Source organism: Porticoccaceae bacterium LTM1, assembly GCA_030252795.1.
GTDB lineage: Bacteria > Pseudomonadota > Gammaproteobacteria > Pseudomonadales > Porticoccaceae > SCSIO-12696.
Genome location: CP127080.1, coordinates 2,074,287 through 2,131,957 on the forward strand (window position 1 = coordinate 2,074,287; position 57,671 = coordinate 2,131,957).

Consider the following 57,671-nt stretch of genomic DNA (forward strand, 5'->3'; position numbering starts at 1 on the left):
CCAATTTGTGCGTAACGCTGGCCTTGATCACCGCTGTAATTTGTTGAACCACCAGCCAGTGAAAATGGTGTATTGGTAACCTGATAACCGGCAAACAAATAGTCACCATTTACATCTCGGCTGTTAGCCAGAGCCAATACCTGTTTCTGGATTTGGCGTAATTCGGTAGCGATGCTGCCGCGCTGGTCAGCGGACAATACGTCGTTATTTGCCTGCACTACCAGCTCACGAAAGCGCTGCAATTCATTACCTACACCAGTTAAAGCGTCTTCTTCCGTTTGTAGCTGGGACTGGGCCAATTCACTGTTACGCTGGTACTGGGAAACCTTGGAAAGCTCTTCCGACATATCCAGCAATCGCACCGCACCACTGGGATCATCGGACGGGGTATTGATGCGCTGCCCGGTCGCGATCTGCAATTGGGTGCGGGTCAGTTTATTCTGCTGATCGATGATCGCATTAATACCCTGCTGGTAAATCTGTACAGTCGACAAACGCATGATTTTATTCTCAGTCTCTTAATCAATCGTGCCTAACGGCGCGTTGCCTGCAACAGCGACTGGAAGATGTTATCCGCCGCCGATATGATTTGTGCCACTGCCTGATAAGCCTGCTGATAGCGCATCAGGTTGGCCGCCTCTTCATCCAGGTTCACCCCGGAAATACCGCGTTGAGCTTCCACCGCATTGTTAAGTAAACCTTCCTCGGTGGTGAGATTTACTTTCGCCTGATTGGTGCGTACCCCTACTTTGGCGACGGTGCGACCATACATATCCCCAACAGAGGCACTGCCACCGTCCATAAACTTTGTCGTCTGCAATCCGGCTAACTTTAGGGCGTTGCTGTTATCGCCAATACCCCCATTGTTATTTGAAATAACAATGCGATCCCCTGCCGCAGGAACGCCAGAGACACTAAAAGTGGCATCGCCATAGCCGCTCAGGGTAAAACTTTTGCCGCCACTCTCGGAGGTCGGATCGTAGGCCAACGGGCCAGCCGGACCGCCGCTTACATCCCAGCCAGGCACACCTGCGCCAAAGGCATTGGGATTAAAAGTCAGGGTGATATCACCCGCCAGCGGCATGCCCGTCGAGCTCCCTACCGACAGGTCAGTAATTTGTGCATTGCCAGTATTGGAAAGGTCACTGCTGCCGCGCAATGGACCTGCGGCAGCAATTTGTTTAACGTCGTTCACCACCAGGTCGAAATCGCTGATCGCAGTACTGAGTGGCTGCAAATAAAAACGGTCACCGGTTGCCGGTATGCCAGTGCTGCTGATGGTAATACCGCCCAGGCTCTGCGGCAGGGTGGCAAAAGTTTGCACACTCTTATCTGAATGATTACGCAGCACCCATTGGCTACCGTCGTAATTCAAGGTGTAGTCGGCGGCGTCCAGCGAACTGGCATCATCAATGGTGATGGAAACATTGGCCGTACCACTGTTGTTCACACCATCCAGTACCTGTGGGCTGAGTGGTGCAAAAAATTCACCACCCACCTGACCGTTCAAATCAATACCCAACTGATGCTGGTTGTTAACAACTTCAGTCAAGCCATATACCAACCGACCCAGTTCATTGCGGGTCTGGTCGAGAATTTCGGTGCGAAAATTAATCAGTCCTTCCAGCTCGCCACCGCGAACCTGATCGGTAATCAGAATCGCGTTGTCAGTTAAACCGGCAAAGGCAATTTCCATTCGAGCGGGAATAAAACTGTTGGGTACCGCTTGCAGCATTTGCACCTGATTACCCACCACCAGCGGTTGGCCATTACCCACCAGCACGTTGATGGAACCGTCTTCCTGGGTAATGGTTTTTACACCGATTTTTTCCGACAGGTGATTCACCAGTACATCGCGCTGGTCGAGCAAATCATTGGGAGGGTTGCCGGGGTTGGACAGTGTCGCTACTGCAATTTCAGCGTTGAGATCGGCAATGCCCTGAGTAATTCCGTTAATCTCCTGCACTGCTGCCTGAATGCTGGTACTGGCAGATGACTCAAGTGCCTGCAAATTCTGATCCAGGTAGTGAACCCGATCCACCATGGTTTGCGATTCGCCAAGCAACACCTGCCGCGCAGGCAGCGAGGTGGGGTCGTTGGCAACACCTTGCAGGGCGTCAAAAAAATTCTGCATCGACGAGCTCAAACCGGACGTGTTATTACCCAGCAAACCATCGAGCTGGGCGGCCAGGTTGTGATAACTCTCCAGCGAGTTGTATGACGAATTGCGGTTGAGTACCTGCTCGGCGAGAAAGCCGTCGTACGACCGGCGAATGCTCTGCACTTCCATACCACTGCCGAGGTAACCAGACCCCAAATCCTGTGCATTGCGAGTAGCAAAAGTCACCGACTGACGGCTGTAACCCTCGGTGTTTACGTTGGAAATGTTGTGGCCGGTGGTCGAGATCGCCTGCTGAAGTGACAGCAACGCCGAGGTACCAATGCCAAAAATATCTGCCATAACGTTTGTCCGATACTCGTTACATCATTCGCGCGTAGGAACGCGCTTTCAGTTTTTCTACCTCTGCCCCAAACTCGTCACCGGCCATTACACGGCCGATTTTTTCCGCGTAGTTGGGGTCGGTGGCGTAACCGGCCTGTTGCAGTTGCTGTAAAAACTGTTCGCTGTTTCCGCGACTGTTCAGGGCCTGCTGGTAGCGCGGCTGGTCTTTCAAAAATGCCACGTAGTCGTCAAAGGCTCCGGCAAGTGAATCGTAAGAGCGGAAATTGGCACGCTCACGCTGGGCGATGCCGTCTCGGTATTCCAGTGTGGATACCTGAACCTTGTCGCCCTGCCAGTTGCCCTGTGCCTTAATTCCAAACAGGTTAAAGCTGGCCGCGCCATCGGTTCCGCGAATCATTCGCTGCCCCCAACCGCTTTCCAGTGCCGCTTGGGCAACCAGTGTTTCAGCGGGAACGCCCAGTTGCAGGCCGGCCTTTTGCGCGTGCGGCCACAGCTCACGAATAAATTCTTTTTGATTGGCGGGTAAGAACTCTTTTTGTTCAGTCACTTCAAAAGAAAAATCAGCGGCCGCCACAGGTTTTGCCGTACGGTCAGGCTCGGCCATGCTCAATACTTTGCTACGTGCCGCTTTCAGCCAGTCATGTTCCAGGGATTTCAGCTCGCCGCCCTGAACCGGTTCCGGTCCGCGCAGCTGGCGTTCGATTATTGGCGCCAAACCAATACCACCCTGCTGTGACAGGTGCAGGGACATCTGTTGGTCAAACATGCCCTGATGGAATTTCATCTCTTCACTGTTGAACAGACCGCCATCGCCAGTAGCTTCGCTGGCCTCGCGCATGGATTTCATCACCATCTGCACAAACAATGATTCAAACTGCTGCGCCACTTCAGACAGGGCCGCATCGGTATTGTTGTCGGCCTTACTGCGCAGCTTGGCGAGGCTGCCGAAATCGGAGAACAGCGCGCCGTCGGTAACGGAAGTAGTTGAGTGACCCAGATTCATCAGATCACCACCAGTTCGCCGCGCAGTGCGCCAGCTTGTTTAAGCGCTTCCAGAATTGCCATCAGGTCGCCGGGAGCTGCACCAACGCGGTTAATGGCACTCACCAATTCGTCGAGAGTCACGCCGGGTTTGATGGTAAACATGCGCGCTTCTTCCTGCTGAATATCAATATCGGAATCGGAAAACGCTACAGTCTCTCCACGGCGAGCAAACGGCTCCGGCTGACTCACATCCGGGGTTTCCGACACGCTGACGGTCAGGCTGCCGTGGGCAACCGCTGCCGGCAGAATATGAACCTCACTGCCAATCACAATGGTGCCGGTGCGGGCATTTACCACTACGCGTGCAGCAGCATTGCCCGGTTCAAAATTGAGGTTTTCCAGCTCGGAAACAAATGCCACTTTCTGGGCCAGATCCACCGGAGTGCGCACCTTAATGGAACCGCCATCAATGGGGCTGGCAACTCCGGGGCCAAACATTCCGTTCACAGTTTCTGCCAAACGGCGCGCGGTGGTGAAATCCGGCTGGTGCAGGTTGAGCACCAGCTCATTGCCGCTGGTGAACGGGCTCGGCACGCTGCGCTCAACGGTAGCACCGTTGGGAATGCGACCGGCACTGGAGATATTCACGCTCACCTGGGAACCGTCGGCGCCTTCAGCACCAAAGCCACTCACTACCAGGCTGCCCTGTGCCATCGCATACACTTGGCCGTTGGCACCTTTCAGGGGAGTCATCAGCAGGCTGCCGCCGCGCAGGCTTTTGGCGTTACCGATGGAAGAAACAGTTACATCAATATTCTGACCGGGACGGGCAAAAGCCGGCAGGTCGGCGTGAACCATAACGGCGGCAACATTTTTCAGCTGCGGAGTTACACCGGGCGGAATTACCACGCCCAACTGGGCCAGCATGTTCTTAAAGCTCTGTACGGTGAACTGGGTCTGGGTGGTCTGGTCGCCGGTGCCGTCGAGACCAACTACCAGGCCGTAACCGATCAACTGGTTGTTACGCACCCCTTCGATACCGGCAATATCCTTGATGCGTTCGGCAGCGGCAGACTGGGCAAGCAGCCAGCCGGCAAGCAACATCATCAATGGTCGTTTCCAGTTGTTCATCGCAATCTCTTCCGTCGTACTTTTTAGTCGTACTGTCAGCCCGCGGGGATCAGAATGGCCACAGAGGGCCAAGGAAGAACCGCGCCAGCCAACCCATTCGGTTGGTGTCCGCCATCTGGCCTTTGCCGCTATAACTGATGCGGGCGTTTGCCACCTGGGTGGACAGCACAGTGTTGCTGGCGTTGACATCAACCGGCCGGACCATGCCCTTCAGGCGAATAAATTCCTGCCCCTGATTGATCTCGATCCACTTCTCGCCTTCAATCACTAAGTTTCCATTAGGCAAAACCTGTGCCACTGTTACCGTGATACTGCCAGAGAGCTTGTTAGACTGGTTGCTGGTACCGGCGCCACTAAAGTCGTGCTGGGAATCCAGATCCACACCGAGGTTGTAATTGCTGCTGCCAAAACCCGGCACATTGCCAAGCACAGTCGGATTGGTAAGTGTTGTGCTGGAAGTGCGATCCAGACTGGTGCTGGTGCTCTTTTCCGCGTCAGTCTGCTCGCTCAGCAACACCGTGATGGTGTCCCCTACCCGGCGCGCCTTGATGTCCTGAAACATCGCCAATTCATACCCCGCCTGGAAGATTGCACCGTTGGTTTCAGTGGGTGCCAGATAGGCGTCGGAGAGCGCCTGATCAAAATACGGATCGGACATTTGCTGTCCCTGACCGGCGCAGGCGGTTAGCAGGAGGACGGATAAAGCGGCAAGGGCTTTCCCTGTGGTGGCAAAGATTGGTCGCACGTCGCACGTCGCACGTCGCACGCTAAAACCAAGCAGCTCGCAATATTTACGGATGTAATCTGCTAATTCAGAGCGCCAAACGCAATATAGGCTTTTCTTTAGTGCTGTAGTTAAAACGGCTGTTAGCGTGCGACGTGCGACGTGCGACGTGCGACCAACCAAACCTTCCGACTCCAAATCCCTACCAGCAACCACACAATTGAAAAAAAGCATCACCGTCTCCCCTTCATCACAACTGCTGCGTCAGGTTCTGCAGCATCTGGTCCGCTGTCGAAATTGCTTTGGAATTCATCTCGTAGGCGCGCTGGGTTTCGATCATGCTTACCAGCTCTTCCACCACGTTGACGTTAGAACCTTCCAAAAAACCCTGCGCCAGGGTGCCCATACCGTTAGCGCCGGGGTTACCGACCTGTGGGGTGCCACTGGAGATGGATTCCACGTACAGGTTCTGGCCCATCGGCTGCAGGCCGGCGGGGTTTACGAAGTCCGCCAGGGTCAGGGTGCCGATTTGGGTGGACTGGTTGTCTTCGGTCACTACCGACACAGTCCCATCTGCACCAACGGTGACGGATTTGGAATTGGCCGGAACAATCAGGGTCGGCTGCAAGCCAAAACCGCTGGCGGTTACAATTTGCCCGGAAGCATCCATTTGCAGGGAGCCGTCGCGGGTGTAGGCCAACGTGCCGTCAGGCATGGTCACCTGCAAAAAACCGCGCCCTTCAATGGCAATATCCAGCGGCTTTTGGGTCTGGGTCAGGTTGCCCTGGGCAAACATTTTTTCGGTCGCCACTACCCGTACACCGGTGCCGAGCATCAAGCCGGAAGGCAGTACAGTCTCCTGCGAGGTCTGCGCGCCTACCTGACGCAGGTTCTGGTAAAGCATCTCTTCAAATACCGCACGGCTGCGCTTGTATGCGGTGGTGCCGGCATTGGCGAGGTTGTTGGAGATCGCCGCCATTTTGGTCTGCTGGGCATCGAGGCCGGTTTTGGAAATCCACAGTGCCTGGTTCATGGGTTAATCTCCGAAATTAAGCAATTTTCATCAGCGAGCTGGCGGCTTTGTCGTTGTCCGACGCCATTCGCATTAATTTGGTTTGACTTTCAAAGCCGCGCGACATTTCGATCATCTTGATCATCGACTCCACCGGGTTCACGTTGCTGGATTCCAGCGCACCGGCGATCACGCGAATACTTGGATCGTTAGTCATCTGGCCATCTTCCATCACACGGATTACACCATCCGAGCCTTTGCGCAACTGACTTCCGTCCACCTGCACCAGTCGCAGACGATCTACAACAGTGCTGGAGTCTTGCCCTTGGGGAACAATGGAAATTGCACCGTCGTTGGTAATCTCAACACTGGAATACGGAGGAAGCGCAATCGGGCCGTTCTGGCCCATCACTGGCTCGCCGGCACCATTGGTCAACAGGCCAAACGGGTCTACACGCAGGTCTCCTCGACGCGTAACGCCCTCGTCACCTTCCGGAGTTTGTATCACCAGCCAGCCGTCGCCATTGACAGCGATATCCAGATCACCGTTGGTGGTTTCAATGCGGCCAGGACGAATATCAACGCCCGCCGGTTCCAGTCGGGTATAGGTACGGCTGTCGCCACTGGAGCGCACCTGAGTCATGGCGATCAGGTCGGCACGAAAACCGGGCGTTGACGCATTGGCCAGGTTATTGGCGTTGATCACCTGAGACTCCATTGAGCCTCCTGCACCACTCATTGATACGTAAACCAGACGATCCATTGAACTGTCCTGTTAGCTTGTGTTTGCATTCCAGCGAGTAGTTGCAAAGGCTGTGCCAACAACGGTTGGGGAAACAACAAACAGAACATAACTTATTGATTAAAAAGACTTTATTGAACAGCAAAAAACAAAAAAGGGCTTTTGTTTACAGCTTGGCGGCAGCACCATTGCCGCCTTGATGCAAAGCCTTGCCGGTCGATAAACTCGTTTTTGAAAAGGCAAATTCAGCAATTTCAGTCAGACTGAAGCGATATTTTTTATGCATGATGACTTTGCACCTGAAACAAGAAGGACAGGACATGAAGGACAAGCCAGCAAATCCCTATGATGAGCGTATATCGCGAGTCTGCGAATATATCAGCCAGAACCTCAATGAAACTCTGACACTTGAGGTAATGAGTAATGTAGCCGCATTTTCGAAATATCATTTTCATAGGGTATTTACGGCTTATGTCGGGATGAGTGTTACGAAATTCATTCAGCTGGCAAGGTTGAAAAGAGCATCGTTTCGACTGGCTTTTGAGCAAAATCAAAACATTATTGATATTGCACTGGAAGCAGGCTTTGAAAGCCCTGAAGCTTTTGCGCGGGCATTCAGGCGCACCTTCGACCAATCCCCTTCCCAGTTCAGGGCTGAACCGAATTGGCCGCAATGGCATTCCCGGTTTGATTCCCAGATTCAACCTTATGGAGAAAAGAAAATGGAAGTGAATATCGTAAATTTTGAGGCAACAAAGATTGCGCTTTTAGAGCACCTTGGGCCACCAGAAAAGACAATGGAAACTGCCGGTAAATTTATCGAGTGGCGAAAAGAAACCGGATTATCACCGGTAAAAACAAGCAGGACGTTTGGCATCCCCTACAGCGACCCCAATACAACCGACCCGGAGAAATTTCGCTGGGACATATGTGGCTCTATCGAGGGAGATGTGCCGTCCAATAAATATGGCGTGAAATCAGGCGTTATCCCCGGTGGCCGCTGTGCTGTTGTTCGACACCACGGCAGCTATGACAACCTGAGTGACAGTATCTACCACGTATACCGCGAGTGGCTGCCCGAAAATGGAGAAGAAATAAGGGACTTTCCCTGCTTCTTTCACTACCTGAACTTTATCCACGAAGTGGATGAATGTGACTTGCTCACCGATATATACGTACCAATAAAATAACGGTTTACCGATGATCTATACTTGCTCTTTGCCAGCCCCTGATCAGGCTCGGCAAAGAGCTATTTACAACCAAAGCCATTTACAACCAGAGTAATAACAATGGATAAAAAGTTTGTATTAACTGCTTTCGGTTACGCAATTCTCGGTCTGGTGCTCGGTATCTACATGGCAGCTTCCCACAACCACGGCCAAATGGTCACCCACGCCCATATCATGCTGCTGGGCTTTGTAGTCTCGTTTATCTACGCGGTGTGCCACAAGCTCTGGCTCAACAACTGCACCTCCACCCTGTCGAAAGTACAGTACTGGCTGCATCAGCTGGCTACCGCCATATTGGTGATCGGGCTATTTCTGCTATACGGGCAGATTATTGCCATAGAAACTATGGATCCGATTCTGGCGATCGCATCCATAACGGCTTTTATCGCGCTGGTTTTGATGAAGGTGTTGTTGGTAAAGCGGAGTTAGTTAACAAGAATTATCGGAGCGACCGCACTGCTATAAAAAGTAGTTTGGTCGCTGATGTATACCGGCTAAATCTATCAATAGCTGCTTATACCTTTCTCCCCCACACGGCAAACGACATATCGCCTATAAACACTGAACCATCTGACAACTCCCTATTAAGCCTGGCTTCTAGTGTTTGAACATCAACCTCTTCATAGCTTGCAACATTCTGATCGACGATTCTGTGTAATATTGCCCGAACTACTGTAGCTAATGGGGCTTCCGACTGCGGCCCTTGTACATTGGCCTCAGCCTTGACCCCATCTACTACAACTCCAAGCTGCTTAAGCAAGGATGGCAGTGCAAACCCCATATTAAGATTTGCTCCCTCCATATCAAGTGTGTCCCAAATCCACTTATTTACTTGTTCATGCAGAGGGTGTGGCAACACCTGAATTGGCGAAACCATTGAATCGACCTCCTGAAATGCGACGATTCCACTGTTTTTAAGGTGACCTAATACGTTTCTCAACATATCACCAGGATTTGACAGGTACATCAGAACTCGCCTGCCGACAATAGCATCAAACATTCCGATATCCGGTAGTGGACCGGAGAGATCAACGCTCAAAAAGTTCACATTGGACAGGTTTTGACTTGCCAGACGGTGCTTTGCCATCTCAAGAATATTGCGATTACGATCTATACCTACGACCTCTCCCCACGGGCCAACAGCTTTCGCCAAAATAGATGATAAGTCCCCCTTTCCGCACCCCAAGTCCAGGACACGCATCCCCTCTGAAATTCCTGCATTCTTAATAAGACGGTTAGTTAAATAATTTTCATCTTCGATCATCTGTCCATACCTGTTCTTAAATACTTGAACTTTCATATGGAAACACCAGGTTCCACTTAGTTAAGAACACCCATATGGGACAATCCCCTACTTGCGAAAGTAAAGAATCAAGAAATTCATCTATTTAAGATGATTTGCACTGGTAGGAAAATTGAATTTGGTATTCCGTTTCCAAACTCTGACTAAAAGACTGGTAAGTTCTGTGACCTTAAAGAATACCTTCCCCAACAAGTCATCCTGAGCGCAGCGAAGGGTCTTTATATTGAAGTCCAGGTTAGATATCCTTCACTGTTATTGCCTGTTTCTGAGGGCGCAACCTATATTTAGCCGTAGCAGAAAACATCAAGCTTATTGCCGTCCAAATCACGAAAGTAACCGGCATAAAATCCTTCCCCGCCTTCATCCCGCAGACCAGGCTTACCTTCATCTGTACCTCCCAGCTCCAGTGCCTTCTTGTGAACCCTGTCCACCGTCTCGCGGGAATCTACAGCTATACCTGCCATCACACCGTTTCCGACGGTAGCTGGCTGACCATCATAGGGTTTGAATATGCAAAGCATCGGCTGTTCCATACTGGCTGCCCAACAATAACCGCGACCACCGAACTCCATCTGCCTCACAACTCCCATCTCGGAGAGCAACGTATCGTAGAATGCTTTGGCACGCTCAAGATCATTGGTGCCGAGTGTTATGTAGCCAATCATTGCAGCCTCCTACACTACAGTTTTGTACTTAACCATATCGCCAACTCTGTCGACTGACGAACGATTCAAAATATTGGCTTATAAATAGCAAATTTAACACCATTGTTCTGCCCAAACTCCTGGTGTTTTTCCTCATCAACCTTGATGCTCAGTACCGCGTCGTGTACTTCAGCATCATTCTCAGCCAGAAAACCAAGCTGCCAGTCCAAATGATGTAGAACTGTTGTTTCAATCGAGTCTGTACATACCCAAATAGCGTTGCGACCAATCAATGCTGTAAGAACCCCTAGAGCGGCCCCTCCAAACGCCCAAAAGTACAACGCATAACAATGCCTTATATTACGGCGTTTGAGAATTCCATCAAAAATCCTAAAATGCTCTTTTTCGTGTTCAAGCATCTCCTCAAGCTTCGCTGCAATGTCAGGATAAAACACTCGAGATACGGCGAGTTGAGCTCGATAAATATTGATAGCTCCAAACTCTCCTGCGTGATCCACCCTGATGATTCGCTCAACTTCTTCCATTCAAGACTCAATTACGAGGTCAATTCACCTGGCCAATCGTCGCCATTCATTATTATTCAATAGATTCTCCAAGGGTTCTGCCCTTGTCAGATCTCACTCCACATTAATACGCTCTGGTTTGCCGTGTTCGTGAACCCTGAAAATCAGCAGGCTCACCCCTTCAGACCCGGTGATAGCGGTGTGAACTTGCTTGTACGGTATTTGGGCAACCTCCCCTTCCTTAAAAACAATTTCAGGCTTACCTTCTTGCCAGAGTGTCACAATTCCACTGATCACATAGGCAAACTCCTCTCCAGGGTGCCAATGCTTAGGGAGTGATGTGTTTGGTGGAACTTCCACCTTACTTACGATCACTTCCGTGCCTTCCACGCTTTCCAGCTTGGTTTTTAGCAGGTTTTCTAACTTAAGATCCGCCCCCCAGGATATTAACGGTGAGGCTCCAAAGATAATCATTAGGGCAAAGAGTGTATTTTTCATATTCTTACTCGCTTGTATTGTGACATTTGACCTTCAAGGTAATGGCGTCGAAAACTTCTGTTACTCGTGTTTTCGAGAGAAACTCCAACCTCATCTACAATGCACCTTAAAGATCTCTCGGGTTGAAATTATAGGAAAAGTTAGACCACTTGGAGGCAATACCTATATCAAAACCATAGGTCAATACAATATGTACTGCATCTTTCTGACGAGCTTCAGGATAATTGGTAATTATTAACGTAGCCAGCCGGCGAGCCAGTTCAGAATCTCTAATATCATTGGCCTTCAGGTACACCTGACCGCTTACATATGTCGCCGTTCTAGTTCCTTCGCTCGACATAAAAGTTGACGATCCAGAAAATATACCTGCCCTATCAACTTCTGGATCTTCCAAGAGTGATGAATGGGCTGCCATCATTCCCTTGAATGGCTCACTTTCAGCCAACTGAGTGGTGAAAAACGGAGCGATACCTGCCACCAGAAACAGCACTGAAACCATAATGGAATGCAACCCCCAAACTTTTCCAGGTTTCAGCTGCTCTGAGTTTATATTCACTACATAGGTACCAACTACCAGATCATGCAATGATTGACGGGTTTTTCTATTGAATACATACAAATAGAATATTGAAAAAAGACCACCAAATATAATCAACGAAATTGGATACTTAAGAAATGAAAACATTACCTCATTGGAGAAATGAGCACCATTCAAAAAGAACGGAAGCGCCAAAATCACATAACGCAGAACAGATTTCTCAAGGCTTATCAGCGAGTTACTGGAATCTACCACTCTAATCTTTAAAGCCTTTTTGCCTATCGTTTGACCTCCCGCAATGGAGCTATTCATAACACCAAAGTAAATAAGCGCCATAGAAAAACCAAAAAGACGCCCCCACGCTCCAATCTGAACAAAAAACTCCTCAAAAAACAGCCCCAGAACCAAACCAACCAACCCCACAAGCAGGCCATCTATCACTAACCCACCTACTCTTCTCCAAAAACCAGTTATCCACTTACTCTCTAATTCTTTTATCATTATGCTTTTCTCACTGGCCCTATAGATCTCAATCTGACAAACCAAAAAAGTACAAACCCCTAAAAAAATAAACCTAACAACTAAACAACAAATCCAGCCCATCTCAGGCAAATGAAAAAAGAGCCCAATTTATTTTCACTTACAATCCTCTCCTTATAAATCAATATGATTTAAAGCAGCAATTCTCTTTGCAATTGGTGCAGAGGGATTATTACCGCTCACTATCTCTGCAAGCATTTGTCTTGCCCTACTCTTTTCACCGAGGCAAATGGCTGCAGCCACATCTACGAATGGAGCCTGGAAGGCAAACTCTCTTCTAGCCAACTCAATGGTTGAATGCGACTTCAACCATGGCAAACCCAACTTCTGTACAAAAAAAGAGAGATCCTCACCAATAGTTTCAACAGGCTCATCCACATTGGTCTCCCACCAAAAATCTTTCCCACCAGGCATTAAATAACCTATCCGTTTCCTGAGTGAACAGTCAGATTCTTTTGGTACTCCAGATATAGAATAACGACCAAGCACTGCGTGGATTTCAGGAAAGAAGACCCCTAGATTAACGGTAAAATTCCCGCCGTAATTATCATTAAATGAGCTAGCTTGAACATTAAGCACTAGCGTTGATGCATCCAACCTCAAGTGGAAGTTTCTTCCGTTTTTATTGAAACCCTCACTCTTCATTAACCCTTTCAATTTCTGATCAATAATTAGATCTATGTGCTTTGCTATTCGAGACACTTTCAGGCTCCAATTGTATAAAAGGCAATGGCACCACAGGATTCAGCCTGTCCTTGTTTGTCAGTATGACTCTGACCGTAAGCCCCTACTTAGCAGTGGACCTACAAAGCCCCAGCTTGAAAAATGTAATTTCCTGCTACAACAGAGATGACGAACACAAACCAACCAATGAGCTTAAGCCGTTCTGAATTCAAAGGCTCCTTGATTGCTTTACCACCCAAAAAATACAGTATTAAGCCACAGCCAACAGAGAATAAGTTTATGAAACACCAGCCCTCAAGCGACAAAAACTCAGGCCTATAACCAAACAGTGTTACCACACACCAAGCCAGACCACTTAAGACCGAAAGCCCACCAATGTATTTAAGCATTTAACCTCAAATCACTTAACGATTCCTTTAAAAGGTAATTTACAGAAAACAAGCATTATCAATAATCAATTAGATCAACGGGATCCAATAACGCCCCCTTTGACCCCCTATATTTCACCGTATTGATACCTCAGCCTACAGCATTCACTACCAATACTCACATGTGCTTCTGACTTCTCTGAAAGATCCCTGATATATTGGTACCCAGACTCACACTTTATCCATTCTGAGAGGTTGATTCTTTTCAAAAGCTCCTCATACGCTGAGGCAGAAAATTCAATCTCAAACTCCTGAATCATATCACCTGGAGAAAAGCTACTGGATGAATTTATTATTTCAAAATCATTTGGTATAGGAATTTCGATTACTTCCGAAACACGACCTATCACTTCATATTCATTCGGATAAAACCCACAACCGGAGATCGAAACAAAACATACAGCTATCAGAAATTCTCTCACCAATTCTCACACCCACACTCATACCAGATTCACACCCCACCAAAAAGGGACAGCCCCCTTTATCCTTGAAAATAATCCGCCCCCTTTTTTCTGTTAACGCCGCCAACACGGACGAGTAACTTATAGCTAGTCCAGCCCACTTGTGCGCACGTGCTTGGCCTTATTAAAAGACATACACACCGCAAACATAAATCAATCCAAGGGCTGAACCGAGAAATGACCATTGCATTATTTTGACTGGACTACCTACTTGACTAGAAGCCACACCTGCAAGGGATTTAAACAGCCAACCCGCACTCAATGCAGGAACCAATAGAGCCGCCCTAGCTATGAATTTAGCTCCTGATTCTGTTTCAGGATTTAATTCCTCCAAAAGCCAGCCAATCCCAAAGTACGCTGATATTCCAAGAATAGTCAGAATAGATAATATGATGGGTGGAATCAGCAATGCTTCCCAAGAGCTAACCCCTCTCTCCTCAATGAGTCTTGATAGCCAAGTATCCGGATCTTCAGAATCTTGATGCACGCGAGTCCTTTTAACGCTTTTGTAAAAGGCGCGACGCCAGGAGCGTCCTTTTGACAAACTTGTTAACTGCCGCCTGCGCCATAGGTAACCTTAACCTTGTTCAGAAGACCCCAGCTAGATTCAGCTTTATATTCAGAACCGTTCAAACTTCTCTCTATTCTCAGTTCTGTGTTAGAAACCCACCTTACAGGCGGGGAGACATCCTTTGGGTGACCATCGATAATGTATATATTGCCACCCTCATTTTCGAGCTCATCGTCAGATTCGATTATTGAAATCTGGGTGCTGAAACCAGTCGTAGCTCCACAATCTCTTTGAAACACCACTACTTTATGCTCTTTATTGGGCGACATAACCTCAGTGTAAACTTCGTTCCCGCACATGTCGCTGGTTGCATAAATGAATAATCCCGCGATTGCTAGCGGAACGCCAACAACCAAAATACCGAAAGAGATAGCAATTTTCTTCCAAACATTCATAGGCAGTTAACAGCCTGTTTAAGAGGCCTTCGGCCTCATAACAATTATTATCGAGCTTCCCGCTTAATATATTATCGGGTCACCCATCCTTTAGATAACTCTTTGTTTTTAAAACAACAAAACCTATATCAAAATTACTTGATATTATTATCGGGCCTGATTTATTTGAGATTTAACTGAGCGAGAAGAGCAAAAATTATACTGTACAAAAAATCGCTCTCAGGGAAGGAATCAAGCGCCCCATCACCACTCCCTCGGCCAATCTCACAGCAATCACTCGCCAGACACTCTACGCACAAAACATTAAAGCCATATTGAAACCGGATCAAGGCCTTATCCATCCATCAGGCACAAAAAAACCGGTGGCAGTCGCGACCACCCCCGTCGTCGCGACTGCCACCGGTTTTTACCCACCCCAAATCTTACCGCAGGTTAATCACAGCCTGCGTTACGGCATCTTCTGCCTGAATTACCTGGGCGTTGGCCTGGAAGTTTCGCTGGGCAACGATCATGGCTACCAGCTCTTCAGTAATTTCTACGTTGGAGTCTTCCAATGCGCCGGATTGCAGTACGCCGCGGCCAGCAGTTCCTGGAGCACCTACTACCGGCACACCGGAGTTAAAGGTTTCGGACCATTTACTGTTGCCCTGCGGCTGCAAGCCTTGCGGGTTGGAGAAGTTGGCCAGAATTACCTGGCCCAGTGCTCGGGCTTCACCGTTGGTGTACTGGGCGAACACAATTCCGCTTTCGTCGATTTCGATACCGCGCAGCTGACCAGAGGCAAAGCCGTCCTGATTGATGGCGCTCACAGCGAACGGGCTACCAAACTGGGTATTGCTGGACAGGTCTACGGTAAAGTTCTGCGGCGATACGTTAACGATGGAACCGTCTTTATTGCGTGGCTGCCAGTTATTAATGTTCAGCTCCACCGGGCCGCTGCTCAGGTCGAACTGACCATTTTGTTCAAAGGTCAGGACTTCCGGGCCAGACGTGGATACGCCATCGATCATGGTATGAGCATTCCACTCACCGGCGTTGGCGGTTTTTACCCAGTATGTACTAAGAATATGCGGGTTACCAAGGTCGTCGTACACGGTAGTGGAGGTAGACGCGTTGTACATGTCGGAGGTCGGCTCGGTTGGCGGTGTTGCAAAAGCATCATAAGGGCCACCCCATGCCGACGGTGGTGGCACTTCGCGGGAGTCGATGTTGGCGACAATTTCCACACCGGTGGTAGCGGCCGGAGAAATCAGGTTGGTGTCCAAACGCAGCGGACCTTCCTGTTGCACGACACGACCGGCGTTGTCGGACTGGAACGCCTGCAGGCGCAAACCTTCCGGATTAACCACATAACCTTCTTTATCCACACCGAACTGACCGGAGCGGCTGTAAGAGCGCGAACCGTTGTCGTCGAGAATAAAGAAACCGTTACCGTTGATAGCCACGTCCAGGGAGTTTTCGGTAAAGCTGATGTTGCCCTGGGTAAACTGCTGGGCAACCGAGGAGAGACTTACCCCCTTACCAATCGCATTAACACCGGTACCCAATACGCCGGCGGCGTAGAGGTCGGAAAACTGTGCCCTTGAGGTTTTAAAACCTGCGGTGGCACTGTTTGCGATGTTGTTGCCGATTACCCCCAACTCAGCGGTTGAAGCCCGTAAACCGGATACTGCGGTATCAAATGCCATGGTGCTCTCTCCTGCCTGTTATCTTTCGTATTCTGTTGTCATTCTGGTCTGGCGCTTTGCCCGACACTGTTTAATTCAAGTTGGTTAATTAATTCTGTTAGTGGAACTCACGTACCTGACTGAGTGCCATGGTGGCCCCTCCTGCCAGGTTGAGGGTGACGTCACCGCCGCCTTGCCCTATGGAAACACTGTCCACTTTTACGCGAGTGAAAGTGGCGACCGCCTCGGTGCCATCACCGATATTTGCGTTGGCGGTCACCGAATACATGCCGGGCGGCAAAGCTTTGCCGTCGGAGCCGACCCCATCCCATTCAAAGGGAATTACCCCCGCCGGGTTGGGGCCGAGCGACACGGTATCCACCAGCCGCCCGGTCATGTCCTTCACCTGCACCACCAAACCGCTTGTTGATGCTGGCAACTCCACTACCCCTTTCAGCACACCACCCTCTTCCAGCGGCGCTACGTTGTAGGCGCTCACCACATCGCGGCCCACCAAAGACGCGGCCTGCAATCCGGAATTTGAAGACAGAGAGCCCACCAGCCCATTTAAGGAGCCGTTCATTTCCTCAATGCCGGAGACGGTACCGAACTGGGCAATCTGCGCCAGAAACTCGGAGCTTTCCTGTGGCTTGGTTGGATCCTGGTTTTTGAGCTGAGCCACCATCAGGGTCATAAAATCCTGAATACCCAATTGGTTCGGGTCATTAGTGGCCTTCTGGGTGCTCTGCAGGGATTGCTGAGTGGTCAATCCGATATTGCTGTATGGGTTTACGCTGGTCATTGATTCAATACCCTGCTGTTATTAGTTGCCGAGGTTGATGGTTCGCATCATCAACTGCTTTACGGTGTTCATCGCCTCGATGTTGTTCTGGTAGGCGCGCGATGCTGAAATCATGTTGGCCATCTCTTCCACAGAGTTCACGTTGGAGTAATAGATGTGGCCGGTTTCATCCGCCATCGGATGCTCGGGCATGTACTGGCGTCGCGGCGCAGTTTCTTTCTGGACGATCTTGGTAACCTCCACACTGGCAGAAGCGCCATTGATACCGTCGTGCAACATCGCCTTGAAAATAGGCTGCTTGGAACGGTATGCCCCTTCAGCTGTTGAGCTGACCGACTCGGCATTGGCCAGGTTACTGGCTACGGTGTTGAGGCGAATGGACTGGGCACGCATGCCAGAACCCGATACATCCAGAACATTAAATAGACTCATCGCTCGCTCTCCTTTTATTCGCCACGCAGTGCCAACATCAGCCCCTTGAGGGAGCCGTTAAGAAAGTTCAGGCTGGCTTGATAACGCACGGCGTTTTCACCGAACTGTGCCTGTTCAATTTGAGATTCCACCGTGTTGCCGTCTGCGGACATCTGGGTGGGAATACGGTATTTGAGGGTGGCTCCGGCAACACCGGCGGTGCTGATGTGGCCGCTGTCGGTGGTGCGCAAACCATTTACCGCCTGCTTTTGACTGCTCAAAACTTCACGAAAATCGATATCACGAGCCTTGTACCCCGGTGTATCTTCGTTGGCCAGATTGGACGCCAAAATCTCGGCGCGCTTGGCCCGCACACTCAGGGCGGTGGCATGAACATTGATATTGTTATCGATCCAGCTTGGCATGACTCAGTCTCTTGCAGTTGTCTGTCTTCTAGCTCAACACGATCAGCGTTGAGCGCTTTCCTGACCTTTCACAAAACATAGCAATCGCTGTGCCAAAAAATACTTTATCTTTATTTTCAATAAGTTAACCTGATTTCGCATTTAATCAGCACACGCCGAACAGCGGCAAACGGCTACGGCATGCCCCCCCCATTGCCGCCGGCTTGCCGCCCCGGAGAGGCAGCCTGCTTCCTCACACCGAAATTTTCGGCACGGCACTTGCATCATTTATCTACAGAAACTCATAACAGCCGGAATTACGTCGCCATGAACAAACGGCCAGCCAGACAAAACAGAACTTCAGTGCGCAGTGGATTACTGATTGCACTGCTGTTGCCATGGCTCACCGGAAACGCCGACGGCATTCAAAGCCACGAAAGCATTCGTGCGACGGCTGAAGGATTTGTCAGCAACCAACCTGCCATTCAGCAGATGGGCGATGTAAAAGTCATTGCCGGACAGCTCAATAACAGCCTGCAGTTGCCGTTATGTAGTGTTGCACTGGAGGCGTTTTTGCCGCCGGGCGGCAAGTTGCTGGGCAAAACCAGCATCGGCGTGCGCTGTCGCGGTGAATCGCCCTGGACTTTATATGTGCCGGTAACGGTTACAGCTACACAGGCTGTGCCGGTGGCCACCCGCACATTGCGTCGCGGTGAGGTATTGTCTGCCGAAGATGTCAGCTTGATGGAGCAACCACTGCATCAACTGCCAGCGGGTTATTTTGAGAAGGCATCGGAAGCGATTGGCCAGGAGGCAACCCGCAATATTCAGGCGGGCAGCACCCTGACCCAAGGGATGCTGGCTGCACCGAAAGTGATCAAACGCGGCCAGCAGGTTACCCTGATTGCCGGTAGCGACAGCTTTGAGGTGCGCATGAACGGCAAGGCGCTTTCCGATGCAGCAGTGGGTGATCGACTGCGAGTGGAAAACCTCAGCTCGAAAAAGATTGTGGAAGGAACGGTGAAGGATACGGGCGAAGTGGTGGTAGGCAATTAAGCCACTTAGTGCGAAATCAGTCACAATTACTACGAACTAGTATTAAAGTAATCAGAAACCATGACGCTAATAAGATCAAACATACTGGAAGCTTATCACGGAGCATCGAAAATGCCCTCTGACATCAAGCAACTGCGGTCAAACCATTTGCCTACTGCCAACTCCAATGGCAAAGCACGTGGTCCGGAGCATGCGTCATCGCAAAGTGTTCACAACCGCACTGCCGAACCATCGACCAAGGCGAGCGACACGGTAACCGTTACCGACGAGGCTACCCGACTGCAAAATATGGAGCAGGCCCTGGCCAACGCACCGGTTGTAAATGCCGAAAAAGTGGCGGAATTGCGCCAGGCAATTGCCACCGGCAATTACCAGCCAAACATCGAGCGCATTGCCGACAAACTGATTGAACTTGAAGATCTTCTGTAAGTCGCGCCTGTGCCTGCACCCTCATCCATATCTGCCCAGCAACTCCAGCACCTGTTCAATCAGGAGCTGGAGCTGACCCAGCGCCTGCAGCATCACCTTGAACTCGAACGTGATGCCCTCACCCGGCAGGATATGGAGCGACTGACCGAAAGCGCGCAGCAAAAACAGCACTGTGTATTGCAATTACAAGCTGCCTCACAACAACGTGAACAGTGGTTACAGCAACAAGGTGTTGCCGCTTCTCGCGAAGGAGTGGATGGCCTGCTCGCCACACTGCAGGACGATTCACTTAATGCCACCTGGAAAACCTTGTTGACCGCCATCGAAGCTTGCCAGCAAGAAAACCGACAGCTCGGCATGCTGATCAAACGCGGTCAACTGGCCACTGAACAGGCGCAGCATATTCTGCAACGAGGAACCACTTCCTCCAACCACGCCTACAACGCTCGCGGCAACAGCGAACACTCAGCCAAAACCCGACAACTCGCCAAAGCGTAAGGCCTGCATCAATGGCTGGACCCAATGAAGGCGACGACATTACCTTACCCTCACGGATTGCCGCACTGCTAACCGAACTACAGGAAGGTAGAGCTCTACTCAATGCATCCATCCCCGGCCGACAAGGCAGCTTTGCCACTTCAGTACTCTCCGTTGATCGCCGCAAATCCCGGCTGGTGTTTGATGAACTGAATCCGTTAGCCGGACACAAGGCGTTGCTGGAGACCGGCAAGTTGCGGCTGACTGCGCAATTGCGCCAGGTGAAACTTCGCTTTGCGGTAGAACTTATATCGACAGGTGAGGATGATCGTGGCGCTTACTACATAACCACCCTGCCGAATTCGATTCACCACGCCCAGAAGCGCGAGTACTTTCGCACCCCGATTCGAATTAACGAGCGCTTGCAGGCTACATTGACCAGCGCCGGTGGAAATGAGCTGGTTGGCAGTGTGATTGATCTTTCTGTGGGCGGCGCAGGTTTATTATTTGAACGTGATATCAAACTGGAAAAAGGTGATTACTTTCCGGCAATGGTGATTGAATTACCGGATTACGGCACTTTTGAGTGTCCGGTATTTATTCGTCATACAAAAACAGCGGATCACTCCGACCAGTTGCGGGTGGGAATACAATTTTCCGGGGTTAATCCGGCGCTTGAGCGTGCACTGCAAAAGGCCGTGGCTTATTTGCAGCGGCGGATGTTGAAGCCCTGATAAAGTCTGTCCCCACCACCCAGAAAGGGAGTTTACAGTCATTCTGAGCAACGCGAAGAATCTCTATCTACCAACCTGCGAGATCCTTCGCTACGCTCAAGGATGACATACGTAACGTGGACGATGAAATCAGCTGCGCTACGCCGCCCTGCGCAGCAGCAGCAAACCAATCAAGGCGCAAATAGATACCGGTATCAGCACAGCAATCACCGGCGAGAAACCGTACACCAGACTTGATGGCCCGAGCATTTCCTGGCTGATATTAAACGCCAACCCGAGAATCACCCCGGTAAAAATGCGAAAGCCCATTGTCACTTGGCGAAGTGGACCAAAGATAAAGGATATCGCAACCAATACCAGACTGAGCACGCTGATCGGCTGCAACGACTTGCTCCAAAAACCCAGCCAATATGGTGCAGCATCCTGCCCCTGCTGCTGCAGGTAGTTGGCGTACTCATGCAGGCCACCAATGGACAGGGATTGAATCGGCAATGAACTCAAGCGCAACACATTAGGCGACAGCTCGGTGTCCCAGCGGCGCACCAACTCGGAATCCACCTCTGTTGAACTGTGCTCTTCGGCAAACCGGGTAATGGAAACGTTTTCCTCTTCCCAATAACTGTTCTTGAAGGTAACCCGTTCCGAGAAACTGGCCTCCTGCAATTGACGATCATCATCAAAACGATACCGGGCAACGCCATATAGTGCATTACCTGGAGCCACCGCGTTGATGTGAATGTACTCATTGCCCTCTTTCACCCACAGATCGGAATCACTGCTGCGCACCTGGCCACTGCCCTGACGCAATGCCTTGTAAGTGTTGGCAGATTGCTCGGAGTGAGGCACCAGGTATTCGGCAAGGCCGATACCAAAAACAATAATGACCAGCACTGGCTTCATCACAAACCAGACGATTCTCAGCAGTGAAACACCTGCCGCACGCATCACCACCAGCTCACTGTTTCCGGCCAGTGACCCCAGACCCACCAGACAGCCAACAAGTGATGAATAGGGAATAAATTCATAAATGCGTGAGGGAATGGTCATCGCCACATAGAACAGTGCATTCATGAAACTGTAGCGCTCGCCCAGCTCATCCGCTTCGTTATAGAGCGCCGACAGAATATCCACGCCCACAAGAATTAACAGTACGCCGATAATACTGGTTAGCACCGACGAGGCCACATGATCGGAGAGTCGTTTCATCGTGAGCGACCTCCCAACAACTTCAATCGCACGGTGGGCCACACAAAGAACAGCAGCGACACCACCAGAAACAGGGCATGAACACCCCAGACTCCCATGTATGGACTTAACTCACCATCCACCACTTTGCCCTGCCCCGACTTGAGGACCAGCATGTAAACCAGATAGATAGCTACCGCAGGCAGCAACTTGAGATAACGCCCCTGACGAGGGCTGGTTTTACTGAGTGGAACTGCCAGCATTGTGACCACGATTACCAGCAACGGCATAGACAACCGCCAGTGAAGCGCCGCAATCTGGTCGGGTTTGTCAGAGCCCCAGAGTTCCGCTGTTGGCATCTCACTGCCATCGCGTTTTTGTCCTCGCCAAAGTTGTGTTCTTGCAAGCTCGGTACCAAATTCACCGAAGTGAGTGATACGAAAATCGGCACGCCCCGGCTGCCCCTCAATTCGGTAGCCATCTTCCAACACCAGGTAATTATTGCGACGATCCTCGGAACGCTCCTGGTGCCCGGCGTTAGCCACCACGATTACCTGGCTGTCGGTCGAGTCACTACCGTTGGATTCGCTGGAAGTATGAAAAACATCATACAACCGACTGTCCTTCACCTCTTCCGCATAGGCCACACCACCTTTGCTGAAACTGTAAAACTGTTTGGCGGGAAACGAACTTAGCTCGCCACGCTGCTGCTGGGCCACTTCCAGCTGATTAAATTTCTCCTGTCCTGCCGGAGTAATCAACAGTGCCAGCCAACTGACAGCCACGATAATCAATACCGAGCTCAGCAAGGTATATCCCAACAGGCGCTTTTGACTCATGCCACAGGCATTCAAAACGGTCATCTCACTATCGAGATAGAGGCGTCCGTATGCCAGCAGAATTGAGATGAAAAACGACAGCGGCAATAACAGTTCCAAAAATCCAGGCAACCGGTAACCGATAAAGGCGAACAACACTCCCGCCTCCCACTTGCCGGACACGACTTCGGAAAGATACTTCACAAATCGGGCGCTGAGGAACACCAGCAGCAACACTGAACAAACCGCAATGGTGGTAGAGAACAGCTGGCGGAACAGGTATCGAAAAATAATCACAGGGTATTTATCACCGGTTTTTTTACTGTCATTAACAGCCTGCCATACGAAATGTCTGTAATCGGCTTGGTGCTGCACACCGATTTGGCATAGACTACGCGGCTACAAAATTCGCAAATTGTAACCATTTGTTCCGGGAGACACCATGGAATTCTCACTGCGTACTACCGATGCACTTAATGCAAAAACCGCTTGTCTGGTAATTGCTATCGCCGAAGGCAAACTTACCGGTGTGGCTGAAGCCACCGACAAAGCCACCAACGGCATGCTTGCCGCCCTGAAAAAAAGCGGCGACTTTTCCGGTAAAAATGGTGAAATGCTGTTGGTACCGGTAACTAACGGCCTGAGTGCCCAGCGCCTGCTGCTGGTTGGCACTGGCAAAGAAGAACTCAACGACCAAAGCTTTAACAAAGTAGCTGGTGCCATTGCCAACAAGCTGATGGACCTGAAAGTTAAAGATGCCGTAATCAGCATCGAAGACAGCGCCGTTAAAGATCGCGACCACGCCTGGAAAGCCCAGCAACTGGCTCGCCTGATCGGTGAAGCAAGCTACCAGTTCACCAAGTTCAAGTCCGAAAAAATTCCGGCACGCGCACTGAAAAAAGTAACCCTGCACGCTTCCAGCGCCAAAGGCGGCGAAGCGGTGAAAAAAGCCATGGCCACTGGTCAGGCAACCGCCAAGGGTGTAAACCTTTCTCGCGAGCTGGGCGACCTGCCGGGCAACGTATGTGATCCTTCTTACATGGCGAGCCAGGGCCGTGCCATGGCCAAGGGCAACACCAAAGTAACCTGCAAAGTGCTGGACGAAAAGCAGATGAAAGAGCTGGGCATGGGTGCCCTGCTGTCTGTTTCTGCCGGTTCTGATAACCCGGGCAAAATGGTTATCGTCGAGTACAAAGGCGGCAAGAAAACCGACAAGCCGGTTGTACTGGTCGGTAAAGGCGTAACCTTTGACACTGGCGGCATCAGCCTCAAGCCTGGTCAGGCCATGGACGAGATGAAATACGACATGGGCGGCGCTGCCACCGTATTTGGCACCCTGTCTGCTGCTATCGAAATGGAACTGCCTATCAACGTAGTTGGCATCGTAGGCGCGGTGGAAAACATGCCGAGCGGCAAGGCCACCAAGCCGGGCGACATCGTTAAATCCATGTCTGGCCAGACCATCGAAATCCTCAACACTGACGCCGAAGGCCGTCTGGTACTGTGTGACTGCCTGACCTACGCCGAGCGTTACAAGCCGCAAGCGGTAATCGATATCGCCACCCTGACTGGCGCCATCATTATCGGCCTGGGCCACCACGCCACCGCCGTTTACTCGAACGACGACCAACTGGCTGATGACCTGATCGCTTCCGGCCTGAACTCCACCGACCGTGGCTGGAAAATGCCGCTGTGGGAAGAGTACAACCAGCAGCTCAAGTCCAACTTTGCCGACATTCCGAACATCGGCGCTGGCCGCGATGCAGGCTCCATCACTGCCGCGTGTTTCCTGAGCCGCTTCGCCAAGTCTTACAGCTGGGCTCACCTGGACATCGCCGGCACCTTCTGGAACAGCGGCGCCAACAAAGGCGCTACCGGTCGTCCAATCCCGATGCTGGTTGATTACCTGATCAACAAAGCCGGTTAATCAGGTACTTGCTTGAACAACGCGGCCCGTAGATGTTTTACGGGCCGCAGTTGTTTTGCGTGCGACGTGCGACCAACATACTCTTACTCCAAGCTTCTAAGTTCAGTTTTCCGAAGTTACTCACGAAAGACACCGCAGTAAAAAATGACCAACATCCAGTTCTACAACACCGGCAAATCGCTGGACGATGCACTTCTGTACACCTGTCGACTGATCCAGAAAGTTCTGCGTCGCAAGCTCGATATTCTGGTCAACGTTCCCGATGAAGACATTGGCAAACAGCTGGATGAATTGCTGTGGGGTTTTGAGCCAACCGCCTTTTTACCTCACGGAATGGGTCATGATGAGCACGAAGCGGTGACCATCAGCTGGACCGATGAACCGGGTGAACATCATCAGGTAATGATCAATCTTGCGACACAGATCCCATCCTGGCACGGTCGTTTTGAAACTGTTTTGGAGATCATTTACGATCAGGACCAGGTTAAAGAGCGCAAACGTGACAGTTTCCGCTACTACAAACAGCGCGGTTACCCGCTGCGCTACCACGAACTTTCGCAGACAGGCTGATGGACAGAGACAACCAGGCAATTATCACCGCAAATTTCGACATTCCAATGTTGATGGATGCCGCTGATGATCTGGTTGATGACAGCTTTGCCGATGAGCTCGACATTCCTATTCTGACCCAGACCGTCGAACTTCCTGCCTGAATACCCTTTTCTCGAGCTTTACTGAGCCCCTGCCACTGGCAGTCGCTACCCGCGCCCCTTATAATTCGCCGCTTGACTTAATTCACGCCCTGCCCGCTTATTGCCGCGTGGCTATGCAGCTTTCGGAATCGTAATGGACAAAAACTACCGCCCCCAAGATATCGAACAAAACTGGTACCAGACCTGGGAACAGAACGGCTACTTTGCGCCTTCAGGTCATGGAGAAAGTTTCAGCCAGATGATTCCACCGCCAAATGTCACCGGCAGCCTGCATATGGGCCACGCATTCCAGCACACCATTATGGATGCCCTCACTCGCTACCAGCGTATGAAAGGCAAAAACAGCCTCTGGCAAGTAGGCACCGACCACGCCGGTATCGCCACCCAGATGGTGGTTGAGCGGCAACTGGCTGCCCAAGGTCAAAGCCGACTGGATCTCGGCCGGGATGCCTTTATGGAAAAGGTGTGGGAATGGAAAGCGGAATCTGGCGGCACCATCACCAAGCAGATGCGTCGCCTTGGTAACTCGGTAGATTGGGATACCGAACGCTTCACCATGGACCCCGGCTTTACCAAAGCGGTTCAGGAAGTATTTGTTCGCCTCTATCAGGACGGCCTGTTGTATCGCGGCAAGCGTCTGGTGAACTGGGACCCGAAACTGCATACCGCCATCTCTGACCTCGAAGTGGAAAACAAAGAGGTTAAAGGCAAGATGTGGCACCTGCGCTACCCGCTGGCGGATGGCGTTAAAACCGCCGATGGCAAAGATTATATTGTGGTTGCCACCACTCGTCCGGAAACCATGCTGGGTGATACCGGTGTGGCTGTGAACCCGGAAGATCCCCGCTACAAAGACCTGATCGGCAAATTCGTGGTTCTGCCGCTGGTGAATCGTCGCATTCCTATCGTTGGCGACGAGCACGCCGATATGGAAAAAGGAACCGGCTGCGTAAAAATTACCCCGGCACACGATTTCAACGACTACGAAGTGGGCAAGCGCAACAGCCTGCCGATGATCAACGTGCTGACTTTTAACGCCGACATTCGCGACAGCGCACAGTGCTTTAACACTGACGGCAGCGTTAACAACGACATCGACGCTACCCTGCCGGAAAAATATCGCGGCATGGAGCGCTTTGCTGCCCGTCGCGAGATCGTTGCCGACTTTGAAGAACTGGGTCTGCTGCAAGGCATTGAAGAGAATGCCATGACCGTGCCTTACGGCGACCGCGGTGGCGTTGTCATTGAGCCAATGCTCACCGACCAGTGGTACGTCGATGCCAAAACCATGGCCAAGCCAGCTATCGAAGCGGTAGAAGATGGCCGCATCAAGTTTGTGCCGAAAAACTATGAGAACATGTACTTCGCCTGGATGCGCAATATTCAGGACTGGTGCGTATCCCGTCAGCTGTGGTGGGGTCACCGTATTCCTGCCTGGTACGACGAGCAAGGCAATGTGTACGTTGGCCGCGACGAAGCGGAAGTACGCGCCCAGAACAACCTCGGCGATATTGCCCTGACTCAGGACGAAGACGTGCTGGACACATGGTTCAGCTCGGCGCTGTGGACCTTCGGCACCCTCGGCTGGCCCGCAACTGACGAAGAAACCCTGGCGCGCCTGCAGGCGTTCCACCCTACCGATGTTCTGGTTACCGGTTTTGACATCATCTTCTTCTGGGTAGCGCGCATGATCATGATGACCATGCACTTTATGAAAGATGAAGATGGACAGCCTCAAGTTCCATTTAAAACAGTTTATGTTACCGGCCTGATTCGCGATGACCACGGCCAGAAGATGTCCAAGTCCAAGGGCAATGTGATTGACCCGCTGGATATGATCGACGGTATTTCTCTGGATGACCTGGTAGCCAAGCGCACCGGCAATATGATGCAGCCGCAACTGGCGGAAAAAATCAAAAAGCGCACTGAAAAAGAGTTCCCGGAAGGCATTGCCGCACACGGTACTGATGCGCTGCGCTTTACCCTTGCTGCGCTGGCCTCTACCGGTCGCGACATCAATTGGGACATGAAGCGCCTGGAAGGCTACCGCAACTTTGCCAACAAGATCTGGAACGCTTCACGCTATGTTCTGATGAACACCGAGGATCAGGATTGCGGACAAAACGGCGGCGACGTGGAGCTGTCACTGGCGGATCGCTGGATTATCAGCAAGCTGCAAAGTGTAGAAACCGAAGTGGCGCGTCACTTCGACCAGTACCGATTTGATCTGGCCAGCCAGACTCTGTACGAGTTTATCTGGAACGAATACTGCGACTGGTATCTGGAGCTATCCAAGCCGGTGTTGTGGGATGACAATGCGTCTGAGGCAGCCAAGCGCGGTACCCGCCGCACCCTGGTTCGCGTTCTGGAAGTAATTCTGCGCCTGATGCACCCGCTGATGCCGTTCCTGACCGAGGAGATCTGGCAAGCCATTAAAGAGCTGGCTGGCAAGCAAGGCGACACCATCATGCTGCAGCCTTTCCCGGTTGCCGAAGACGATAAAGTCGACGCTACCGCAGAAACTGATATCGAATGGCTGAAGGAAGTGATTGAAGGGATTCGCAATATTCGCGGCGAAATGAATATTGCCCCGAGCAAAAAGCTGGATGTCTTTTTCAACAACGGCAGCGACGACGACCTGAAACGCCTGGAAGCCAACCGTCAGTTCCTGATCAAGCTGGCCAGCCTGGAGTCTATCACCTGGCTGAATAAAGGCGATGAAAAGCCTCTGTCCGCCACTGCCCTGGCTGGTGAACTGGAAATTCTGGTGCCGATGGCTGGCCTGATCGACAAGGAAGCCGAACTGGCTCGACTCAGCAAGGAAGTTGAACGTACCGCCAAAGAACTGGCCCGCGTGGAAAGCAAACTCAACAATCCGAAGTTTGTTGATAATGCGCCGGATGAAGTAGTGGCTAAAGAGCAGGCCAAACTGGCTGAGTTCAAAACCACACTGACCAAACTGGAAGAGCAGAAGCAGGCGATTGCTGCGCTGTAAGCGCTGCACCCGTACTGGTCATTCCCGCAGTCTCACTGTCATTCCCGCAGTCTCACTGTCATTCCCGCAGTCTCACTGTCATTCCCGCGAAAGCGGGAATCCATTGGCATCGAGCATGATTCAAAATGGATCCCCGCCTACGCGGGGATGACAAATTGGTGCTGTTGCCGTGAGTTTTTCCAGTGCCTGGATCCCCGCCCACGCGGGGATGACAAAGCCAAAATCCATACATGACCATAATTCTGAGCGCAGCAAAAGATCTCTAACATTTACCCATGAGATCCTTCGTTTCACTCAGGATGACGGCCATCTTTCATAACACTTTTACCATCATCCCTGCCTACGCGGGGATGACGGGCACTCTACCTGAAGACCGTCATTGCGAGGAGTGTAACGACGCGGCAATCCAGCGATTTTACACCCAGACACTGGATCGCCACGCTGCGCTCGCGATGACGTCACAATCTATAATTGCCGTCATCCTGCACGCAACTCTTCAGAACAAAGCGCAACAGCCTGTTCCTGAGTGACCGGCTTACTCAGCAAATAACCCTGCCCATAATTGATATCAAGCCCACTGAATGCCTCCAACTGGCTTGGCTCTTCGATACCTTCAGCCACCACTTCCAACCCCAACGAATTTGCTAGCGTCACGATAGTAGCGACAATCGACTTGGCTGCCATGGAAGAATCATAGGCACTGACAAAGGACCTATCGATTTTTAATACATCGATAGGCAACCGGTGAAGATAACTGAGCGATGAATAGCCAGTGCCAAAATCATCGAGAAAAATCCGCGATCCCAAATCACTGATCTCTTTCAGGGAGCGGCTGGCCCGGCTCAAGTCACCAATCAGGTACTGCTCTGTCACCTCAATATTCAGGCACCCCCTGTCGAGACCATAGTTCCGGTAGATAGTGCGCAAGCCATCCAGAAATTCATTATGGGATAGCGATCTGGCCGATACGTTGACGTTCAGGTATGGAGGGTCGACCAGGGTATCCCGCCATTCAGACAGTAATTTTGCGCTGCGATTAAGTACGTACAGATCCAACTCATCAATCAATCCCGCTTTTTCAACAACATCGAGAAATTTTTTCGGGGGGAGCAGGCCAAATTCCGGGTGACGCCATCGAATCAGTACTTCAAAGCCAACCATCCTGTGAGTACCCAGCTTATAAATTGGCTGAAAATGCAGTACAAATTCTTCCCTCAGCAGCGCCCCTTCAATTTCACTTTCAAAGCGCCTTGTCAGCGAAACCTCAGAATCATTTCCAGAGATAACAACCAGGCCACCACTCTGACTGGATTTGGACTCATACATGGCATGGTCAGCAGTTTTTAACAGATCCTCGGCTGTATCATTGGCATTGACCGCAGAGCTGGCACCAATCGATGCCGACACATTCAATTCCCCAGCAGTGGTTTGAATCGGTTTATCCAGCTCGGCAATAATTCGTTCGGCAATGTTTTCCAGCAACTCCTGCCTGGCAATATCCTGAAGCAGAATGGCAAATTCATCTCCGGATATCCTCGCCAGAGTGTCACACTCCCGCAGGCAAGCCTGAACCCTGCGCCCAACTTCCACCAGCACCTGATCCCCAACATGGTGACCATAGGTGTCATTGATGTATTTAAAGCGGTCAAGATCAATAAAAAAGATATGGGTTTGAAATTCCTCGACGGATCTGTCCCTGCCAAGTGCCTGATTGAGCCTGTCTATCAGCAATGTGCGATTTGGAAGCCCCGTCAATGGATCACTCAGTGCCATTAACTGCAGTGCTTCCTCATCCTGTTTCCGCTTGATGGCGTTACTGAGGTGCTGACCAATATGAATCAGAAGCTCTTCGTCTTCCGAATTGAACGGATCTGAATCCGACACGCGCTGAATGCCCACTGTCCCGCGTATTCCGGACGGTGTAGTAAATGGCACCCCGAGCCAACCTTTCACATCTTGAGCCCATGAACAGGAGAAAGTGCTCCCTCTTTTCTCCATTGCTCGCAACTCTTCCCCGGTGAGACGGAGCGGTTGATTATTTTCAATGACTCTAGCCGACAGGCTCGTAGCAAACCTTTCCCGGGGTATCACCTCTTCAAAAGGATATTTATCACAGGACGCTCCCGGGTAAGGAACCTCAATACAATCCAGTTCATCGTTGTAAAGAGCCACAAAAAATACTTCTGCATGAATCAGCTCAACCACATGGTTGTGTAGCTGCCCGTAAAAGGTATTGAGGTTGTCCGTGGTATAAACCAGCTCGGCAATATTGAATAACGCTTTCTGAAGGGATTCAGCACGCGTCATACGATCCACAGTATCCTGGAGCCGCTGTATGGATCGTATTTTATTAAATTTGGTAGCAATAATTTCTGCGATGGCGTTAAACAGCTGGATATGCTTTTGGGAATAAAAATCCTCCACAGAGGATTCTGAGTCTATAACCCCAATCAGCTTCCCATCACTGAGAATGGGAACCGCCAGTTCTGACATTCGTCCCTCATCGGTCAGAACGTAATAATCACAATCTCTGATATTGCGAATTAACTGTGTTTCACGCAATTGAGCACAGCGACCAACTACCCCCTGTCCCAACGGCAATATCAATGGAGCAGCCACTTTACCCGCTGAGTCTTGATCTCCACTTCTGGCTGCCCTTTGAATCAGAACCTGCTGCTCTTCATCAAATAAATAGATGATGCAGTCTTCTACATTGAGAATTTCAAAAACCCGATCCACCAGAACCAATAGCATCTGATCAAAATCCTGCTCCTGAAGAGCATCAATGATCAATTGCACCAAGGTTGCATATGAGTGATCAGGTTGATTATTGGACGTCAAATCAAAGGCAGCCAAGGGAATGCTTGAAGGGTCGATATTATTGTTCATAAATTTATTCTGGTTGAATCAAGGCCTGACAGACTTAGGCAGATTGCGTTCACTTTCTGTTCCCCTCAAAACAGAAAGCTCAGGATCATTACATCAATGACGTTTTTGACGGCTGGAGCCTCAATATTCCGGGCTATTTCTACCGGAGCAGCGATATCACCACAAAACGCATGTAACCTGCTGAAATAAATGAATTTTTTTAACTATCTGACAGCATTATAGAGGTAGAGCACTGCAACTATATCGTACCAGTGTGATAGAAGTCACTTTTGAAGCATTTGCAACACCGGTTGCTATACTTGTTGTGGTACCAGTAAATCAACCAGACCTGATTCAGCCTTCCGTGTAGTTCTCACCGGTGAATCAGCCCATGATGACGGCCTGGAGAGCGATATGAAGCGGCATTACTATATCAGTGATGACCTCGACGACCTTGATAAAGTTGAAGAGGAACTCGAAAAACAGGGGTTCAGCACTCCCCAGATTCACGTATTGAGCCTGGATGACGCCAATGTTGCCCAGCATGAGCACCTGAATGAAGTAGAAGCTGTGCTGCGCAAAGATGTCGTACACGGCACTATTGTCGGTGCAATTATTGGCTTGATACTGGCGGCAGTGGTTTTAATAATCGCCCACAACACCGGCCTGCCGGAAAAGACCACGTGGGTTCCCTTTATTTTTCTCTCAATAATTGTGCTGGGATTCTGTACCTGGGAAGGCGGTCTCTTTGGTATCCAGGAGCCCCACAAACAGTTCAAGCGATTCCAGAAACAACTTAAGACCGGTCAGCATGTATTCTTTGTTGACGCTAATAAAGAGCAGGAAGAGGTGTTACAGGCAGTAGTTAATGAACATCCCCGCTTGCGGGATGCCGGGATTGGTCACTCCCGCCCTGCTATTGTGATCTGGTGGAATGGCATATGGAAACGGTTTATACGGTCAATGCCATAGGGCCTGTTAACACTAGTCTTTTGAGACTTTTGAAAGATCCCGCATTCCGCTGCGCTGCATACGGGCTACCAACTGCGCTCTGGGTAACAAACCAAAGTAGCTCTTCCCCTGACCTGACAGGTCACGACGATTTGTCAGTTATATGAGGAGTGGCCTGTCAGGTCAGGGGAAGAGCGGACTCACCAACCAAAAACTCAAAACACATAACCCCATATTATCGCCTTCGACACCCAACGCTTAATGCAGGAATTGTTTACCCACCGTCACCACCAAAAAATGTCATACGCGCAAAGAAGGTGTAATCGGACTCCAAGGCCATTATTCCTACAAACACCAAAAGACAAAGTGGCGGCACCAGAATGGCGTAAAACAGCGCCACCCGCTCCCAGATCATATGCATAAAAACGCTGACGATCAGCCCAGCCTTTAGCACCATAAAAATCAGAATCAGCGACCAGCGCAAATAACCCTGAAAGTGAAAATAATCCACCAGATAAGAGAGAGTGCTGAGCACAAACAGCCAAAACCAGACCTTCAGGTAAATCCCGATAGGGTGCTGCTGACCTTCCACATGAACTGCTGCCGGTTTAGACATGGAAACACCTCTTTACACACATCACCACAAATAGAAAAACGCAAAAATAAACACCCACACCAGATCCACAAAGTGCCAGTAAAGTCCGGCAATTTCGACAATCTGGTAATTGCCACGACGCTCGTAATCCCCTTTCAAAACTTTGGTAGCGACAATGGATAGATAAATCACCCCCACCGACACATGGAACCCATGAAATCCCGTGATGGTGAAAAATGCGGCGCCAAATTGTTCGGCTCCAAAAGGATTGCTCCAGGGACGAACGCCCTCAGAGATTAACTTGGTCCATTCAAACGCCTGCATACCGACAAAGGTGGCACCCAAGACGGCGGTTGCCAGCATCAATAATCCAGCCCTGCGACGATTGCGGCGATAAGCGCTATTCACTGCCATCGCCATGGTGCCGCTACTGGAGATCAACACAAACGTCATAATGGCAATAAGAATAAGTGGCAGGTGATGCCCGGCAATTTCCAGTGCAAAAACCTCGCTGGCGTTGGGCCAGTCGACTGTGGTTGTCATTCGCACGGTCATGTAGCTGATCAGGAAGCACCCAAAGATAAAGGTGTCACTGAGCAGGAAAATCCACATCATCGCCTTGCCCCAAGGGACATTCTTAAAGGCGTCCTTATCCGATGACCAATCCTTTACCAGCGCGCACCACTGACCGGTAGTAGATTGTTGAACCTTGTTATTCATCGCTTTTTCTCATTCAATTTTTTTACAGTCCACAGAGTGCTGCAAAGGCAGCAAATGCCTCTGGTGAGGCTGTTAATAACATCAGCAGCACCAACCACAGTATCAACAGGTAGTGCCAATAGATGGCACAGAGTTCAATAGATTGGGCGGTTTGCAACGGGTTGCGTTTTCCTTTTACAAACCAGACTCGTGACAGCGCTACCAAGCCCCCCATCAGGTGCAGGCCGTGAAGGCCCGTTAATAAATAAAAGAAACCATTGGCCGGGTTGGCGCTGGCGTAATAGCCACCTTCCACAAACAGGTGCCACACCCATAACTGCCCCGCCACAAAACAGGCTGTGAAAAATGCACCAACAACCATTGCCGTCTGGTAACGGTGCTGGGATCTGGAAGCCACCCTTGCCCACTGCAGTGCCACACTGGCAAATAACAGCATTACACTGTTAACCAGAAGTGGCCAAGGTGTTGCCAATGGCTGCCAGGGTGCCGACAGGTGTTCCCAGTCACCCAGTTGGGATCGCGCCATAAATGCCACGATCAACAGAAAAAACAGCGAGCTGATAACACCGATAAGTACATACAGCCCCACTTTTGTACGGCGTGCTTTTACAAGATCAACACCCAGTGTTAACCCGTCGCCCATAGGCCATTCAATCGTTTTACTCATGATGGTTTACCTATCGAATTTGGCCCCACTGAGTTTGCCCTGAGAGTTTCCAGTTCTTCATCGGAAACCGTTTGCGGCAGGTAATCCTGGTCGATGCCCGGCACGCTGTAGTCGTATGCCCAGCGATGTACGACCGGCAACTTCTGCTCCCAGTTGCCATGCTTGGGGGGAGTGTGAGGAGTCAGCCACTCCAGTGAGTTGGCTTTCCAAGGGTTGGGCCCGGCAGGTTTTCCGTGGCGATAGCTGTAAAACAGGTTATAGAGATAAAGTATTTGAGCCGCCCCAACGATAATCGCCATCACGGTAATAAAGGCATTCAGGTCGTGGGCTGACTGGGGAATAAACTGGTAGTCCTCATAGGCAAAATAACGCCGCGGCATTCCCAGAATGCCCAAATAATGCATCGGGAAATAAATCAGGTAAGTGCCAATAAAGGTAATCCAGAAATGCCATTTACCAATGGTGTCATTCAGCATTCTTCCGGTAATTTTCGGGTACCAGTGGTAGATCGCCCCAAACACCACCAAAATAGGTGCCACGCCCATCACCATGTGAAAGTGCGCCACCACAAAGTAGGTATCGGACAGCGGTATATCGACAATCACATTACCCAAAAACAGCCCGGTTAAACCACCCACTACAAAGGTGAGAATAAACGCCAATGCAAACAACATTGGTACGGTTAAATGAATATCTCCACGCCATAAAGTCAGCAGCCAGTTATACACTTTCAATGCTGTAGGTACGGCAATAATCAATGTTGTTGTGGCAAAGAAAAACCCAAAGTAAGGATTCATACCACTGACGTACATATGGTGCGCCCACACCACAAAACTCAATCCGCCAATCGCGACAATGGCCCACACCATCATTTTGTAGCCAAAAATATTTTTGCGGGCATGGGTACTGATTAAATCGGACACCAGGCCAAACGCCGGCAATGCCACGATATACACTTCCGGGTGTCCGAAGAACCAGAACAGATGTTGGAACAGAATCGGGCTACCGCCCTTGTGATCGGTCGGCTGTCCCATGGATATCATTTCAGGCATAAAAAAGCTGGTGCCGACGGTTTTATCCAGCAACATCATCAAGCCGCTGACAAACAGTGCCGGGAATGCCAGCAATGCCAGAATGGTAGCCATAAAAATGCCCCATACCGTCAGCGGCATACGCATTAATGTCATGCCATGGGTTCTGGCCTGCAGTACTGTGGTGACATAATTCAGCCCCCCCATCGTGGCGGCAACGATAAAAATCACCAATGAGATGAGCATTAAAATAATGCCCCAATCTGTGCCGGGCGTCCCGGTGCTGATAGCCTGAGGTGGGTAGAGAGTCCATCCTGCACCAGTGGGACCGCCCGGCACAAAAAAACTGGCAATCAAAATGATGACTGCCAACAAATAAAACCAGTAACTGAGCATATTCACAAACGGGAACACCATATCTCGTGCACCCACTTGCAACGGAATCAGGTAATTACCAAAGCCTCCCAGAAACAGCGCCGTCAGCAGGTAAATCACCATGATCATTCCGTGCATGGTCATAAACTGGTAGTAGGCTGTGGCATTCATAAATTCCAGGCTGCCGGGGAAACCAATCTGCATTCGCATCAATGCAGAAAGCACCAGCGCAATCAGGCCGACAAAAATTGCGGTCAGCGAATACTGCACAGCAATCACTTTGTGGTCCTGGCTCCAGACATATTTGGTCCAGAAACTTTTTGGCTCATGGAGCGCTTCACGCTCCGCCATTTCTGCGTAAGTCATTCAGCCTCTCCGGTTGCGCTTTCAGTCTGTTCTGCCATGGATTTGGCCAGAGCAATTAACGCCTGCAACTCTTCTTCGGTTAATTGATACGGTGTCATCACTGGCGGGAATCCTTTCACCACCTTGGCATTGGGGTTGGCAATGGACTCTTTGAAATAAGCCTCATCTACCACCACGCTGCTGCCGTCTGCCAACTCTTCGGTTTTGCCCCACATCCCTTTCCAGCTGGGGCCGAGGATTTTGCTGCCGTCCATGCTGTGACAGGCAAGACAACCTTTACTGTTTGCCAATTGCCGTCCCAATTCGACCGGGTCGACATCTTCCTGTTCTTTGACTTCTGGCTGCTCGGGTTGTTTTGGTTCAGGCAAGGGTTTTACTTCCCGCATCTCCACCGGCTCATCTTCAACCGGCTGATCAGAAGCCCCTTCATTGAGGGACTCGATATAAGCCACTAGCGCATCCAGCTGTTCGTCGCTCAATGCATAAGGGATCATTACTGGCGGATAGCCCTGCACTATTTTGGCAGAGGGGTTGGTAATGGATTCTTTCAGATAGGTGGCATCGACATTCACTGTGCTACCGTCAGCCAACGTTTCTACCTTGCCAAAGGCACCCTTCCAGCCGGGGCCAATGCTCTTGCTGCCATCAACGCTATGACAGGCGAGGCAACCCTGCCCTTCCGCGAGTTTCTTGCCCTGTTCTACCAGGCCGCCAGCGAGACTGCTCTGCAGTGACTCGGCAAACGTAGGCTGTTGCGCCAACCAATCCTGAAAGGCACCGGCCTCATCAACCACCACTTTGCCGCGCATGTTGTAGTGGCCCACGCCACACAACTCAGAACAGAGAACTTCGTATTCACCCACTTTGGTGGGGGTAAACCACATGTAACTCACCAGTCCCGGTACGGAATCCATCTTGACGCGAAACTGCGGCACATAGAGATCGTGAAGTACATCTTTGGAACGCAGCAGTACCTTGATGGGCTGATCGACCGGCACGTGAACTTCGTTGCTCATTACCAGCACATCGTCCTGTCCATTTGGATCATTGGGATCAAGCCCAAAGGGGTTTTCCGCATTGATATGACGAATAGCCGACTTTCCCAAAATGCCATCCTCACCGGGAAGACGGTAAGTCCATCGCCACTGCTGACCAACCGCTTCCAGCTCCATTGCATTTGCCGGCACGCGGACAAAATCACCGTATACAAACAACCCTGGTGCCAACAGCGCACAAATACCGATCGTAGTCACCCAGATCAAAATCCATTCGAGTTTTTTGTTTTCTGGCTCGTAGTCGGCACGTTGATTGGGACGGTGTTTAAATCGATAAATGGAGTAGGCAAGAAAGACGCCGATAGCGACAAAGAAAATACCGGTGATGACCACGGTAATTGTAATCGTGGTGTCGATGGAGCCCCAGTTGGAAGCCAGATCCGTAGCGTGCCACGGGCTGAATATATGAAACAGCACCGAAGCTACCACCAGGGCAAGTAGAATAATCGCCAAAGCCATCTGTTATCTCCAAACGGATAACAACCGATGGAGTGCTCCAACCCCCAACTCTCTAAACCCAAGCTGAAAGCAGACAGCGAGCCGACCCCGTCGGCCAAAATAGCGGCCAGTACAAACCGGCCTGCACATAGTAAAAGTAGCAGGTAATTGGCGGTTTCTCCGCTGGCAAGCCAGGCTTAGTCGCTGAATAGCTCCAACTGGACGCCCATCTGGTCGGAGGCCAGGTCCACAAAGCGCACACCCAGGCCAAGCAGCCTTACCGGTTTATTCCCTCGGGGAAATGCCTCCTCAAGCAGGGCCTGATAACTGGCTTTTGACAGGGTCTTGTCGCAAGCGCGCTCCAGCGTGGTGCTGGTGAAGTCGTTGTATTTGATTTTGACGAATTGCTTGGTTACCAGATAGCTCTCATCTACCCGACGCAACCGGCCTTTCAGCTCCACCAGCAGCGCTGGCAACTGAGCAATACATCCTTCGACATCAGGCAAATCAATGGGGTAAGTGTGCTCGACACTGAGGGATTTTCGACGTCGATGAGGCTTAACCGGGCGATCATCTTCACCGCGACTGAGTTGATACAGGCGCTGCCCGAACACCCCGAACTTTTCCACCAGTTCGGTCAGCGGCAACTGTTGCAAATCACCACAGGTCTGTACTCCGAGTCGATTCAGCTTGGCAGTGGTTACCTTGCCCACCCCGGAGATCTTGTTAACCGGTAATTGTTCGACAAACCCGGCAATATCTTTTGGCGTAATCACAAACTGGCCATTGGGCTTTTTCCAGTCGCTGGCCACCTTAGCCAGAAACTTGTTGGGCGCCACCCCGGCTGATGCGGTTACCCCCACCTCACGATGGATACGCTCACGAATCTCCCGGGCAATCAGCGTAGCGCTGCCATGACAGTGCTCGCTGTCAGATACATCCAGAAACGCTTCATCCAGGGAAAGTGGCTCAACCAGTTCGGTGTAATCAAAAAAGATCCGCCGAATCTGGTGTGCCGCTTCACGGTACTTCTCCATGGTAGGTGGCACCATTACCAGGCCGGGGCACAACCGCTTTGCATGAGCCGTCGCCATCGCCGAGCGCACCCCGTACTCCCGCGCCGGGTAGTTACAGGTGGCAATCACCCCACGACGATCCGACTGACCACCAATAGCGATAGGCAGCGACCGCAACGACGGATCGTCACGCATCTCCACCGACGCGTAAAAGCAATCGCAATCGATATGAATAATCTTGCGCATGAACAACAACTGTATATAAGAACAGTCATTGTCGTACAGATGGAGGTGGGATTCAATCTGCCTCGCCTGTCATCCTGAGCGCAGCGAAGGATCTCTACGGTCAATTAACAATGAGATTCTTCGCTTCGCTCAGAATGACAGTGGCTTTTTTAACTCTCCTATTGGTCCCCCTGAGCACTTGCTCTTGTCACCCTGAGCACTTGCTCTTGTCACCCTGAGCACTTGCCCTTGTCACCCTGTGCATCTACCCTCGTCATCCTGAGCATTTACCCTCGTCATCCTGAGCATTTACCCTCGTCATCCTGAGCGAAGCGAAGGATCTCAATCTTTAATCAACCACGAGATTCTTCACTCCGTTCAGAATGACAATATTCTATAATCTTCCACACTTGTCATCCTGAGCACCCTTCTAGTCATCCTGAGCAAAGCGAAGGATCTCGCACCTCAGGCAAAAACCACACGGAGGTGGTATGGCTGAATTCAAATACTATGTCGTATATATCCTTACTAACAATTCCAATCGGGTTCTCTACACCGGTGTAACCAACAACCTGGAGCGCCGTCTGTACGAGCATCGGTCAAATTTAATCCCTGGCTTTACCTCCAAATACCGGTGCCACAAGCTTGTATATTTTGAAGAAGCATTTTCAATTGAAGCTGCCATAACTCGAGAAAAACAGATTAAAGGCTGGCTCAGATCAAAAAAGATTACATTAATAGAAAGTGTTAATCCCAATTGGGAAGAATTACATAAGCTGTGAGATTCTTCGCTTCGCTCAGAATGACAATGGCTTTTGGCAAACCACCAAATCCCCCCAGCTGTCATCCTGAGCGCAGCGAAGGATCTCTTTCTTTCGAATAAACCACCAATCACCCCCCAGTCAGCGCCTGAAAGATATAAATCGTTCCCCCTTCAGGCACCTGATCTGTCAAAGTCGCCCTATCAACCACTGCCGTCTCATTCACACTGATCAAAACGTGCCTGCGTAAAGCCCCACGCTCATCCAGAATGTAATCGGAAAACCCCGGTGCCAGTTCATTGATTGCATTTAACACCTCGGCAACCGAACCAGCCGGCACCTTGATTTCTTGATCCTGCAATTGCGGAAAATAGCGGTACAGGTGCGATGTCATTTCTACAACTGGCATAGCGACTACCCAAACCGTACCGAGTAAACCGGCGGAAAGTTATTGCCAAGACACTGCCAGCTCTCACCGCGATCTTCCGATAGGTACACATTGCCCGTGGTGGAGCCAAAACAGAGGCAATCCCCGTCCACATCCAACGCATGCCTGAGCACAATATCGTAGGCATTATCCTGCGGCAGGCCATTGCGCAGTGCCTGCCAGGATTCCCCGCCATCATTGGTGCGTGCCACAAATAGGCCGCCATCAATAGCCATACGCTCAGAATCGGCTCTGGCAGGAACCACCCATGCTGTTTTGCCGTCGTTGGCATCCACCGCTACAGGGAACCCGAAATGCACTCCCTGCTCCGGCACACTGACTTTCTTCCAGCTTTTTGCACCATCGCTGCTGTAAAACACCCCGCAGTGGTTTTGCTGCCAGAGGTGATCCGGCTGACCTGGGCAGGCTGCCATAAAATGCGGATCGTGCCCCCACTCAGCTTCCGGGTCGGGTTGATACTCCATCCGCAATCCGCGATTGCGAACTGTCCAGCTCTCACCGCCGTCGTTACTTTCCATCACCCCAACCGTAGACGCCGCCATATACAGATGATTCGGATCGCGAGGGTCAACCACAACAGAATGAATACCCGGCTCAAACACCCCATAGTCGATACTGGCCGGAGTGCCACCCCACTTGTTTTCGCTGGTTGCATCTCCGCTGAACAAGTCCCCCCCACGGCTATCGTGATTCCACAGTGGGCGATTCAACTCCCAGGTGTCGCCGCCGTCATCGCTGACAAACAAACCACCGGGAATAGTACCGGCATAAATGCGTCCAGGCTGGTCACTGCTGCCAAAGGCCAGATTCCAGATTTTATAAACGGTTGCGTCTTTGTATTCAGGTTCCCCTGCAGGTGCCTCGGGATCAAAATCCGGTGTCGGCAGATACTTAACAATATAACGGGCCCCTTCCGGATACTTGAGGGACAACACATCCTCCCAGGTTTTGCCGCCATCACGTGAGCGAGACAACTTCGGCCCCCAATGACCGTGATCCAGCGATGACCACAACGTGCCATCACGCGGATCACGCGCTGCGTAACAGACTGGAATTCCCTCATGCAGAATTGATCGCGGCTGCCACCCCGATCCGTTGCGATCAATAATCACTGTTCCTTTGCGAGTGCCGAGCAGAATACTATTTGCCATTGGGTAACCTCCTGTTTTATTGATTAATTAGGCAGGGCTTGAAATCACTAAAGGAGCTTAGACGGCCGACAAGGGTTTTGCCCGATAGTTACCAGCTACAATAGAACTTATTCCAATTTCTCCGTTATCCAGTCCCGCGCCTGATACCACCAGTAACTCAATTGCGCCATACCAGGACCAAACACACCGCCATTCCAGGGTAATCCCCATGGCTTAAACAGGCGATAATCCTGAGATTGCCCGGTGATTGCTGAGGCGATGATCTCACCAGCAGCGGTGGTCGGTGCCACCCCATGACCACCAAAACCAACGGCGTACCAAACTGCAGGGGAAAGCTCACCAATCTGCACCATTTGATGGCGTGAGTACCCCATCCAGCCATCCCAGGCATAATCGATATTGACGGTTTCCAATTGGGGAAAAACTCTCAACATGTCCCGTTTAAGAATCTCTTTCAGATCATGAGGTTGACGAATGTTTGCACTGATTCGCCCTCCCCACAAAATGCGGGTATCAGCAAGCGGCCGATAATAATCAAAAGCAAATCGCGTATCGTATATGGCGGCTTTTGTAGTCAGCAGCTTGGACAACTCATCCCCCAGAGGCTGAGTCGTCATAACGTAGGTGGATATAGGCAAAATTGAGCGAGCAACTGGCGGGCACAAATCCCCAATATAACCACCGCCTGCTACCACCAGATTCTTACAACGAACCTGTCCTCGCTCCGTAATAACGCATTTCGTAGCCTGGGAGGTATCAATATCGATTACCGGGGAATTCTCAAAGATCGAGCCACCCCCTTTCGATATTTCCCTGGCAATACCACGGGCATAATTCAGCGGATGAAAATGCATTGCATTGGGTTCAAAGAGCCCGCCGTGATATCGATCTGATCGAATTTTTTCGCGCAACTCTTCTGGAGACCAATATTCCCACTCTACCCCCATCTGCTCACGCATAAATGCCTGTTCATCAAACAGTCTTTGCTGATCTTTAAACCAGTTGGCCCAAATCACCCCGGCATCAACCAGATCACAGTCAATATTGAATTTGGCTATTCGCTGGCGAATCAGATTGACCCCCATGATGGTAAAGTCATACAGCTGACGAGCCTTTTTCTCGCCGACCTGCTTTACCAGCGCCCGCGGCCCCAGCGAATATCCGCCAAACACAAACCCGCCATTACGCCCCGAAGCACCCCAGCCAACTCGATGTTGTTCCAGAATGGCAATATCCCTGTGCCCCCGCTCAATCAATCCCAGAGCCGTCATCAAACCGGCAAAGCCGCCACCAATAATGCAGGTTTCTACTTCGATATCTGAATCCAACGAGGGGTATGACTGAACTTCATTCAGCGTCGCGGCGTAGTAGCTGTTTATGTAACCGAGGTCTGACATGGTTAGATGCCTACTCTGAATAAGTTTTCCAGGAACCTCTGATTAAGGAGCCTCTGGCTAGAAGCTGTTTCATAACGTATCGAGCGTAGGTAAGCCACTTTTTAACGCCGTATTACCAAGTGCAGTAGTTATGAAACTGCCTTTAGATCTTTCTGGCGACTATAAATACAGACTCACTACTGGAGCGCCATTCCCGTTCAACACAAAAGCCTGCCGCCTTTAACTTTGCAATAAGTTGATCTTTTGTAAAACGACTGACATAGGGAGCCATCCCCAGAAGCTGCATAGCAGAAATCAACCAGCGAAACCCCCTGTTCACCTCCCCTATAAGCGAGGTACTGGATACAAAAACACCACCTTTTTTCAATAATTGATAAACTTTTTGAATCGCGCCATCAACATCATCCAGCAGATGTAACACATTCAATCCCAAAACAGTATCAAAGCTCTCATCCTGTACATCCAGACTATCCAAAGTACCTTGCTGAAAATGAACATTCCCAACACCAGCTTCGAACGCTTTTTGTTTGGCAATCTCTATCATCTTGCCGGATATATCCGTCGCAACGACATGCTTTACAAAAGGCGCATGATATATTGCCGTTCCACCGCTTCCACAACCGAACTCCAATAACTGGCTATCTGAATTCAAATAGTCCTGAGTGATTTCCAGCTTTTTCTGATAAGTAGCCTGATCTTTGATTGGGGACCGGGAGTATTTTTCTGCCTTTTTGTCCCAGAACGTCTTTGAGTCTTTCATGAGTCTAATTTACCCATCATGTTTATTTTTAAGATGAGACATTAACTACAGGATCCTCAGGCGATCACCACAATGACGCTAAGCGCTACGGCGTAAACGACCAGAATCAGAGCACTTTCAAATCCAATTCGGCCTATTCCATAAGTTTCTCGTCGCACCAATCCCAGCAGCAGTATGGCAGTCATTAGTATGCTCACCAAACCCCAGGTCATCTGAACAGGAGCCATGTCATGGTAGATAGAGCCTTGAGCGTAGCCAGCGTCAGCCGCAGCGACAACGAGCATATTGAAGCAGTTGGTACCGAATATGTTGCTTACAGCCAGGGTTAGCGCACCAATTCGTATCGCTGCGATGGTGGTCACCAGCTCAGGGGAAGAAGTAGCCAGCGCGGTAAACAGGCCGCCGACCAGAGTCTCGGACAGCCCGGCCTGGTCTGCGATGCCTTTAGCCGCCTCCATCAAGATCCAGCCGGCCATACCGGTCACCACAGCCATGGCTATGAATCCAAGCCAAACAACCCCCAAACGGGCACCATGATGCTTTTCCGGCTCATCTAAAACCGTCTGGTGGGTATGCCGGGGAAACCACATGGGCCTTACCCGCGTGCGGTGAACCAATTGCAGACCGAACAGGTACGCAGCAACGATCAATGGCGTTATAGGATGCAAGCCCCACAGGCTGACTCTCGGCGTAAAGACGGCTAGCAGCGGTAAAGTCAGCAATACAATCAGCAATCCCGCCAGCATCAGGTTGATAGGGGAGGCTGCTGCGTGTTCCAGATTCGCTTTACGGTAGACAATATCTGCCACCCCAAGAAAAGCCAGATTCACAGCCATGCTGCCCATAACATTACTCATGGCCAGGTCGGGACGAGCATCCACCGCCGCGCTCAGGGTCGCGGCGAAGTCCGGCAACGAGGTCACCCCAGCAAGAAACAAAACCCCGAAGAGCGCCTCGCCCATGCCGGTTTGAGCGGCCAACGTATCAGCCTGCAATGCCAACCGGCTGCCAGCGATGATAATCACGAGAGTGGCTATGCCAAAGGCAATAATGCTGGGAATCAAGGAAGAAAACACGCAAACCTCTAATGGTTATGACATGCCGACCTGCATATGACCAAAATGATCTCGGCAAAGACTAATGCCTCAAACTCCAGAATAGACTCCCTACAATATAGAGGACAAATCGAGGCTATTCTGGGATGTCTCGCTAGATTGAGGTGTACGTTCTAGCGGGTGAAGTTCACTCCTCGTTAGATTGAGGTGTCCGTTCTAGCGGGTGAAGTTCACCTCTTTAGCTGACTGATTGAACAGCCCACTAAAGTGGTACAAGATCACCGTAGGAGCGGAGTGAACCTGACCGACTTTTTTATAAAGCATAATCAAGTTTCTCCACCATAATTGATACCCCTGCTTAAGGACTTGGCCTGGAATCACCAAACACCGGTAGATACGTTATATTACTCACCATTTCATCAACCTGTTGAAGCCATATTTAGCACCAAACACCATACCCAAAAGAATACAAAATTGGTCACGTGAAACCCATGAAACCCCACCAAAATTGTATTTCTTTCTGGTTTTCTCGGGTTAGATCTTACCTTCACCTTTGGGTACGAACTTGTTGCTTTCCTATAAGCTGACGATACTAAACTTCGAATGCTCCATGAACCCACCCCAAATCCAATACGCTTACCTGCATACGCCCTCCCTTCAACCCAAAAGTTGTACTCTACTCTAGCTTTAAAACTATAGTCACCGTCACAATCCATTAAGACATCAATGCCTGAACTTACAATTTCACCAGCTGCCACAGGCCAAGATTTAGCTGAAAGCAACAATAACAGGGACCATATAGAGTGAATAATGCCACCAACCCCAATGGCCCAAAATACCGGAACGATAATGTGTTCGATGTTCATTTTTCCTATAACTTTACACTTTGGCTCAACCAAAAGGTTGAAGCGGCAGCGAAAAAAAGGTCAACTAAAGCGGCTTTCAACCACTTATTTTATTTCAAGCATCAACTCCATATTCAGTAGATGCAGCATTTCTGCCCCATTGGGTTTAATAATTACAGCTCCCCTTCCTACCTGGCACTGACAAATAATTTTACTCTCTTCTTCCTCGATTCTTTTAAGAAGTCTACGTTCGTTTTGAAGCATACCCCACAGCCAAACCAAATGATCATTGAGAGGAAGTCCTGCTTCCAACTTTGATTGGATGATTACATTACCCTGCTTGATTGATGAGAAAGGTAACTTCGACTGAAGCAGCTCAGCTCTTTCAGGAGATATGACCGAGATAACTACGGCAGCCTTTGTCATAGTCTTCCTTTTACAGTTAACGTCAGTACCACATAGAAAATTTGAGCGAAGCGTAAATTTTGCTTTATGCGCCTACGCTCATCACACATCAACATGTTCTATTCTCCAATGAAAATTCATAACCGCTATATATCCCTTTATGTGGATAAAGATTGACGCGCTCGATTGATCATCTGAATCACATCTATAAAGCCAACGGTTAAGACCCACCCGAAACCCTGAAGCTAAGGAAATGTAATCTTGAATGTGCCATATAAATTGATTAAGTATAAAGTTTGTCTCCTCAGACTCCTGAAATTCCTTTCCCAGGAGAAAATTATGGAATACAAACTCTCGTATTTGTTGTGTTTCAACTTGACTATCAATTTCATTAATTTTCGGATTGGGATCATCAATATAATTCCTGATGGCTTGCAATGGCTCCACTCCTTCAAGATAAATCAAGTCAGCCCAAAATCCATGTCTAAATCCTACTGCATCATTCACATGAGAAACAGCAGACATATAACCATTTAGTTCTGCCACCCAATATTCAATATCTTTTTTTGCGTTTCCTAGTGTCTTCATTAATTTGAACTTAAGCTCATGCTCATAGCTATGTAACGTCTGTTTAAAAGGCCTTTGATCTTAAAATAATCACTGCCTGGTCGCCAGCCTGGGCCACACCATTCTCCAAATAACTCACTGTTTTTAATAGATTTAGATCTATATCAAAATTATTTGATTGGTTACGGACACGTTTCAGCAGGATAGTGACTTATCTCAGAGGAAGAAAATTATGCCGTATGAATACACAGCATCAGGTGGGATGTATTGCTCAGCCACCAATCCCTCGGTATATATTCAAGCACCTGCTTATTGAGCCCATCGAGTGAAAAGATAGATGTTTATTGATAGCGAATCAATAGGAAAAGTGGACTTAGGGAAAGGTTCTTACGATGAATTTCGCCTGCTCAGAAGGTTAGAACTGAGCAGGCACCTGAATAAGTATCAACCTTCCAACGACTCTGCCCAATAAGTATCAAGCAGGAAGCCACCCAGGCAACCAAGAACAAGCCAGAGTGCCGGGCCGCGTTCGGGGATTGTGAGCAGTACCAGGGCAACTGACAGCAATACCAGCAGTGAGACTTTCGGCAGGCGGACTTTCTTATTGGCGGACTCTTTGGTGTCGTAGGGGAATACCATATTTACCAATGGTGCCAAGCCGGCAACCAGTGGCCCTACCCAGTAAATGGCTGGCGCGGTGACCAAAAAATAGGCCGAGGCGCAGACCGCCACGGCGGCCCAAAAGAAAAAGGTGGCTCGAAAAATCAGTTTAAGTGGCATTGACCTGAAACCCTTCTACATCGTGATTAACCGACAATGCTAACACCAGATCCGCTCGGGCAGGTAGATCTTGCTGCATCCAGTGGGTCAGGCGCTCGAAATATTGCACAAAGTGATTAATGTCATCCGGTGACAGAACTGCCCTGCCCGGCTGCGGATTATCCCGCAGAGGCTGCTCCTGCTGGTTGCGCCAGCGACGTACGGCTTCGATATTCGGTACTTGCAGATAGACCATTGTGTCCAGCCGATTAAACAGATTTGCGTAACCTTCTGCCAAATACCTGTTGATGGCATAACGCCATTTGCCATCGGTATCCTGATCCCGCTCCAGTTGATTGAACGGCTCTAGCAGTTCACTGGCGGGCTGCGGCCTTGCCCCCAGACACCACCCCTCCAATAGAACCAGATCGGGCTTGGCAATGGACTGGCAAGCTTGATTTTCCGGCAGGCGGTCATCACTGGCTTTATCAAAACGGGGAATTGTGGCTGTATCGCCAGCTTTAATGGCATCCAGCACGTTATTGAGCAGATCAATATCGTGGGTTCCCGGTACGCCGCGGGTGGCGAACAGAGGATGGAGGGTAGCTGCCAAATGCTGACGCTGCGCCTTTGTCAGGTAGAAATCATCCAGCGATAAAATCTGTACTGTGTGCCCGGTCTCGGCGTTAATTAATTCGGCGATAAATCGGCTCAGGGTGCTTTTGCCAGCGCCCTGTCCGCCAGAGATACCCACAGTTTGCTGGCCCTGCTTTTTTGCCAAAAAGTCTGCCATCAGCAAAACGGCCAATCGACTTTGGTGAGACAGCGGACTTTTTTGGTGAAAGACTTTCAGCGTCGCAGGCTTCAGAGTTTCCAACAACTCTTCAGCCTGCTTCAGCCAATTGGACTGCATCAGGAGGTAATCCCTTTCGGTTCTTCAGCAGCACCAACACTTTTCTTGCTGGTAAACCAGGTTTTCAGCTGGGTCGGCAATACGATAAGCGCCGGAGTTACCAGCAGGGTCAGCAGCGTGGAGAACACCAGGCCATCTACAATTGCGCTGGCCAGTGGCGTCCACCAGGAGGTAACCGCACCACCGTAAGTGGCGGTCTGGTTAAGAAAGTCGACACTGAATCCATTGGCCAATGGCAGCAGGCCAACCACTGTAGTAACAGTAGTCAGCAATACCGGACGCAGACGCAGCACTGCCGACAGGTGGGCAGCTTCAAACGGATTCATATCCGGGCGCTCGCGGCGCAGATGGTTATAGGTGTCGATCAAGACAATATTGTTGTTAACCACAATACCGGCCAGAGCGATCACACCAACACCGGTCATAATTACACTGAATGCCTGCTGACTAAAAATAAGCCCCAGCAGTACACCTGCGGTGGACATAATTACCGCCGACAGAATCAGGAATGCCTGATAAAAGCTGTTGAACTGCATCACCATCATGATCAACATCAGGAACAACGCCAACATACCGGCGGTAGCCAGAAATTGCTGGGATTCCGCCTGCTCTTCGTTGGCACCGCGGAAGCTCAACTGAACTTCATTGGGAATGGAGATGGTATCCAGCCACTCCTGGATCTCTTTCACTTTGTCATCCGCCAGCACGCCTTCGATGGTATTGGCTTTTACAAATGCCACCTGCTCCAGATCGATGCGGTGAATACGATCGACTTTGCGCTTCGGTTCAATGGTGACAAAACTGGAAATCGGCACTGCACCTTGCGCGGTGGTTACGCGAATATCTTCCAGTGCTGTAAGAGAGCGATCTTCCACCGGATAGCGAACCCGAATATCCACTTCATCCTCAGAGTCATCAGGGCGGTATTCGCCGAGCTTAACTCCGTTGGTGATCATCTGGACAATCTGGCCGATACGGCTGACGTTCACCCCCAGCATGGCGGCCTGGGCGCGATCTACATTGATTTCCCACTCGATACCCGGCTGTGGAGTGGTGTCCTCCACATCACGAAGGCCAGTGATATTTTCCTGTACATAACTGCGAATCATTCGAGCGGTTTCAAACAATTTATCCTGATTTGCAGAGGTCAGCTGCAACTGGATATCGCGACCTGTTGGCGGCCCGCCTTCCACTGCATCGGCAGTGAAGTAAATACCTGCCAGATCATTGGTAGCTTCACGTATGGCGGCAAAAACTTCACGACTGGTGCGTTCACGCTCATTGGCATCTACCAGCTCAATCAGAATCTCGGCAATCTGGTCGCGGTATTTATCGCTGCCATTATCACCAACCCCGGTCCCTCCGCTTGAGGAGTAAACCGCTTTTACCTCGGGAATTTTGCTGATAATAATCTGTTCCACTTCCCGAGTGAGACGCTCACGCTCGGCAACCGACAGATTACCTTTGGCGCGGACAGCGCCCATGCCGTAGTTATTTTCAGTTTCGGTAAAGAACATACTGCCTTGACCAAATGCACCATAGGCCTGAAAAATGCCGATCAGAAGCGTAAATGAAAACACCAAAACCAGCGCAGGATTTTTAACAAACAGGCCAACCAGTCCAGAGTAAGCCTGACCAAACCGGGTCATCTCTTTGGGCCAATCGTTATCCGCATCCGGCTCTGCCAAATCAAATTTGCGATTTTTCTGCACCCTGCCAATCAGGGTTCCCACAATTGGCGCAAAGAAAAGCGCAAACAGCAGCGACCAGACCAGTACAGAGAAAACGGTAACCGGCAAGTACGCCATAAATTCGCCAGTGGTTCCCGGCCACAGCATCAGCGGCAAAAACACCAACAGTGTGGTGGCAGTCGATGAAAGTACCGGCAACAACATTCGCCGCACAGCGACCAGGTAAGATTCTTTAACGGATTTTCCGAGGGTCCGCTGGCGGTCTGCGTATTCCACCACCACGATGGCACCATCAATCAACATACCCAATGCCAGCAGCAGGCCAAACGCCACCATAAAGTTGAATGAGTAACCCAAAAGATTCAGAACGATGGCACTACCCAGCAGGGAAAATGGAATACCAAATCCCACCAGCAGACCGGAGCGAATGCCCAGTGCTGCCACAACAATAATTAGCACCAGAATAACTGCAGTAAGAATATTGCCCGACAGTTCTGAAATCATTTGATAGCTGAATTCAGAACGGTCAAATACATAAATAATATCGACACCTGCAGGCAGTTCTGCACGGCCTTCGTCGATAACTGCTTTAACTGCCTCAGCGGTATCAATTTCGTTGAATTTATCGCGCTTGGATACGGTAAGAGCGATTGTGGATTTGCCATTGATATGGCTGAATCCAGTGGCATCTTTAAAGGTGCGTCGTACCTCTGCTACATCCCCGAGCGTCACAACGCCCTTCTCGTCATAACGCAGCGGCAGGTTGTAAATATCTTCACGATCTTCAATCAGTGCCGGAACTTTTACCCCAAAACGGCCTTGCGCTGCATCGTATTCACCGGCGGGAATCAATCGGTTGTTATCCACCACCGATTGATAAAGCTCTTCGGCGCGCAAGTTGTAGCGTTCCAGTTTGGACTGATCGACAACCGCTTCCACTACCTCCTCGCGGCTACCACTGAGGTTAGCCTCAAGTACACTGGGCAGCGCTTCAATTTTGTCCTGATACTGGCGGGCGATCTGGAACAGCTCCCGCTCCATGACGCCTTTGCCCGAAAAGGTAATTACCAGAGTCGGCTCTTTGGCGGCGGTAGCCTCCTGCACAATAGGCTCTTCGGTATCGGACGGGAATTTCGCCTGGGCGCGATCCACGGCAACACGAACATCCTGCAAGGCAGCGTCGTAATCGCGCTCGATTTCGAACTCGACAAAGGCGGTCGCCGCTCCTTCGTTACCAAAGGTTTGAATCTCTTTAACACCCTCAACCGCTTTAAGCTCTTTTTCCAGCGGCTTGATCAACATTCGCACGGAGTCTTCCGGCGAAATCCCCTCGTGCAATATCGTAACCACCACAAAGGGAGGGTTCACGTTTGGGGCCACTTCAAGGGTCATCATTCGCGTTGAAACGAAACCGGCTACCAGAATAAAAGCCAGAATGGATAGGGTGGCGCGGGAGTGGCTGATCGCCTTATCCAATAATTTCATTGTTTGGTCACCACTCCGGTGTAAGCCTGATCTTCCATTTCCACCCTGACTTCTTCACCGTTAGCGACGTATTCATGGCCAACTGTAATTAAAAGAGCTCGCTCCGGAAGGCCAAGCACCCAAACGCCTTCCGCTTCGTCACCGATTATCTGGATCTGGCGGAAGCTGACTTTGTGATGGTCGGTCAGCACACGAACACCTATCTCCCCCGCATCGCCCAAGGTGAGTAACCCGGAGGGGATGCGCTGAGCAGTCACTTCTTCGAATGGCAATTCCAGTCGCGCTGTCAGTCCTGAGCGGAGGCGATTGTCGGGGTTGGGAATCGATATTTCGACGTTGTAGGTGCGGGTCTGCGGGTCGGCCTGATTACTGATATAGCTGACCTGGCCAGTTACTTCTTCGCCATTAACCAACCACACACGGGCATGACGCCCCATCACAATCTGTTGAACCTTCTGTTCGGAAACCTGGGCAGACACTTTGAGCGGTGAGACTTCGAGAACTTCGGCGCAGACATTGCCTCGATCCATGTAATCACCCACTTCTACTTCACGGCTCTGCAACACACCGGCAAAAGGGGCGCGAATAATGGTGTTCTCTACATCGAGCTGGCGGCGTTCAAGATTTGCCTTGGCCTGCTCCAGGCTCGCCTTGGCTTGAGCAATGGCAACTTCGGATTGATAGCCTTTTTCTTTTAGCTGCAATGCGCCTTTGTATTGAAGCTGTGCTTCAGACAGCGCCGCCTTGGCCTCTACCACCCGCTGGTCGCGCTCTTCCCTGGCCAGTCGGCAAATTACATCACCCTCAGCCACCATGGTGCCTCGCTCGGCGGGTACCTCTACCACACGGCCGGTTACTTCAGCACGCAGAGATACAGCGCGATTGGCCTCGGTGCGGCCCCTGACCATCAACGTGCTTGCATAGGGCCTGGCTTGAAACCAGGCAGCTTTGACGGCAGTCAGCTTATTTTCGCCTTTGGACTCCTGCTCACTGACATCCGGCGCTTTCCACATACCCGCCAGAAACCAGCCAAGAGTTGCAATAAATACCACCAGAGCAGCACGAACGTTTTTACTCACTGAAAAGGCTCCCTTGAATTGATATGTCCATACGCGGAAACCCCACGAACATGGGGCAAATCAAGCCACATGGTAAACCATGACTGGCTTACATGGGGCAGATTTAATCCGTTGTTATTATGGGGTAGCGCATAAAGCCCCCAACTGTCACCAATTGGGGGTTATTGAGGGGTTAACTGAAGGGAAATTGCCAGATCAGGCAGTTGAGTGTTCCGGGACTCTGTTTACGGCTGGCAATGCGCCCAGCTCTTTGTTCAGCTGAATCAACCGCTCTGCCAACAGATTGGCTTGACAGGCAAGGGTCTGCAACTCTTCTTTGCTGCCAGGCTCGCCTTCAAATGCCACCGTTTCATAGGGTGCTTTTGCCAGATTATTAGCAGGGAAGCGCATCCGGTACTGATCGTTTCGCCAGCGGAGGATGTGTACCAGTTGCCGATAAGTCAGGATCTGGGTGTCCACCGATATATCCGGACTCCCCTCAAGGTTGCCAATAACGCCAAAATCAATGGCCAGAACCGTAGCCTGGCGGACATTATCGGGAACTTTCACATAGAGGCCGCGTGGTTTTCCCGTTAGCAGTGCCAGGTCACCAAATACCTCGCCAGCTGTCAGCATACTGATCACGGTTTCCGCCTCCGGATCACTAACCACTTTAAGCGATCCTTTCAGAAGGAAATAAAGCCAGCGATCACGTTCTCCGGCATTGAGTACAATTTCACCTGGCTCAAACCATTGCACATTAGAGTGCTCCAACACGGTCTTATACTGTGCCTCATCACTGGCAGAAATCGCCTGACAGAGAAACAGTGCGTCAATTCGACGTTTTAAATTTGGGTCAACGACGGATGACGCCTTTTTGATTTCCATTAAACCTCCTGAGCTCGATACTGGCCTAAACGTGACAATGGGCACGCTATGTATACCAAATAATAGGCACTACCAAAAAGAAATTGTCTAGCGATTCACATAATGTAATAACAGTAACCACAGCATCGGAACTGAACAACAACAGATCTGTGACCCACTTCTCACTAAATTCACCTTCAAGACTTTCGAATCAGAAGCAATTCGGTTAGGGTTAACCCGATGCGCCTGACAAAGAGCGTAATATTAATAATAAAGCACTAAATAATAATGACAATCGGGGGTATATACGCATGTTACCTACATACCGTAGGGTAATTGCTGTCCTATTCCTTTCGCTGGGTATCGGTACAAACAGCCAGGCACAAGACATGCCGCTTAATGGTGCTGCTGCCTATCAAGACTTGGGCAAGGACCGTTTTTTGGCAGCTTTGTATCTGGAAGCTCCTAGCAATAATGCTGACACCATTCTCGGTAGCTCCTTTGCCAAACGTATGGAGATACGTTTGACCAGTGACTATTCAAAAAGACGCTGGGTGAACTTGTGGATGCAGGGAATGGCGATCAACAACAACAGCAATACATTCAACAAGATGGCCAATGCGCTTGTGGATCTTTTTGCCCAGCAGAAAGGCGGGGTAAGAAGCGGTGACGTGGTGACCATTGATCTGGATCCAGATAAAGGCTGCTCTTATTCCATTAACGGCATAACCCTGGCCAGCGATCAACCAGCCAAGCTGTTTGACCTGTTCCTGAATAGCTGGGTTGGTCAGGTTCCACCCTCCAGCGAGTTTCGCGAAGGCATTTTGGGTAATGTGGATACTTCACTTATGAAGGTGAAGCTTTCACAGATCACCCCCAATGAAGAGCGGATTAGCGCTATTCAAGATTGGCTGTCGCTCGAAGAGGGAAAAGAAGAAGTAGCTGCGGCTGAAGGGTCTGATGGATCAACTACGGCAAAAGCCGATAAAAAGGAAGTTGCCGCAAAGAGCAAGCCGGATGAGTCCAAGGCCGATAAAAAGGTTGCCGCTGCCCCCGCCAAAAAGCCGGAGAAAAGCAAAAAATCCGAAAAGATCGAAGTTGCTGACGCTGGAGTTGTACCAAGCATCAGGTCGATTGTTCCAGAGCATGAGGATGACCCAGTAGCGAAAGCATTACAGGCCAGTGCCGAGCAGTTGGCTGCACACAAGCAGGCAGCTTTAGAAGCTGAACAAGCTCAAAAGCGTGCACTTGAGGAGGAAGAGGATCAGGAAGTTTCCATTGAAATGATCCTGGCCATGCAGGAGTACACCAAGTCGGCAATGAAGCAAGTGTACAAGTCCATCAAGTACCCTAACTCCGCTTTACGCCGCGGTGACGAGGGGCAGGTTCGCCTCAGTGTTCAAGTGGATAGAAATGGTGAACTTGTTAATGTTGAAGCAACTCAGGAGTGTGACCACTCATCGCTGAACCGCGAAGCCATAAGGGCTGTTAAAAAGGCTGCTCCTTTTAACTCCCTGCCGGAAGTGATCACAGACTCACCTCTGGAGCTGACAATTCCAATCAGCTTCCGCCTTCAGTAATTAAAATTGTTTTACCTAAAGCCCGATTGGTTTACCCCAATCGGGCTTTTTATTTGCCTGAATCCTGGTCTGTTACAATGACACCTCTGCACATTGAGAATAGTCATGACCCGATTCACCCAGCTGGTTCAAGCACCGAGATTTCAACTTCTCGGGAATAAATTCTTCTCACTGGTTAACCCGCAAGGTTTACCGGGTGCAAAGCTGGTGTGTGCATCGTCTAAAGCGGCCGAACTGCTGGGAATTGAACAGGCTGACCTGCTCAGTGATGAGTTTTTGCAGCTGGCCAGTGGCAATGCCAGATTCTCAAATTCAGAGCCTTTGGCCATGGTGTACAGCGGCCACCAGTTCGGTGTGTATGTTCCGCAGTTAGGCGATGGCAGAGCATTGATCCTGGCGGATATTAATGGCGTAAACGATAAGTGGGAACTCCAACTGAAGGGAGCAGGCAAAACCCCCTACTCCCGATTTGGTGATGGCCGTGCAGTTCTGCGCTCAACCATTCGGGAATATCTGTGCAGCGAAGCGATGGCCGGTTTGGGCATTCCCACTACCCGAGCCCTTTCCATTACCACTGGCGACCTGCCGGTGCAGAGGGAAACCGTGGAGCCAGGGGCAATCCTGATTCGGCTGGCGCGAAGCCATGTGCGCTTTGGCAGCTTTGAATATTTTCACTACACCGGTCAGTACGATCAGGTTAAAAAGCTTGCCAATTTTGTTATTGAACATCACCACCCGGATTTAGCCGGGAAAGAAAATTGCTATTCCGAGTTTCTACGTCGAGTGGTTATCGCCACCGCCGAACTGATCGCCAACTGGCAGGCAGTGGGTTTTGCCCACGGAGTAATGAATACCGACAACATGTCAATTCTGGGAGACACCCTGGACTACGGGCCGTTTGGCTTTCTGGATGCCTATCAACCCAATCATATTTGCAACCACTCCGACGACCGCGGGCGTTATTCGTTTCGCAACCAGCCGGCTATTGGATTATGGAATTGCAATGCTCTGGCTCACGCGCTGTCCAGTTTGATCGAATCGGAACAACTGAAGAGTGCCCTGGAAGCTTACGAGCCACACTTCCTCAATAGGTTGGCCGAATTAATGTCTGCAAAATTGGGACTGGCCGAGATGCAACCAAACGACGGCCAGTTAATTGATGATTTGCTGGGCATTATGGCGAGCAATGAAGTGGACTATACGGTGTTCTTCCGCCGACTCTGTAATTTTGTGCCCAACTCTGAAAACCCCGATCTCGAAGAGTTATTTATTAATTCCACAGAGTTTACAGACTGGGCTACTCGATACACCAAACGACTGGAAACTGAGCCAAAATCAGTTGAAGAACGCACGGCACAAATGAAAACAGTTAATCCGAAATTTGTGCTGCGCAACTACATGGCGGAAAGCGCCATTCGCAAAGCGGAAGATGACGGTGATTACAGCGAAATTGAAAGCTTGACCGAACTGCTCGCCTCGCCATTTGACGAGCACCCAAATATGGAGCACTACGCCGGATTACCTCCGGAGTGGAGTCAGGAAATTGCCGTAAGCTGCTCATCCTGACTAGAAGCTTTTTGATAACTACTGCACTTGGTAATACAGCGTTAAAAAGTGGCTCAAAATGCTCATTTACTTTAGTAAACTCCGCTTTTTCGCCTCTTTTTGCCTTGTCTTACCTGCGTTCGTTACGCTATCAAACAGCTTCTAGGAACCACGCTTGCGTGCCAGCGTTAACCCATCCCCCACTGGCAACATGCTGATATCTACTCGGCTATCACTTTGTAATTGAGCATTAAAGGCACGAATCGCCACAGTGTCTTCGTCCTGAATGCTGTCATCGATTACCGAACCGCTCCACAACACATTATCCACGGCGATCACACCGCCAGGCTTCAGCAACTCCAGGCATAAATCAAAATATTGCTGATAGTTGGTTTTATCCGCATCGATAAATGCAAAATCAAATTCGCCAGCCCTGCCTGAATCCAGCAACGCTTGCAGCGTTTCTGTTGCCGGTGCCAGTCGCAAATCTATTTTGTCGGCCACACCCGCTGTTTGCCAGTAACGTCTGGCTATGTCGGTGTATTCCTCGCTGATATCACAGGCGATAATCTCGCCATCGTCTGGCAACTCATGGGCAACCACCAGCGCACTGTAGCCAGTAAACACCCCCACCTCAATGGTGCAGCGAGCGCCGAGAATTCCAGTGAGCATTGCCATAAACTGGCCCTGCTCGGGAGAAATCTGCATTCTCGCCATCGGCAGTTTGGCGGTCTCGTCACGCAGAGCCTTGAGTAATTCCGACTCCCGCAGAGACTGTTTACACAAATACTGGTAGAGGTCGTCCGTCAAATTCAGCGTTCTATTGCTCATGCCCGTTCCTGTTTTATGCCTCTTTTGAGTGCAAAAAGCTGCAGTCAGCATTTTGCGCGTCACAGATGGATTTCAATGTCGTTTGAAATTGTCGCCAAACCCCCTGCCGTTCAGGTTTTCCTTCAGCCCATGCTTCCAATGCGGTATTCAGGCGAATCATGCGTCCTCGAGTACGACCAAAAACGGAGGATTTGGCAGTGGCCATCTCTTCCAACAGCTGGTGTTGGGCGCCATCTATTAATTCAATGTTAACCGGAGCACCTTTGATTAAATTCAACAGGTGATTGGTACCCCACTGACTGCGGGTTGCAGCACCAACGGCACTATCCCAGGCCTTGCGGGACCAGTTCATTCCGTTTTCATAATCGCCTTTCTTCATGGCTCTGTAGGAGAGCATCGACATGAAATAATAAGGTGCTTCGGACTTCTCTACTTCCGCCATCAGCAATGCAGTGGATTCATCCTCAAGACCGGCATCATCCAGCAGATAGGATGCTGATGAAATGACCGATTGGCGCTGGTAATGTGTGGTTGCGCGTTTATCTTCTTCGGCCACGGCGGCCCTTACCTCGTCTATCAGCACCTCCGGCAGTGGCGTATGAGGATCGTTGGCTTTTTCAATAGCGATTTTTGCGGAAACCAGTGACAACCTTTCGGTGGCCGAAAGTAATTCCGGATCACCCATCCGTTGCAAACGTGCTACCAGGTTCACCAGTAATTTGAATCGCTCCTGCCCATCTCCAGCTGTAAGTGCCC

At 50.4% G+C, this 57,671-nt stretch carries 58 protein-coding genes (2 of these 58 cut by a window edge); 14 read left to right on the plus strand and 44 right to left on the minus strand.

Annotated elements, in window-relative coordinates:
* The 7 genes from flgL to QP938_09135 form a co-directional block, all read right to left on the minus strand.
* Positions 1-500, minus strand: partial view of a flagellar hook-associated protein FlgL gene (gene flgL / locus QP938_09105; GenBank protein WIO73455.1) — the start only. 703 nt of this gene lie to the left of the window's left edge; only the first 500 of its 1,203 coding nucleotides appear in the window; it begins with the start codon at positions 498-500; its stop codon lies beyond the left edge, outside the window.
* Positions 501-532: 32 nt separating this feature from the next.
* On the minus strand, positions 533-2,461 hold the full coding sequence (flgK, locus tag QP938_09110) for a flagellar hook-associated protein FlgK (protein WIO73456.1): 1,929 nt from the start codon (positions 2,459-2,461) through the stop codon (positions 533-535).
* A 19-nt stretch (positions 2,462-2,480) separates the two neighbouring features.
* On the minus strand, positions 2,481-3,467 hold the full coding sequence (gene flgJ, locus QP938_09115) for a flagellar assembly peptidoglycan hydrolase FlgJ (GenBank protein ID WIO73457.1): 987 nt from the start codon (positions 3,465-3,467) through the stop codon (positions 2,481-2,483).
* The gene (locus tag QP938_09120) at positions 3,467-4,579 is read right to left on the minus strand and encodes a flagellar basal body P-ring protein FlgI (protein WIO73458.1); all 1,113 of its coding nucleotides are present in this window, start codon (positions 4,577-4,579) and stop codon (positions 3,467-3,469) included. The genes flgJ and QP938_09120 overlap by 1 nt, the downstream gene beginning before the upstream one ends.
* Positions 4,580-4,628: 49 nt before the next feature.
* A complete protein-coding gene (locus tag QP938_09125) occupies positions 4,629-5,237 on the minus strand; it encodes a flagellar basal body L-ring protein FlgH (protein WIO73459.1) in 609 nt (202 codons plus the stop codon).
* A 316-nt stretch (positions 5,238-5,553) separates the two neighbouring features.
* Positions 5,554-6,336 (minus strand): flagellar basal-body rod protein FlgG, encoded by a 783-nt coding sequence (gene flgG, locus QP938_09130; GenBank protein ID WIO73460.1) that lies wholly within the window; start codon positions 6,334-6,336, stop codon positions 5,554-5,556.
* Positions 6,337-6,352: 16 nt separating this feature from the next.
* On the minus strand, positions 6,353-7,078 hold the full coding sequence (locus QP938_09135) for a flagellar basal body rod protein FlgF (protein WIO73461.1): 726 nt from the start codon (positions 7,076-7,078) through the stop codon (positions 6,353-6,355).
* A 299-nt stretch (positions 7,079-7,377) separates the two neighbouring features.
* Between QP938_09135 and QP938_09140 the strand changes: the two genes are divergently transcribed.
* Together QP938_09140 and QP938_09145 are read left to right on the plus strand one after the other, a co-directional pair.
* The gene (locus tag QP938_09140; protein ID WIO73462.1) at positions 7,378-8,247 is read left to right on the plus strand and encodes an AraC family transcriptional regulator; all 870 of its coding nucleotides are present in this window, start codon (positions 7,378-7,380) and stop codon (positions 8,245-8,247) included.
* A 99-nt stretch (positions 8,248-8,346) separates the two neighbouring features.
* Positions 8,347-8,715, plus strand: a complete 369-nt coding sequence (locus QP938_09145; GenBank protein WIO73463.1) for a TonB-dependent receptor — start codon at positions 8,347-8,349, stop codon at positions 8,713-8,715.
* An 85-nt stretch (positions 8,716-8,800) separates the two neighbouring features.
* Here QP938_09145 and QP938_09150 read toward each other — a convergent pair whose 3' ends face one another.
* From QP938_09150 to flgB, 13 genes are all read right to left on the minus strand, one after another.
* Positions 8,801-9,586: a methyltransferase domain-containing protein gene (locus tag QP938_09150; protein WIO73464.1), complete on the minus strand. Its 786-nt coding sequence runs from the start codon at positions 9,584-9,586 to the stop codon at positions 8,801-8,803.
* A 287-nt stretch (positions 9,587-9,873) separates the two neighbouring features.
* On the minus strand, positions 9,874-10,254 hold the full coding sequence (locus QP938_09155; protein WIO73465.1) for a VOC family protein: 381 nt from the start codon (positions 10,252-10,254) through the stop codon (positions 9,874-9,876).
* 65 nt (positions 10,255-10,319) lie between these two features.
* A complete protein-coding gene (locus tag QP938_09160; protein WIO73466.1) occupies positions 10,320-10,778 on the minus strand; it encodes a demethoxyubiquinone hydroxylase family protein in 459 nt (152 codons plus the stop codon).
* A gap of 93 nt (positions 10,779-10,871) precedes the next feature.
* Positions 10,872-11,255 (minus strand): cupin domain-containing protein, encoded by a 384-nt coding sequence (locus QP938_09165; GenBank protein ID WIO73467.1) that lies wholly within the window; start codon positions 11,253-11,255, stop codon positions 10,872-10,874.
* Between the two features lie 106 nt (positions 11,256-11,361).
* Positions 11,362-12,294 carry an RDD family protein gene (locus QP938_09170; GenBank protein ID WIO73468.1) on the minus strand — a complete coding sequence of 311 codons (933 nt, stop codon included), beginning with the start codon at positions 12,292-12,294 and terminating at the stop codon, positions 11,362-11,364.
* Positions 12,295-12,447: 153 nt separating this feature from the next.
* Positions 12,448-13,035 carry a DUF4304 domain-containing protein gene (locus QP938_09175; protein ID WIO73469.1) on the minus strand — a complete coding sequence of 196 codons (588 nt, stop codon included), beginning with the start codon at positions 13,033-13,035 and terminating at the stop codon, positions 12,448-12,450.
* Between the two features lie 478 nt (positions 13,036-13,513).
* The gene (locus QP938_09180) at positions 13,514-13,867 is read right to left on the minus strand and encodes a hypothetical protein (protein WIO73470.1); all 354 of its coding nucleotides are present in this window, start codon (positions 13,865-13,867) and stop codon (positions 13,514-13,516) included.
* A 163-nt stretch (positions 13,868-14,030) separates the two neighbouring features.
* Complete coding sequence (locus QP938_09185) at positions 14,031-14,393, minus strand: hypothetical protein (GenBank protein ID WIO73471.1); 363 nt, start codon at positions 14,391-14,393, stop codon at positions 14,031-14,033.
* A 62-nt stretch (positions 14,394-14,455) separates the two neighbouring features.
* The gene (locus QP938_09190; GenBank protein WIO73472.1) at positions 14,456-14,872 is read right to left on the minus strand and encodes a DUF5412 family protein; all 417 of its coding nucleotides are present in this window, start codon (positions 14,870-14,872) and stop codon (positions 14,456-14,458) included.
* A gap of 422 nt (positions 14,873-15,294) precedes the next feature.
* Entirely contained in the window at positions 15,295-16,560 is a 1,266-nt protein-coding gene (flgE, locus tag QP938_09195) for a flagellar hook protein FlgE (GenBank protein WIO73473.1), read from the minus strand.
* A 97-nt stretch (positions 16,561-16,657) separates the two neighbouring features.
* Positions 16,658-17,341 carry a flagellar hook assembly protein FlgD gene (locus tag QP938_09200; protein ID WIO73474.1) on the minus strand — a complete coding sequence of 228 codons (684 nt, stop codon included), beginning with the start codon at positions 17,339-17,341 and terminating at the stop codon, positions 16,658-16,660.
* Between the two features lie 21 nt (positions 17,342-17,362).
* Positions 17,363-17,773 (minus strand): flagellar basal body rod protein FlgC, encoded by a 411-nt coding sequence (gene flgC / locus QP938_09205; protein WIO73475.1) that lies wholly within the window; start codon positions 17,771-17,773, stop codon positions 17,363-17,365.
* 14 nt (positions 17,774-17,787) lie between these two features.
* Complete coding sequence (gene flgB, locus QP938_09210) at positions 17,788-18,177, minus strand: flagellar basal body rod protein FlgB (GenBank protein WIO73476.1); 390 nt, start codon at positions 18,175-18,177, stop codon at positions 17,788-17,790.
* Positions 18,178-18,483: 306 nt separating this feature from the next.
* On the opposite strand from flgB, the gene flgA reads away from it, so the two are divergent.
* The 4 genes from flgA to QP938_09230 all read left to right on the plus strand — a co-directional run bounded on the left by flgA (position 18,484) and on the right by QP938_09230 (position 20,852).
* Positions 18,484-19,212 carry a flagellar basal body P-ring formation chaperone FlgA gene (flgA, locus tag QP938_09215; GenBank protein ID WIO73477.1) on the plus strand — a complete coding sequence of 243 codons (729 nt, stop codon included), beginning with the start codon at positions 18,484-18,486 and terminating at the stop codon, positions 19,210-19,212.
* Between the two features lie 111 nt (positions 19,213-19,323).
* Positions 19,324-19,641 (plus strand): flagellar biosynthesis anti-sigma factor FlgM, encoded by a 318-nt coding sequence (gene flgM / locus QP938_09220; GenBank protein WIO73478.1) that lies wholly within the window; start codon positions 19,324-19,326, stop codon positions 19,639-19,641.
* Positions 19,642-19,650: 9 nt separating this feature from the next.
* Positions 19,651-20,139: a flagellar protein FlgN gene (locus QP938_09225; protein WIO73479.1), complete on the plus strand. Its 489-nt coding sequence runs from the start codon at positions 19,651-19,653 to the stop codon at positions 20,137-20,139.
* A gap of 11 nt (positions 20,140-20,150) precedes the next feature.
* Positions 20,151-20,852, plus strand: a complete 702-nt coding sequence (locus QP938_09230; GenBank protein WIO73480.1) for a flagellar brake protein — start codon at positions 20,151-20,153, stop codon at positions 20,850-20,852.
* Positions 20,853-20,990: 138 nt separating this feature from the next.
* On the opposite strand, the gene lptG is transcribed toward QP938_09230, so the two are convergent.
* Entirely contained in the window at positions 20,991-22,058 is a 1,068-nt protein-coding gene (lptG, locus tag QP938_09235; GenBank protein ID WIO73481.1) for an LPS export ABC transporter permease LptG, read from the minus strand.
* Positions 22,055-23,152: an LPS export ABC transporter permease LptF gene (gene lptF, locus QP938_09240; GenBank protein ID WIO73482.1), complete on the minus strand. Its 1,098-nt coding sequence runs from the start codon at positions 23,150-23,152 to the stop codon at positions 22,055-22,057. Before lptF ends, lptG begins: the two co-directional genes overlap by 4 nt.
* A 145-nt stretch (positions 23,153-23,297) precedes the next feature.
* Between lptF and QP938_09245 the strand changes: the two genes are divergently transcribed.
* From QP938_09245 to QP938_09260, 4 genes are all read left to right on the plus strand, one after another.
* Positions 23,298-24,782, plus strand: a complete 1,485-nt coding sequence (locus QP938_09245; GenBank protein WIO73483.1) for a leucyl aminopeptidase — start codon at positions 23,298-23,300, stop codon at positions 24,780-24,782.
* 144 nt (positions 24,783-24,926) lie between these two features.
* Entirely contained in the window at positions 24,927-25,352 is a 426-nt protein-coding gene (locus QP938_09250; protein ID WIO73484.1) for a DNA polymerase III subunit chi, read from the plus strand.
* Complete coding sequence (locus tag QP938_09255) at positions 25,352-25,495, plus strand: hypothetical protein (GenBank protein ID WIO73485.1); 144 nt, start codon at positions 25,352-25,354, stop codon at positions 25,493-25,495. The genes QP938_09250 and QP938_09255 overlap by 1 nt, the downstream gene beginning before the upstream one ends.
* Before the next feature lie 133 nt (positions 25,496-25,628).
* The gene (locus QP938_09260) at positions 25,629-28,490 is read left to right on the plus strand and encodes a valine--tRNA ligase (GenBank protein WIO73486.1); all 2,862 of its coding nucleotides are present in this window, start codon (positions 25,629-25,631) and stop codon (positions 28,488-28,490) included.
* 477 nt (positions 28,491-28,967) lie between these two features.
* On the opposite strand, the gene QP938_09265 is transcribed toward QP938_09260, so the two are convergent.
* Positions 28,968-31,379 (minus strand): EAL domain-containing protein, encoded by a 2,412-nt coding sequence (locus tag QP938_09265; GenBank protein ID WIO73487.1) that lies wholly within the window; start codon positions 31,377-31,379, stop codon positions 28,968-28,970.
* Between the two features lie 393 nt (positions 31,380-31,772).
* Between QP938_09265 and QP938_09270 the strand changes: the two genes are divergently transcribed.
* Positions 31,773-32,330: an NAD/FAD-utilizing enzyme gene (locus QP938_09270; protein ID WIO73488.1), complete on the plus strand. Its 558-nt coding sequence runs from the start codon at positions 31,773-31,775 to the stop codon at positions 32,328-32,330.
* 253 nt (positions 32,331-32,583) lie between these two features.
* On the opposite strand, the gene QP938_09275 is transcribed toward QP938_09270, so the two are convergent.
* From QP938_09275 to dinB, 6 genes are all read right to left on the minus strand, one after another.
* The gene (locus tag QP938_09275; GenBank protein WIO73489.1) at positions 32,584-32,925 is read right to left on the minus strand and encodes a cytochrome C oxidase subunit IV family protein; all 342 of its coding nucleotides are present in this window, start codon (positions 32,923-32,925) and stop codon (positions 32,584-32,586) included.
* A gap of 21 nt (positions 32,926-32,946) precedes the next feature.
* Positions 32,947-33,624 carry a heme-copper oxidase subunit III family protein gene (locus tag QP938_09280; protein WIO73490.1) on the minus strand — a complete coding sequence of 226 codons (678 nt, stop codon included), beginning with the start codon at positions 33,622-33,624 and terminating at the stop codon, positions 32,947-32,949.
* Positions 33,625-33,646: 22 nt separating this feature from the next.
* Positions 33,647-34,291, minus strand: coding sequence for a cytochrome c oxidase subunit 3 (locus tag QP938_09285; protein ID WIO73491.1), 645 nt, complete (start codon positions 34,289-34,291; stop codon positions 33,647-33,649).
* Positions 34,288-36,063 (minus strand): cytochrome c oxidase subunit I, encoded by a 1,776-nt coding sequence (gene ctaD / locus QP938_09290; protein WIO73492.1) that lies wholly within the window; start codon positions 36,061-36,063, stop codon positions 34,288-34,290. The genes QP938_09285 and ctaD overlap by 4 nt, the downstream gene beginning before the upstream one ends.
* Complete coding sequence (locus QP938_09295) at positions 36,060-37,577, minus strand: cytochrome c oxidase subunit II (protein WIO73493.1); 1,518 nt, start codon at positions 37,575-37,577, stop codon at positions 36,060-36,062. Before QP938_09295 ends, ctaD begins: the two co-directional genes overlap by 4 nt.
* Before the next feature lie 176 nt (positions 37,578-37,753).
* On the minus strand, positions 37,754-38,818 hold the full coding sequence (gene dinB, locus QP938_09300) for a DNA polymerase IV (GenBank protein ID WIO73494.1): 1,065 nt from the start codon (positions 38,816-38,818) through the stop codon (positions 37,754-37,756).
* Between the two features lie 470 nt (positions 38,819-39,288).
* On the opposite strand from dinB, the gene QP938_09305 reads away from it, so the two are divergent.
* Positions 39,289-39,579 (plus strand): GIY-YIG nuclease family protein, encoded by a 291-nt coding sequence (locus QP938_09305; protein WIO73495.1) that lies wholly within the window; start codon positions 39,289-39,291, stop codon positions 39,577-39,579.
* 109 nt (positions 39,580-39,688) lie between these two features.
* Here QP938_09305 and QP938_09310 read toward each other — a convergent pair whose 3' ends face one another.
* The 13 genes from QP938_09310 to QP938_09370 form a co-directional block, all read right to left on the minus strand.
* Positions 39,689-39,967 carry a MoaD/ThiS family protein gene (locus QP938_09310; protein WIO73496.1) on the minus strand — a complete coding sequence of 93 codons (279 nt, stop codon included), beginning with the start codon at positions 39,965-39,967 and terminating at the stop codon, positions 39,689-39,691.
* 5 nt (positions 39,968-39,972) lie between these two features.
* A complete protein-coding gene (locus QP938_09315) occupies positions 39,973-41,157 on the minus strand; it encodes a hypothetical protein (protein ID WIO73497.1) in 1,185 nt (394 codons plus the stop codon).
* A 107-nt stretch (positions 41,158-41,264) separates the two neighbouring features.
* Positions 41,265-42,554 (minus strand): FAD-binding oxidoreductase, encoded by a 1,290-nt coding sequence (locus tag QP938_09320; GenBank protein ID WIO73498.1) that lies wholly within the window; start codon positions 42,552-42,554, stop codon positions 41,265-41,267.
* Between the two features lie 142 nt (positions 42,555-42,696).
* The gene (locus QP938_09325; GenBank protein ID WIO73499.1) at positions 42,697-43,314 is read right to left on the minus strand and encodes a class I SAM-dependent methyltransferase; all 618 of its coding nucleotides are present in this window, start codon (positions 43,312-43,314) and stop codon (positions 42,697-42,699) included.
* A 56-nt stretch (positions 43,315-43,370) separates the two neighbouring features.
* Positions 43,371-44,390 (minus strand): hypothetical protein, encoded by a 1,020-nt coding sequence (locus QP938_09330; GenBank protein ID WIO73500.1) that lies wholly within the window; start codon positions 44,388-44,390, stop codon positions 43,371-43,373.
* A gap of 398 nt (positions 44,391-44,788) precedes the next feature.
* Entirely contained in the window at positions 44,789-45,235 is a 447-nt protein-coding gene (locus QP938_09335) for a DUF3592 domain-containing protein (protein ID WIO73501.1), read from the minus strand.
* An 84-nt stretch (positions 45,236-45,319) separates the two neighbouring features.
* Complete coding sequence (locus QP938_09340; GenBank protein ID WIO73502.1) at positions 45,320-45,640, minus strand: hypothetical protein; 321 nt, start codon at positions 45,638-45,640, stop codon at positions 45,320-45,322.
* A gap of 81 nt (positions 45,641-45,721) precedes the next feature.
* The gene (locus QP938_09345; GenBank protein WIO73503.1) at positions 45,722-46,207 is read right to left on the minus strand and encodes a hypothetical protein; all 486 of its coding nucleotides are present in this window, start codon (positions 46,205-46,207) and stop codon (positions 45,722-45,724) included.
* Positions 46,208-46,630: 423 nt separating this feature from the next.
* Positions 46,631-46,966, minus strand: coding sequence for a hypothetical protein (locus tag QP938_09350; protein WIO73504.1), 336 nt, complete (start codon positions 46,964-46,966; stop codon positions 46,631-46,633).
* Positions 46,956-47,858 carry a hypothetical protein gene (locus QP938_09355; protein WIO73505.1) on the minus strand — a complete coding sequence of 301 codons (903 nt, stop codon included), beginning with the start codon at positions 47,856-47,858 and terminating at the stop codon, positions 46,956-46,958. Before QP938_09355 ends, QP938_09350 begins: the two co-directional genes overlap by 11 nt.
* On the minus strand, positions 47,858-51,034 hold the full coding sequence (locus tag QP938_09360; protein WIO73506.1) for an efflux RND transporter permease subunit: 3,177 nt from the start codon (positions 51,032-51,034) through the stop codon (positions 47,858-47,860). Before QP938_09360 ends, QP938_09355 begins: the two co-directional genes overlap by 1 nt.
* Positions 51,031-52,113 (minus strand): efflux RND transporter periplasmic adaptor subunit, encoded by a 1,083-nt coding sequence (locus tag QP938_09365; protein WIO73507.1) that lies wholly within the window; start codon positions 52,111-52,113, stop codon positions 51,031-51,033. Before QP938_09365 ends, QP938_09360 begins: the two co-directional genes overlap by 4 nt.
* A 195-nt stretch (positions 52,114-52,308) precedes the next feature.
* On the minus strand, positions 52,309-52,980 hold the full coding sequence (locus tag QP938_09370) for a cyclic nucleotide-binding domain-containing protein (protein WIO73508.1): 672 nt from the start codon (positions 52,978-52,980) through the stop codon (positions 52,309-52,311).
* Positions 52,981-53,270: 290 nt separating this feature from the next.
* Between QP938_09370 and QP938_09375 the strand changes: the two genes are divergently transcribed.
* Complete coding sequence (locus QP938_09375; GenBank protein ID WIO73509.1) at positions 53,271-54,539, plus strand: TonB family protein; 1,269 nt, start codon at positions 53,271-53,273, stop codon at positions 54,537-54,539.
* 105 nt (positions 54,540-54,644) lie between these two features.
* Positions 54,645-56,105 carry a YdiU family protein gene (locus tag QP938_09380; protein ID WIO73510.1) on the plus strand — a complete coding sequence of 487 codons (1,461 nt, stop codon included), beginning with the start codon at positions 54,645-54,647 and terminating at the stop codon, positions 56,103-56,105.
* 141 nt (positions 56,106-56,246) lie between these two features.
* Here QP938_09380 and QP938_09385 read toward each other — a convergent pair whose 3' ends face one another.
* Together QP938_09385 and QP938_09390 are read right to left on the minus strand one after the other, a co-directional pair.
* Positions 56,247-56,915 (minus strand): class I SAM-dependent methyltransferase, encoded by a 669-nt coding sequence (locus tag QP938_09385; protein WIO73511.1) that lies wholly within the window; start codon positions 56,913-56,915, stop codon positions 56,247-56,249.
* A 13-nt stretch (positions 56,916-56,928) separates the two neighbouring features.
* Positions 56,929-57,671: the 3' portion of a thioredoxin family protein gene (locus QP938_09390; protein ID WIO73512.1), read on the minus strand. It continues 820 nt past the right edge of the window; only the last 743 of its 1,563 coding nucleotides appear in the window; its start codon lies beyond the right edge, outside the window; the stop codon is at positions 56,929-56,931.

Excerpts from the sequence above, each read along its gene's own strand:
- QP938_09370 (WIO73508.1), bottom strand. The coding sequence starts at position 52,980 with ATGGAAATCAAAAAGGCGTCATCCGTCGTTGACCCAAATTTAAAACGT.
- flgE (WIO73473.1), bottom strand. The coding sequence starts at position 16,560 with ATGGCATTTGATACCGCAGTATCCGGTTTACGGGCTTCAACCGCTGAG.
- QP938_09305 (WIO73495.1), top strand. The coding sequence starts at position 39,289 with ATGGCTGAATTCAAATACTATGTCGTATATATCCTTACTAACAATTCC.
- QP938_09355 (WIO73505.1), bottom strand. The coding sequence starts at position 47,858 with ATGCAGTCCAATTGGCTGAAGCAGGCTGAAGAGTTGTTGGAAACTCTG.
- QP938_09230 (WIO73480.1), top strand. The coding sequence starts at position 20,151 with ATGGCTGGACCCAATGAAGGCGACGACATTACCTTACCCTCACGGATT.
- QP938_09280 (WIO73490.1), bottom strand. The coding sequence starts at position 33,624 with ATGAATAACAAGGTTCAACAATCTACTACCGGTCAGTGGTGCGCGCTG.
- QP938_09260 (WIO73486.1), top strand. The coding sequence starts at position 25,629 with ATGGACAAAAACTACCGCCCCCAAGATATCGAACAAAACTGGTACCAG.
- QP938_09255 (WIO73485.1), top strand. The coding sequence starts at position 25,352 with ATGGACAGAGACAACCAGGCAATTATCACCGCAAATTTCGACATTCCA.
- QP938_09345 (WIO73503.1), bottom strand. The coding sequence starts at position 46,207 with ATGAAGACACTAGGAAACGCAAAAAAAGATATTGAATATTGGGTGGCA.
- QP938_09120 (WIO73458.1), bottom strand. The coding sequence starts at position 4,579 with ATGAACAACTGGAAACGACCATTGATGATGTTGCTTGCCGGCTGGCTG.
- QP938_09335 (WIO73501.1), bottom strand. The coding sequence starts at position 45,235 with ATGAACATCGAACACATTATCGTTCCGGTATTTTGGGCCATTGGGGTT.
- QP938_09340 (WIO73502.1), bottom strand. The coding sequence starts at position 45,640 with ATGACAAAGGCTGCCGTAGTTATCTCGGTCATATCTCCTGAAAGAGCT.
- QP938_09350 (WIO73504.1), bottom strand. The coding sequence starts at position 46,966 with ATGCCACTTAAACTGATTTTTCGAGCCACCTTTTTCTTTTGGGCCGCC.
- QP938_09145 (WIO73463.1), top strand. The coding sequence starts at position 8,347 with ATGGATAAAAAGTTTGTATTAACTGCTTTCGGTTACGCAATTCTCGGT.
- flgJ (WIO73457.1), bottom strand. The coding sequence starts at position 3,467 with ATGAATCTGGGTCACTCAACTACTTCCGTTACCGACGGCGCGCTGTTC.
- QP938_09270 (WIO73488.1), top strand. The coding sequence starts at position 31,773 with ATGAAGCGGCATTACTATATCAGTGATGACCTCGACGACCTTGATAAA.
- QP938_09250 (WIO73484.1), top strand. The coding sequence starts at position 24,927 with ATGACCAACATCCAGTTCTACAACACCGGCAAATCGCTGGACGATGCA.
- QP938_09380 (WIO73510.1), top strand. The coding sequence starts at position 54,645 with ATGACCCGATTCACCCAGCTGGTTCAAGCACCGAGATTTCAACTTCTC.
- QP938_09275 (WIO73489.1), bottom strand. The coding sequence starts at position 32,925 with ATGTCTAAACCGGCAGCAGTTCATGTGGAAGGTCAGCAGCACCCTATC.
- QP938_09360 (WIO73506.1), bottom strand. The coding sequence starts at position 51,034 with ATGAAATTATTGGATAAGGCGATCAGCCACTCCCGCGCCACCCTATCC.
- flgK (WIO73456.1), bottom strand. The coding sequence starts at position 2,461 with ATGGCAGATATTTTTGGCATTGGTACCTCGGCGTTGCTGTCACTTCAG.
- QP938_09295 (WIO73493.1), bottom strand. The coding sequence starts at position 37,577 with ATGGCTTTGGCGATTATTCTACTTGCCCTGGTGGTAGCTTCGGTGCTG.
- QP938_09125 (WIO73459.1), bottom strand. The coding sequence starts at position 5,237 with ATGTCCGATCCGTATTTTGATCAGGCGCTCTCCGACGCCTATCTGGCA.
- QP938_09160 (WIO73466.1), bottom strand. The coding sequence starts at position 10,778 with ATGGAAGAAGTTGAGCGAATCATCAGGGTGGATCACGCAGGAGAGTTT.
- QP938_09150 (WIO73464.1), bottom strand. The coding sequence starts at position 9,586 with ATGAAAGTTCAAGTATTTAAGAACAGGTATGGACAGATGATCGAAGAT.
- QP938_09170 (WIO73468.1), bottom strand. The coding sequence starts at position 12,294 with ATGATAAAAGAATTAGAGAGTAAGTGGATAACTGGTTTTTGGAGAAGA.
- QP938_09325 (WIO73499.1), bottom strand. The coding sequence starts at position 43,314 with ATGAAAGACTCAAAGACGTTCTGGGACAAAAAGGCAGAAAAATACTCC.
- ctaD (WIO73492.1), bottom strand. The coding sequence starts at position 36,063 with ATGACTTACGCAGAAATGGCGGAGCGTGAAGCGCTCCATGAGCCAAAA.
- lptG (WIO73481.1), bottom strand. The coding sequence starts at position 22,058 with ATGAAACGACTCTCCGATCATGTGGCCTCGTCGGTGCTAACCAGTATT.
- QP938_09375 (WIO73509.1), top strand. The coding sequence starts at position 53,271 with ATGTTACCTACATACCGTAGGGTAATTGCTGTCCTATTCCTTTCGCTG.
- QP938_09155 (WIO73465.1), bottom strand. The coding sequence starts at position 10,254 with ATGATTGGCTACATAACACTCGGCACCAATGATCTTGAGCGTGCCAAA.
- QP938_09190 (WIO73472.1), bottom strand. The coding sequence starts at position 14,872 with ATGAATGTTTGGAAGAAAATTGCTATCTCTTTCGGTATTTTGGTTGTT.
- flgC (WIO73475.1), bottom strand. The coding sequence starts at position 17,773 with ATGAGTCTATTTAATGTTCTGGATGTATCGGGTTCTGGCATGCGTGCC.
- QP938_09165 (WIO73467.1), bottom strand. The coding sequence starts at position 11,255 with ATGAAAAATACACTCTTTGCCCTAATGATTATCTTTGGAGCCTCACCG.
- flgM (WIO73478.1), top strand. The coding sequence starts at position 19,324 with ATGCCCTCTGACATCAAGCAACTGCGGTCAAACCATTTGCCTACTGCC.
- QP938_09200 (WIO73474.1), bottom strand. The coding sequence starts at position 17,341 with ATGACCAGCGTAAACCCATACAGCAATATCGGATTGACCACTCAGCAA.
- dinB (WIO73494.1), bottom strand. The coding sequence starts at position 38,818 with ATGCGCAAGATTATTCATATCGATTGCGATTGCTTTTACGCGTCGGTG.
- QP938_09245 (WIO73483.1), top strand. The coding sequence starts at position 23,298 with ATGGAATTCTCACTGCGTACTACCGATGCACTTAATGCAAAAACCGCT.
- QP938_09135 (WIO73461.1), bottom strand. The coding sequence starts at position 7,078 with ATGGATCGTCTGGTTTACGTATCAATGAGTGGTGCAGGAGGCTCAATG.
- QP938_09140 (WIO73462.1), top strand. The coding sequence starts at position 7,378 with ATGAAGGACAAGCCAGCAAATCCCTATGATGAGCGTATATCGCGAGTC.
- QP938_09385 (WIO73511.1), bottom strand. The coding sequence starts at position 56,915 with ATGAGCAATAGAACGCTGAATTTGACGGACGACCTCTACCAGTATTTG.
- QP938_09320 (WIO73498.1), bottom strand. The coding sequence starts at position 42,554 with ATGTCAGACCTCGGTTACATAAACAGCTACTACGCCGCGACGCTGAAT.
- QP938_09315 (WIO73497.1), bottom strand. The coding sequence starts at position 41,157 with ATGGCAAATAGTATTCTGCTCGGCACTCGCAAAGGAACAGTGATTATT.
- QP938_09310 (WIO73496.1), bottom strand. The coding sequence starts at position 39,967 with ATGCCAGTTGTAGAAATGACATCGCACCTGTACCGCTATTTTCCGCAA.
- flgA (WIO73477.1), top strand. The coding sequence starts at position 18,484 with ATGAACAAACGGCCAGCCAGACAAAACAGAACTTCAGTGCGCAGTGGA.
- flgG (WIO73460.1), bottom strand. The coding sequence starts at position 6,336 with ATGAACCAGGCACTGTGGATTTCCAAAACCGGCCTCGATGCCCAGCAG.
- QP938_09265 (WIO73487.1), bottom strand. The coding sequence starts at position 31,379 with ATGAACAATAATATCGACCCTTCAAGCATTCCCTTGGCTGCCTTTGAT.
- QP938_09285 (WIO73491.1), bottom strand. The coding sequence starts at position 34,291 with ATGAGTAAAACGATTGAATGGCCTATGGGCGACGGGTTAACACTGGGT.
- flgB (WIO73476.1), bottom strand. The coding sequence starts at position 18,177 with ATGCCAAGCTGGATCGATAACAATATCAATGTTCATGCCACCGCCCTG.